This window comes from Pseudomonas sp. NPDC087615 (assembly GCF_044743445.1).
Taxonomy (GTDB): domain Bacteria; phylum Pseudomonadota; class Gammaproteobacteria; order Pseudomonadales; family Pseudomonadaceae; genus Aquipseudomonas; species Aquipseudomonas baetica_A.
This window is the reverse complement of sequence record NZ_JBIUWM010000043.1, coordinates 1-50,313: the sequence shown is the minus strand read 5'-3', so window position 1 is coordinate 50,313 and position 50,313 is coordinate 1. Positions and strand designations below refer to the sequence as shown.

At 59.1% G+C, this 50,313-nt stretch carries 50 protein-coding genes, 1 pseudogene and 1 riboswitch; of the genes and pseudogenes, 16 read left to right on the top strand and 35 right to left on the bottom strand.

Annotated features, from left to right (window positions below):
- Nucleotides 1-2 precede the first annotated feature (2 nt).
- The 3 genes from rdgC to sugE all read left to right on the top strand — a co-directional run bounded on the left by rdgC (nt 3) and on the right by sugE (nt 2,427).
- Nucleotides 3-881, top strand: coding sequence for a recombination-associated protein RdgC (gene rdgC / locus ACIOU6_RS20195; RefSeq protein WP_401138716.1), 879 nt, complete (start codon nt 3-5; stop codon nt 879-881).
- Nucleotides 882-1,027: 146 nt separating this feature from the next.
- Nucleotides 1,028-1,993: a bile acid:sodium symporter family protein gene (locus ACIOU6_RS20190; RefSeq protein WP_401138715.1), complete on the top strand. Its 966-nt coding sequence runs from the start codon at nt 1,028-1,030 to the stop codon at nt 1,991-1,993.
- Nucleotides 1,994-2,112: 119 nt separating this feature from the next.
- Nucleotides 2,113-2,427, top strand: coding sequence for a quaternary ammonium compound efflux SMR transporter SugE (gene sugE / locus ACIOU6_RS20185; protein WP_221732219.1), 315 nt, complete (start codon nt 2,113-2,115; stop codon nt 2,425-2,427).
- Nucleotides 2,428-2,541: 114 nt separating this feature from the next.
- Here the strand turns inward: sugE and ACIOU6_RS20180 are convergent, their stop codons facing one another.
- From ACIOU6_RS20180 to ACIOU6_RS20165, 4 genes are all read right to left on the bottom strand, one after another.
- Nucleotides 2,542-4,416, bottom strand: a complete 1,875-nt coding sequence (locus tag ACIOU6_RS20180) for an MFS transporter (protein ID WP_401138714.1) — start codon at nt 4,414-4,416, stop codon at nt 2,542-2,544.
- Nucleotides 4,417-4,513: 97 nt separating this feature from the next.
- The gene (locus ACIOU6_RS20175) at nt 4,514-5,665 is read right to left on the bottom strand and encodes a TDT family transporter (RefSeq protein ID WP_401138713.1); all 1,152 of its coding nucleotides are present in this window, start codon (nt 5,663-5,665) and stop codon (nt 4,514-4,516) included.
- 105 nt (nt 5,666-5,770) lie between these two features.
- Nucleotides 5,771-6,082 (bottom strand): cupin domain-containing protein, encoded by a 312-nt coding sequence (locus ACIOU6_RS20170; RefSeq protein ID WP_221732216.1) that lies wholly within the window; start codon nt 6,080-6,082, stop codon nt 5,771-5,773.
- A 52-nt stretch (nt 6,083-6,134) separates the two neighbouring features.
- Entirely contained in the window at nt 6,135-7,322 is a 1,188-nt protein-coding gene (locus ACIOU6_RS20165; RefSeq protein ID WP_401138712.1) for an MFS transporter, read from the bottom strand.
- Between the two features lie 91 nt (nt 7,323-7,413).
- Between ACIOU6_RS20165 and ACIOU6_RS20160 the strand changes: the two genes are divergently transcribed.
- Entirely contained in the window at nt 7,414-7,953 is a 540-nt protein-coding gene (locus tag ACIOU6_RS20160; RefSeq protein WP_401138711.1) for a TetR/AcrR family transcriptional regulator, read from the top strand.
- A 222-nt stretch (nt 7,954-8,175) separates the two neighbouring features.
- Complete coding sequence (locus ACIOU6_RS20155; protein ID WP_401138710.1) at nt 8,176-11,646, top strand: NahK/ErcS family hybrid sensor histidine kinase/response regulator; 3,471 nt, start codon at nt 8,176-8,178, stop codon at nt 11,644-11,646.
- A 92-nt stretch (nt 11,647-11,738) separates the two neighbouring features.
- On the opposite strand, the gene rmuC is transcribed toward ACIOU6_RS20155, so the two are convergent.
- Nucleotides 11,739-13,103: a DNA recombination protein RmuC gene (gene rmuC / locus ACIOU6_RS20150; RefSeq protein ID WP_401138717.1), complete on the bottom strand. Its 1,365-nt coding sequence runs from the start codon at nt 13,101-13,103 to the stop codon at nt 11,739-11,741.
- A gap of 175 nt (nt 13,104-13,278) precedes the next feature.
- Nucleotides 13,279-13,602, bottom strand: a complete 324-nt coding sequence (locus ACIOU6_RS20145; RefSeq protein WP_221732212.1) for a sel1 repeat family protein — start codon at nt 13,600-13,602, stop codon at nt 13,279-13,281.
- A 964-nt stretch (nt 13,603-14,566) separates the two neighbouring features.
- On the opposite strand from ACIOU6_RS20145, the gene ACIOU6_RS20140 reads away from it, so the two are divergent.
- The 3 genes from ACIOU6_RS20140 to ACIOU6_RS20130 all read left to right on the top strand — a co-directional run bounded on the left by ACIOU6_RS20140 (nt 14,567) and on the right by ACIOU6_RS20130 (nt 16,968).
- Complete coding sequence (locus tag ACIOU6_RS20140; protein WP_221732211.1) at nt 14,567-14,791, top strand: hypothetical protein; 225 nt, start codon at nt 14,567-14,569, stop codon at nt 14,789-14,791.
- Between the two features lie 276 nt (nt 14,792-15,067).
- A complete protein-coding gene (locus ACIOU6_RS20135; RefSeq protein ID WP_221732210.1) occupies nt 15,068-15,550 on the top strand; it encodes a hypothetical protein in 483 nt (160 codons plus the stop codon).
- A 146-nt stretch (nt 15,551-15,696) separates the two neighbouring features.
- Nucleotides 15,697-16,968, top strand: a complete 1,272-nt coding sequence (locus tag ACIOU6_RS20130; protein ID WP_401138709.1) for an OmpP1/FadL family transporter — start codon at nt 15,697-15,699, stop codon at nt 16,966-16,968.
- 78 nt (nt 16,969-17,046) lie between these two features.
- Here ACIOU6_RS20130 and ACIOU6_RS20125 read toward each other — a convergent pair whose 3' ends face one another.
- The 14 genes from ACIOU6_RS20125 to cobO form a co-directional block, all read right to left on the bottom strand.
- The gene (locus ACIOU6_RS20125; RefSeq protein ID WP_401138708.1) at nt 17,047-17,607 is read right to left on the bottom strand and encodes a glutathione peroxidase; all 561 of its coding nucleotides are present in this window, start codon (nt 17,605-17,607) and stop codon (nt 17,047-17,049) included.
- A gap of 54 nt (nt 17,608-17,661) precedes the next feature.
- Nucleotides 17,662-17,784, bottom strand: coding sequence for a hypothetical protein (locus tag ACIOU6_RS20120; protein WP_260455855.1), 123 nt, complete (start codon nt 17,782-17,784; stop codon nt 17,662-17,664).
- Nucleotides 17,781-18,989, bottom strand: coding sequence for an MFS transporter (locus tag ACIOU6_RS20115; protein WP_401138707.1), 1,209 nt, complete (start codon nt 18,987-18,989; stop codon nt 17,781-17,783). The genes ACIOU6_RS20120 and ACIOU6_RS20115 overlap by 4 nt, the downstream gene beginning before the upstream one ends.
- Nucleotides 18,990-19,041: 52 nt before the next feature.
- Nucleotides 19,042-19,446, bottom strand: coding sequence for a MarR family winged helix-turn-helix transcriptional regulator (locus tag ACIOU6_RS20110; RefSeq protein ID WP_221732206.1), 405 nt, complete (start codon nt 19,444-19,446; stop codon nt 19,042-19,044).
- 89 nt (nt 19,447-19,535) lie between these two features.
- On the bottom strand, nt 19,536-20,267 hold the full coding sequence (locus tag ACIOU6_RS20105; RefSeq protein ID WP_221732205.1) for an adenosylcobinamide-GDP ribazoletransferase: 732 nt from the start codon (nt 20,265-20,267) through the stop codon (nt 19,536-19,538).
- A gap of 1 nt (nt 20,268) precedes the next feature.
- On the bottom strand, nt 20,269-20,844 hold the full coding sequence (cobC, locus tag ACIOU6_RS20100) for an alpha-ribazole phosphatase family protein (protein WP_221732204.1): 576 nt from the start codon (nt 20,842-20,844) through the stop codon (nt 20,269-20,271).
- A complete protein-coding gene (gene cobT, locus ACIOU6_RS20095; protein WP_221732203.1) occupies nt 20,841-21,896 on the bottom strand; it encodes a nicotinate-nucleotide--dimethylbenzimidazole phosphoribosyltransferase in 1,056 nt (351 codons plus the stop codon). Before cobT ends, cobC begins: the two co-directional genes overlap by 4 nt.
- A complete protein-coding gene (gene cobU, locus ACIOU6_RS20090; protein ID WP_401138706.1) occupies nt 21,893-22,414 on the bottom strand; it encodes a bifunctional adenosylcobinamide kinase/adenosylcobinamide-phosphate guanylyltransferase in 522 nt (173 codons plus the stop codon). The genes cobT and cobU overlap by 4 nt, the downstream gene beginning before the upstream one ends.
- An 87-nt stretch (nt 22,415-22,501) precedes the next feature.
- Nucleotides 22,502-23,953, bottom strand: a complete 1,452-nt coding sequence (locus ACIOU6_RS20085) for a cobyric acid synthase (RefSeq protein ID WP_401138705.1) — start codon at nt 23,951-23,953, stop codon at nt 22,502-22,504.
- Nucleotides 23,950-24,942, bottom strand: coding sequence for a threonine-phosphate decarboxylase CobD (cobD, locus tag ACIOU6_RS20080; RefSeq protein WP_401138704.1), 993 nt, complete (start codon nt 24,940-24,942; stop codon nt 23,950-23,952). The genes ACIOU6_RS20085 and cobD overlap by 4 nt, the downstream gene beginning before the upstream one ends.
- Entirely contained in the window at nt 24,935-25,843 is a 909-nt protein-coding gene (gene cbiB / locus ACIOU6_RS20075) for an adenosylcobinamide-phosphate synthase CbiB (RefSeq protein WP_401138703.1), read from the bottom strand. The genes cobD and cbiB overlap by 8 nt, the downstream gene beginning before the upstream one ends.
- Nucleotides 25,840-26,490, bottom strand: a complete 651-nt coding sequence (gene bluB, locus ACIOU6_RS20070) for a 5,6-dimethylbenzimidazole synthase (protein ID WP_401138702.1) — start codon at nt 26,488-26,490, stop codon at nt 25,840-25,842. The genes cbiB and bluB overlap by 4 nt, the downstream gene beginning before the upstream one ends.
- Complete coding sequence (locus tag ACIOU6_RS20065; protein ID WP_401138701.1) at nt 26,487-27,887, bottom strand: cobyrinate a,c-diamide synthase; 1,401 nt, start codon at nt 27,885-27,887, stop codon at nt 26,487-26,489. The genes bluB and ACIOU6_RS20065 overlap by 4 nt, the downstream gene beginning before the upstream one ends.
- Nucleotides 27,884-28,495 (bottom strand): cob(I)yrinic acid a,c-diamide adenosyltransferase, encoded by a 612-nt coding sequence (cobO, locus tag ACIOU6_RS20060; protein ID WP_401138700.1) that lies wholly within the window; start codon nt 28,493-28,495, stop codon nt 27,884-27,886. Before cobO ends, ACIOU6_RS20065 begins: the two co-directional genes overlap by 4 nt.
- Nucleotides 28,496-28,576: 81 nt before the next feature.
- Nucleotides 28,577-28,803: riboswitch (cobalamin riboswitch) on the bottom strand.
- A gap of 153 nt (nt 28,804-28,956) precedes the next feature.
- Here cobO and ACIOU6_RS20055 point away from each other — a divergent pair.
- Together ACIOU6_RS20055 and ACIOU6_RS20050 are read left to right on the top strand one after the other, a co-directional pair.
- Nucleotides 28,957-29,541 carry a hypothetical protein gene (locus tag ACIOU6_RS20055; RefSeq protein ID WP_221732195.1) on the top strand — a complete coding sequence of 195 codons (585 nt, stop codon included), beginning with the start codon at nt 28,957-28,959 and terminating at the stop codon, nt 29,539-29,541.
- A 66-nt stretch (nt 29,542-29,607) separates the two neighbouring features.
- Entirely contained in the window at nt 29,608-30,921 is a 1,314-nt protein-coding gene (locus tag ACIOU6_RS20050; RefSeq protein ID WP_401138699.1) for a PQQ-dependent sugar dehydrogenase, read from the top strand.
- Between the two features lie 66 nt (nt 30,922-30,987).
- Here the strand turns inward: ACIOU6_RS20050 and ACIOU6_RS20045 are convergent, their stop codons facing one another.
- From ACIOU6_RS20045 to ACIOU6_RS20025, 5 genes are all read right to left on the bottom strand, one after another.
- Entirely contained in the window at nt 30,988-31,524 is a 537-nt protein-coding gene (locus ACIOU6_RS20045) for a C40 family peptidase (protein WP_401138698.1), read from the bottom strand.
- A gap of 220 nt (nt 31,525-31,744) precedes the next feature.
- Nucleotides 31,745-32,359, bottom strand: coding sequence for a C40 family peptidase (locus ACIOU6_RS20040; RefSeq protein WP_221732192.1), 615 nt, complete (start codon nt 32,357-32,359; stop codon nt 31,745-31,747).
- A gap of 214 nt (nt 32,360-32,573) precedes the next feature.
- Nucleotides 32,574-33,278, bottom strand: a complete 705-nt coding sequence (gene hda, locus ACIOU6_RS20035; protein WP_221732191.1) for a DnaA regulatory inactivator Hda — start codon at nt 33,276-33,278, stop codon at nt 32,574-32,576.
- Between the two features lie 217 nt (nt 33,279-33,495).
- On the bottom strand, nt 33,496-34,569 hold the full coding sequence (locus ACIOU6_RS20030; RefSeq protein ID WP_221732190.1) for an AI-2E family transporter: 1,074 nt from the start codon (nt 34,567-34,569) through the stop codon (nt 33,496-33,498).
- Between the two features lie 34 nt (nt 34,570-34,603).
- A complete protein-coding gene (locus ACIOU6_RS20025) occupies nt 34,604-35,662 on the bottom strand; it encodes a DUF2066 domain-containing protein (protein WP_221732189.1) in 1,059 nt (352 codons plus the stop codon).
- A gap of 370 nt (nt 35,663-36,032) precedes the next feature.
- Between ACIOU6_RS20025 and purM the strand changes: the two genes are divergently transcribed.
- The 3 genes from purM to ACIOU6_RS20010 are packed head-to-tail and all read left to right on the top strand — an operon-like array spanning nt 36,033 to nt 38,463.
- Entirely contained in the window at nt 36,033-37,091 is a 1,059-nt protein-coding gene (gene purM, locus ACIOU6_RS20020) for a phosphoribosylformylglycinamidine cyclo-ligase (RefSeq protein ID WP_221732188.1), read from the top strand.
- Nucleotides 37,091-37,741: a phosphoribosylglycinamide formyltransferase gene (purN, locus tag ACIOU6_RS20015; RefSeq protein ID WP_221732187.1), complete on the top strand. Its 651-nt coding sequence runs from the start codon at nt 37,091-37,093 to the stop codon at nt 37,739-37,741. Before purM ends, purN begins: the two co-directional genes overlap by 1 nt.
- An 8-nt stretch (nt 37,742-37,749) precedes the next feature.
- Nucleotides 37,750-38,463, top strand: a complete 714-nt coding sequence (locus tag ACIOU6_RS20010; RefSeq protein WP_401138697.1) for a DUF3108 domain-containing protein — start codon at nt 37,750-37,752, stop codon at nt 38,461-38,463.
- 111 nt (nt 38,464-38,574) lie between these two features.
- Here ACIOU6_RS20010 and ACIOU6_RS20005 read toward each other — a convergent pair whose 3' ends face one another.
- Together ACIOU6_RS20005 and ACIOU6_RS20000 are read right to left on the bottom strand one after the other, a co-directional pair.
- Nucleotides 38,575-40,200 (bottom strand): methyl-accepting chemotaxis protein, encoded by a 1,626-nt coding sequence (locus ACIOU6_RS20005; RefSeq protein ID WP_221732185.1) that lies wholly within the window; start codon nt 40,198-40,200, stop codon nt 38,575-38,577.
- Nucleotides 40,201-40,330: 130 nt separating this feature from the next.
- A complete protein-coding gene (locus ACIOU6_RS20000; RefSeq protein WP_401138696.1) occupies nt 40,331-41,386 on the bottom strand; it encodes an amidohydrolase family protein in 1,056 nt (351 codons plus the stop codon).
- 128 nt (nt 41,387-41,514) lie between these two features.
- On the opposite strand from ACIOU6_RS20000, the gene ACIOU6_RS19995 reads away from it, so the two are divergent.
- Nucleotides 41,515-41,931 (top strand): OsmC family protein, encoded by a 417-nt coding sequence (locus tag ACIOU6_RS19995; RefSeq protein ID WP_401138695.1) that lies wholly within the window; start codon nt 41,515-41,517, stop codon nt 41,929-41,931.
- Nucleotides 41,932-41,992: 61 nt separating this feature from the next.
- On the top strand, nt 41,993-42,856 hold the full coding sequence (locus tag ACIOU6_RS19990; protein ID WP_221732182.1) for a pirin family protein: 864 nt from the start codon (nt 41,993-41,995) through the stop codon (nt 42,854-42,856).
- A gap of 100 nt (nt 42,857-42,956) precedes the next feature.
- On the opposite strand, the gene ACIOU6_RS19985 is transcribed toward ACIOU6_RS19990, so the two are convergent.
- The 4 genes from ACIOU6_RS19985 to ACIOU6_RS19970 all read right to left on the bottom strand — a co-directional run bounded on the left by ACIOU6_RS19985 (nt 42,957) and on the right by ACIOU6_RS19970 (nt 46,666).
- Entirely contained in the window at nt 42,957-43,685 is a 729-nt protein-coding gene (locus ACIOU6_RS19985) for a dienelactone hydrolase family protein (RefSeq protein WP_221732181.1), read from the bottom strand.
- Nucleotides 43,686-43,754: 69 nt separating this feature from the next.
- Nucleotides 43,755-45,659: a molecular chaperone HtpG gene (gene htpG, locus ACIOU6_RS19980; protein ID WP_401138694.1), complete on the bottom strand. Its 1,905-nt coding sequence runs from the start codon at nt 45,657-45,659 to the stop codon at nt 43,755-43,757.
- Nucleotides 45,660-45,740: 81 nt separating this feature from the next.
- A complete protein-coding gene (locus ACIOU6_RS19975; protein WP_221732179.1) occupies nt 45,741-46,193 on the bottom strand; it encodes a PaaI family thioesterase in 453 nt (150 codons plus the stop codon).
- On the bottom strand, nt 46,190-46,666 hold the full coding sequence (locus tag ACIOU6_RS19970; RefSeq protein WP_221732178.1) for a PaaI family thioesterase: 477 nt from the start codon (nt 46,664-46,666) through the stop codon (nt 46,190-46,192). The genes ACIOU6_RS19975 and ACIOU6_RS19970 overlap by 4 nt, the downstream gene beginning before the upstream one ends.
- 158 nt (nt 46,667-46,824) lie before the next feature.
- Between ACIOU6_RS19970 and ACIOU6_RS19965 the strand changes: the two genes are divergently transcribed.
- Complete coding sequence (locus tag ACIOU6_RS19965) at nt 46,825-47,061, top strand: hypothetical protein (protein WP_221732177.1); 237 nt, start codon at nt 46,825-46,827, stop codon at nt 47,059-47,061.
- Between the two features lie 77 nt (nt 47,062-47,138).
- On the opposite strand, the gene ACIOU6_RS19960 is transcribed toward ACIOU6_RS19965, so the two are convergent.
- The 4 genes and pseudogenes from ACIOU6_RS19960 to ACIOU6_RS19945 all read right to left on the bottom strand — a co-directional run.
- Nucleotides 47,139-47,540, bottom strand: coding sequence for an MAPEG family protein (locus ACIOU6_RS19960; protein ID WP_221732176.1), 402 nt, complete (start codon nt 47,538-47,540; stop codon nt 47,139-47,141).
- A complete protein-coding gene (locus tag ACIOU6_RS19955) occupies nt 47,540-48,277 on the bottom strand; it encodes a DUF599 domain-containing protein (RefSeq protein WP_221732175.1) in 738 nt (245 codons plus the stop codon). Before ACIOU6_RS19955 ends, ACIOU6_RS19960 begins: the two co-directional genes overlap by 1 nt.
- Before the next feature lie 195 nt (nt 48,278-48,472).
- Nucleotides 48,473-49,786, bottom strand: a complete 1,314-nt coding sequence (gene brnQ / locus ACIOU6_RS19950) for a branched-chain amino acid transport system II carrier protein (protein WP_221732174.1) — start codon at nt 49,784-49,786, stop codon at nt 48,473-48,475.
- Between the two features lie 330 nt (nt 49,787-50,116).
- Nucleotides 50,117-50,313: pseudogene (locus tag ACIOU6_RS19945) on the bottom strand (succinate--CoA ligase subunit alpha); the annotation flags it as partial.

Below are 50,313 nucleotides of genomic sequence, written 5' to 3'. Positions count from 1 at the left end.
CCCTGCCTGTCGATGCCGAGGCGCTGGAAACTGCACTGGCCACCAAACTGGCGCGTCCATGTGCAAGCCAGGAGTTGACCACCTACGGTTTCGTCGCGCCATTCGGTAAAGGCGAAGATGCTCCACTGGTGCATGTCAGCGGTGACTTCCTGCTGATTTCTGCACGTAAAGAAGAACGCATTCTGCCTGGCAGCGTCGTGCGTGACGCGGTCAAGGAAAAGGTCGAAGAGATCGAAGCCGAGCAGATGCGCAAGGTCTATAAGAAGGAACGCGATCAGATCAAGGATGAAATCATCCAGGCTTTCCTGCCGCGTGCCTTCATCCGTCGCTCGTCGACCTTTGCGGCCATTGCGCCGAAAACGGGTCTGATCCTGGTCAACTCGGCCAGCCCGAAACGTGCCGAAGACCTGCTCTCCACGCTGCGTGAAGTGATCGGCACCCTGCCCGTCCGTCCGCTGACCGTGAAGATGGCACCGACCGCTGTGATGACTGATTGGGTCACCACGCAAAAAGCCGCCGACGATTTCTATGTACTGGACGAGTGCGAACTGCGCGACACCCACGAAGACGGCGGTATCGTGCGCTGCAAGCGCCAGGACCTGACCAGCGAAGAAATCCAGTTGCACCTGAGCACCGGCAAAGTCGTCACTCAGTTGTCGCTGGCCTGGCAGGACAAGTTGTCGTTCATGCTCGACGACAAAATGACCGTCAAGCGCCTGAAGTTCGAAGACCTGTTGCAGGATCAGGCGGAACAGGACGGCGGCGACGAAGCTCTAGGCCAACTGGACGCCAGCTTCACCCTGATGATGCTGACGTTCGGCGACTTCCTGCCGGCGCTGGTTGAAGCGCTGGGCGGGGAAGAGACTCCGCAGGGGATCTAAAGACCAACGGAGTTCAAACTGTGGGAGCGGGCTTGCTCGCGAAAGCGGTGTGTCATTCAAATAAATATTGGCTGACCCGACGCCTTCGCGAGCAAGCCCGCTCCCACAATTGGTTTTGTGGTGTGACTAATAATAAGGATCGGGCCATGCGCGCACTGGCTGCACTCAGCCGCTTTGTCGGCAACACCTTCGCTTACTGGGTTCTGATTTTCGCCGTCGTGGCGTTCCTGCAACCGGCATGGTTCCTTGGCCTCAAAGGCGCCATCGTGCCGTTGCTCGGACTGGTGATGTTCGGCATGGGCCTGACCCTCAAACTCGACGACTTCGCTGCCGTTGCCCGCCACCCATGGCGTGTAGCGCTGGGCGTGGTCGCGCATTTCGTGATCATGCCCGGCGTGGCGTGGTTGTTGTGCCAAGCGTTTCACCTACCGCCAGAAATTGCTGTCGGTGTGATTCTGGTTGGCTGCTGCCCCAGCGGCACCTCCTCCAACGTGATGACCTGGCTGGCCCGCGGCGACTTGGCGCTGTCGGTGGCCATCGCCGCCGTCACCACCCTCCTCGCCCCGCTGCTGACCCCGGCACTGATCTGGCTGCTGGCCTCGGCGTGGTTGCCGGTGTCATTCATGGAGCTGTTCTGGTCGATCCTGCAAGTGGTGCTGCTGCCGATCATCCTCGGCGTCGTTGCTCAACGTTTGCTCGGCGATAGGGTTCGCCACGCGGTCGATGTGTTGCCTCTGGTGTCGGTGGTCAGCATCGTGATCATCGTCACCGCCGTGGTAGCGGCCAGTCAGGCGAAAATTGCCGAATCCGGCCTGCTGATCATGGCCGTGGTGATGCTGCACAACAGCTTCGGCTACGTGCTGGGTTACTTCACCGGGCGCCTGTTCAAGTTGCCGTTGGCCCAGCGCAAATCGCTGGCACTGGAAGTCGGGATGCAGAACTCCGGTTTGGGCGCCGCGCTGGCCAGCGCGCATTTCTCGCCATTGGCGGCAGTGCCGAGCGCGCTGTTCAGCGTTTGGCACAACATTTCCGGGGCACTGCTTTCGACATACTTCCGGCGAAGGAGTGAGAAAGAAGATCGTCAAATGCTGTCACGACAAACAGTGGACTGATTTCAAAACTTGATCCTTGGGTTAATGCTCGTCAGACTATTTCGCAACGCGGGGACGACCCTGCGGCTCGATCGAGTCATTAACCCGGGGACGACCCCATCAATCGATGGAGGTCTCCCATGTCCTGGATCATTCTGTTTTGCGCCGGCCTGTTTGAAGTCGGCTGGGCCGTCGGCCTGAAATACACTGACGGCTTCACCCGCCCGCTCCCCACCGCACTGACCGTTGCGGCCATGGCCATCAGCCTTGGCCTGCTGGGCCTTGCGATGAAGGAGTTGCCGCTGGGCACGGCTTATGCGATCTGGACCGGCGTCGGTGCCGTGGGCACGGTGATTGCCGGAATCATTTTGTTTGGCGAGTCGATGGCGCTGATTCGGCTGGCCAGTGTGGCGTTGATCATTACCGGGTTGATTGGCCTCAAGGTCAGCGCTTAGGCCACAACTGCTTTCGCGAGCAAGCCCGCGCCCTCAGTTGACCGTATTCCTCTGACAGAACGCGGCTGAATGTGGGAGCGAGCTTGCTCGCGAAGGGGCCCTTGAAGTCAGCGACTATCTGACTGTCCCGCGCAACGCCCCCACCAACTCCTGCAATTTCGCCGGCTGCGCGGCTTCCACAGCCACCGCCGGTCCGGCCACCAACGTCACCCGCGACCACAACCGGCGGAACACGCCCTTGTTCGGATCGCGACTGAAGAAACTCCCCCACAACCCCTGCAATGCCAGCGGAATCACCGGCACCGGTGTCTCCTCCAGAATCCGCGTCAGTCCGCCCTTGAACTCGTTGATCTCGCCATCGGCCGTCAACTTGCCTTCCGGAAAGATACACACCAGCTCACCGTCCTTCAGATACTGGGCTATCCGGCTGAAGGCCTTTTCGTAGATCTGAATGTCTTCGTTGCGTCCGGCAATCGGAATTGTCCCCGCCGTGCGGAAGATAAAGTTCAGCACCGGCAGGTTGTAGATCTTGTAGTACATGACAAAGCGAATCGGCCGACGCACCGCGCCGCCAATCAGCAAAGCGTCGACAAACGAAACGTGGTTGCACACCAGCAGCGCTGCACCTTCATCCGGAATCGCTTCCAGATTGCGATGCTCCACGCGGTACATGGAATGGCTGAGCAGCCAGATCATGAAACGCATACTGAACTCGGGAACGATCTTGAAAATGTAGGCGTTGACGCCGATGTTCAGCAGCGAAACCACCAGAAACAGCTGCGGAATCGACAACTTGGCCACACTCAGCAACACGATCGAGACAATCGCCGAGACCACCATAAACAGTGCGTTGAGAATGTTGTTGGCCGCGATCACCCGCGCCCGCTCGTTCTCGGCGGTGCGCGACTGAATCAGTGCGTACAGCGGCACGATGTAGAAACCACCGAAAACGCCAAGACCGAGAATGTCGATCAACACTGCCCAGGTGTGTGCGAAGCCGAGCACTTCGGTCCAGCTATGGCCGGTGACGCTGTCGGGAATTCCACCGGAATGCCACCACAGCAGCAGGCCAAACACAGTCAGGCCGAACGAGCCGAAAGGCACCAGGCCGATCTCGACTTTGCGCCCGGAAAGCTTTTCGCAGAGCATCGACCCCAGCGCGATACCGACCGAGAACACCGTAAGAATCAGCGTGACCACGGTCTCATCACCGTGCATCCACTCCTTGGCGTAGGCCGGGATTTGCGTCAGATAAATCGCCCCGACAAACCAGAACCACGAGTTGCCGACAATCGAGCGCGACACCGCTGGCGTCTGGCCCAGACCCAGTTTCAAGGTCGCCCAGGACTGGCTGAAGATGTTCCAGTTCAAGCGCATTTGCGGCGACGCAGCCGCCGCACGGGGAATGCTGCGGCTGGCCAGATAGCCCAGCACCGCGATGCCGACGATGGCGGTCGACACCAGTGGCGCGTAATGAGTAGAAGACATGATGACCCCGGCACCGATGGTCCCGGCCAGAATCGCCAGAAACGTGCCCATCTCCACCAACCCGTTGCCACCCACCAGCTCATCCTCGCGCAATGCCTGCGGCAGGATTGAATACTTCACCGGCCCGAACAAGGCCGAATGCGTGCCCATGGCGAAGAGCGCGACCAGCATCAGTGACAGATGATCGAAGAGGAAACCGACCGATCCCACCGCCATGATGGCGATTTCCGCCAGTTTGATCAGACGGATCAGCGCATCCTTGGCGAACTTCTCACCAAACTGTCCGGCCAGCGCCGAGAACAGGAAGAACGGCAGGATAAACAGCAGCGCGCACAGGTTGACCCAGATGGAGCGGTCACCTTCGATGGTCAGCCGATAAAGAATGGCGAGGATCAACGACTGCTTGAACACGTTGTCGTTGAACGCACCGAGCGACTGCGTGATGAAAAACGGCAAGAAGCGCCGGGTGCGCAGCAGGTTGAACTGTGAGGGGTGGCTCATCTTCCGTGTGTACCTGTTTTTGTAGAGGGAGGCCTGGATACTTCTTATTGGAATCTCGAACCGCGATCCAGGCCACACCTTACCTAAACTTTTCAGGTTATTTCTTCAAACCTGCAATGCACGGCGAGACAAACAGCTCGCCGCGCCAGGCGCCTTGCAGGGTTCGTTTGCCGACAATCAGCCACATCACCGCCAGCAAAGCGACCAACACCGTGCCGAAAATACTGAAAAATGTCAGGTTGAGAGTGCTCGCCAGCTTCAAGGTTGCCAGCGAATACACGCCCAACGGGAAGGTGAATCCCCACCAGCCGAGGTTGAACGGGATGCCGTCACGCAGATAGCGAACGGTGATCAGCAACGCCATCAACATCCACCACAAGCCAAAGCCCCACAAAGTGATCCCAGCGACAAGTCCCAGACCCGCAGCGATTTCACCGATGCCCGGTAGACCGTTGGCCGCGAAGATGGCCGGCGCATCAGCGCCCAGCAGCAACATGCCCAGCGCCCCGGTGCCGATAGGTCCGAGTGCCAGCCAACTCGACGCTGCCATGTTTTCGTGAGGCAGTTTGTGCAGGGCCATACGCAGCAGCAGGATGGTCAGAATGCTGAACGCTACCGGTAGGGAAAATGCCCAAAGCACGTAGCTTGTGGTCAACACCACCAGTTGCGAGTGGGCATCGGTCAGGTGCGGGGCGAGCAAACCACCGCTGGCCGCCGCGACTTCCGCAGCCACGACTGGCAACAGCCAAACGGCGGTCATCTGATCAATGCTGTGTTCCTGGCGCGTGAACATCATGTACGGGATCAACACGCCGCAGGCCAGCGACATCGCCACATCAACCCACCACAGCACTTCAGCAAGCTGAATCACCCCATCGCCCCAGCGCGGCAGACCGAACACCAGAAAGCCGTTGATGATCGTCGCCAGCCCCATGGGAATGGTGCCGAAGAACATCGACACGGTGGAATGGCCGAAAATCCGCCGCGCCTCGTCGAAAAACAGCATCCAGCGGGCGGCGTAAGCAGCACTAAACAATGAGAACAACAGGATGTTGAACAACCACAACCCTTCGGCCACAGCGTGCATCCCGGGAAGGGTCAACGGCAATTGCGCCAGTGCCAACGCCAGCACGCCGGTGCCCATGGACGCGGCGAACCAGTTAGGGGTGAATTGACGGATCACTTCACGCGGATGCTGAAGTTGATTGAACGGCTTGACGCCGGGTTTGGCGCTGTTGGGGCAAGTCATCGTGAACTCCTGTCCTCTGGTGAGGTTGAGTCCATGGTAGAACCGAATCGAATATCTATATAACGGGTAATATCTCTAACTGTTATCTGTTTTGCCAATAAGCAGTCAAACGCTACCTTCGCTCTCGATCACCAGAATCCGCGCCGCGCCTTGCGGATGGGCGACATGCTCGGTGCCAACCGAGGCGTAGAAGATGTCGCCAACGTCAAGCTGCACCTGTTTTTCTTCGCCCTCCTCGCGGTAATGCATCGACACTTGCCCATCGAGCACCACGAACACTTCCTCGCCATCATTGACGTGCCATTTATAGGGCTGATCGGTCCAATGCAGGCGTGTGGTGATGCCGTTCATGTTGGCGATGTCCAGCGCACCCCAGGCTCGGTCAGCAGTGAAAGTTTTGCTGCGAATAATCTTCATGAGTCGATCCGTGAGAAGAATGGCCGGGCAAGGCTAACCGAAACCGCGCCGGTTATGGAGCGTTGCACACCTTGGCCGGTTGAGCACGCAGACTGAGCAACAAAGCGCCTAGCGCCAACACGATCAGCACCGCACCATAGCCATCGGTGGTCGCGAGCAAACCAAAGCGGCGTGCCAAGTATCCGGCGAGCAACGCTGGCAGGCAGAACGCCAGATAACTCAGCGCGTAGTACGCCGACATCAACCCGGCGCGCTCATGAGCCAAGGCCAGTGGCACCAGACTGCGCACGGCGCCGAGGAACCCGGCGCCAAAGCCGCAGCCTGCCACCAGCGTGCCGAGGAAAAACAGCGACAGACTGGCGCTGTGCACGCCAAGCAGAATCAGCACCAGCCCCATCGGTAGCAGACTCGCACCCAACTGCAAGGCCCGTTTGGCGCTGCGACTGCGCAGGGTGAAGATCATCAGTGCGCCGGTCACGGTCAATGCCGCCACGGTTGCGCCGCCGACCAGGTTGGAAGTGGAACCGGTGGCGGCGCGCACCAGCGATGGCGCGAGGGAGGCATAGAAACCGCCGAGCGCCCAGGTTGCGGTGTTCAGCGGCAACACTCGCCACAACGTTGCACGGGCCTGAATCGGTACATGCAACGTCGGCCGCAATGACGCCCACGCCCCGGCTTGCGGCGTTACACTTTCCGGCAAACGCCAGACGTACAGCGCCTGCACCACAAACAGCGCCAGCAGCAGCCAGTAAGTCAGTTGCAACGGCGCCGGGGCGAACTCGGCCAGCAACCCGCAGCCCATGCCGCCCAGCGCCATGCCCAGCAGCGGTGCAACGCTGTTGATCAACGGCCCTTGCTGGCGGTCGGTGTCCAGCAACGTGGCGCTTAAAACCGCGGTGGCCATGCCGGTGGCGAAGCCTTGCAGAACCCGCGCTGCAATCAACCCACTGACGCTGTCGGCATAAATGAACAGCAACATCGCCAGCGCATTGAGCAGCACAGCCGTGAAGATCACCGGTTTGCGCCCCAGGTGATCGGAGAGCGAACCGACGGTTAATAACGCCGCCAGCAGACTCAGTGCATAGACACCGAAAATCAGGGTCAGCACTGCTGCCGAAAAATGCAGCTGATCCTGATACAGGTGATACAACGGCGTCGGCGCAGTGGAAGCGGCGAGAAAACTGAGTAAGGTGATCGCCAGAAACCACAAGTTCGAACGATGGGAAACGGGACTATTCATGGGCACACTCCGCTAAAGCTAATTTTTTGCTTTTGCGGAGTGTGCTACCGCCCACCGCTTAAAGCAAATTCTTTGTGTTAAGGTCTGCCGCATGGCTATTAAAGAAGGTTTACGCCCCGGCGGTCGCAGCGCCCGGGTGCAAGAGTCGATTCACTCGGCTGTTCACGCACTCCTGCAAGAACAGGAGCGCTCGAGCGTGACCGTCCCGCAAATCGCGGCGCGCGCAGGCGTTACGCCGTCGACGATCTATCGGCGCTGGGGTGATTTGGCTGCGTTGCTGGCCGACGTCGCCCTCGCCCGCATGCGCCCCGACAGCGCGCCGGCTGAAACCGGCAGCCTGCGCGGCGATATTCGCGCGTGGGCTGAGCAGTATCTCGATGAAATGAGTTCCGAGCCTGGGCGCAACATGATGCGCGACGTGCAGGCGAGCGCGACGCCAGGCCATTGCGTGACGATTATCGGGGCGCAGTTGCAGACCATCATTGAGCGCCACCCCGATGAGCCGGCACCAAGCGTTGATCGGCTGATCAATCTGGTGGTGTCGCCGGTGGTGTTTCGCATTCTGTTTTCGGCGTCGGCGCTTGAGGTGCAAGAGCTGCATCGGTTGATTGATATCGCGTTGCAGGGCTGACGTCTTCGCGAGCACGCTCGCTTCCACAGGGGAATACGTTCCAAATGTGGGAGCGAGCCTGCTCGCGAAAAAGCCCGACAAGTCACCATGAAAACCACCCGGTTCCACATCTGCGACACCCCGCCACGCCAAGACCTTGGTCGACACTGACTAACCGCCACACTCATGCGAGACTGTCCGCCCGGGCAGGAGTGCCAGGGAGTCTTCTGTCGGGAGTGTTGCATGTCGTTGTCCACCGGGCTGATCGCCGCCGTCGCCCTGGCCTATATGGCCATCATGTTCGCCATCGCCTTCTACGGCGACCGTCGCAGCACACCGCTGCCACCGCGAATGCGTGCCTGGGTGTACAGCCTGTCGCTGGCCGTTTACTGCACCAGTTGGACATTCTTCGGCGCAGTCGGCCAGGCCGCCGAGCAATTGTGGGCATTTCTGCCGATTTACCTCGGGCCAATCCTGCTTTTAGTGGGCGCGCCGTGGGTTCTGCAAAAAATGGTGATGATCAGCAAACAGGAGAACATCACCTCCATCGCCGACTTCATCGCGGCGCGCTACGGCAAATCACAATCGCTGGCGGTGGTCGTGGCGCTGATCTGCCTGGTTGGCGTCCTGCCCTATATCGCCCTGCAACTCAAAGGTATCGTCCTGGGCGTTAACCTGTTGATCGGCGCCGGCGTCGACGCCATGGGCACTCGCGGCCAGGACACGGCGCTGATCGTGTCACTGGTGCTGGCGCTGTTCACCATTGTCTTCGGCACCCGCAACCTCGATGCCACGGAACACCACCGGGGCATGGTGTTGGCGATTGCGTTCGAATCACTGGTCAAACTCTTCGCGTTTCTGGCCGTCGGCGCCTTCGTGACCTATGGCCTCTACGACGGTTTCGACGATCTGTTCAACCAAGCGATGCTCGCCCCGCGCCTTGAGCAATACTGGAAAGAGACCATTAACTGGCCTTCGATGGTGGTGCAGACCGGCGTGGCGATGATGGCGATCATCTGTCTGCCCCGGCAGTTCCACGTCACGGTGGTCGAGAACATTGATCCGCAGGATCTGCGCCTGGCCAAATGGGTGTTCCCGGCATACCTCGCCTTGGCCGCGCTGTTTGTGGTACCGATCGCCCTCGCCGGTCAGATGCTGCTACCGAGCGACGTGCTGCCCGATTCGTTCGTGATCAGCCTGCCACTGGCGCAGGCCCATCCGGCGCTGGCGTTACTGGCGTTTATCGGCGGCGCTTCGGCGGCCACCGGCATGGTGATTGTCGCCAGTGTGGCGCTGTCGACGATGGTCTCCAACGACATGCTGTTGCCGTGGTTGCTGCGACGCAATAACGCCGAGCGCCCGTTCGAAGTGTTCCGTCAGTGGATGCTCTCGGTACGGCGCGTAAGCATCGTGGTGATCTTGCTGCTGGCTTACGTCAGCTATCGCTTGCTGGGCTCGACGGCGAGCCTGGCGACCATTGGCCAGATCGCCTTCGCCGCGGTCACCCAACTCGCCCCGGCCATGCTCGGCGCCTTGTACTGGAAACAGGCGAACCGCCGTGGCGTCTTTGCCGGCCTCGCCGCTGGCACGTTCCTGTGGTTTTACACGCTGGTTCTGCCTATTGCTGCCCACAGTCTGGGTTGGTCGCTGAGCAGCTTCCCGGGGTTGGCTTGGCTGCACGGCAACCCGCTGAACCTGCCGATCTCGCCGTTGACTCAAGGCGTGGTGCTGTCACTGGCGGGTAACTTCACCCTGTTTGCGTGGGTCTCGGTGTTATCCCGCACACGGGTGTCGGAGCACTGGCAGGCCGGGCGTTTTATCGGCCAGGAAATCAGCGCCCGCCCGAGCGCGCGCTCGATGCTGGCGGTGCAGATCGACGACTTGCTGCAACTGGCGGCGCGGTTTGTCGGTGAAGAACGCGCGCGGCAGAGCTTCATTCGTTTCGCTTATCGTCAGGGCAAAGGCTACAACCCGAACCAGAACGCTGACGGCGAATGGATCGCCCACACCGAGCGCTTGCTGGCCGGTGTACTCGGCGCTTCTTCGACGCGCGCTGTAGTAAAAGCCGCTATTGAAGGTCGGGAGATGCAACTGGAGGACGTAGTGCGTATCGCTGACGAAGCTTCCGAGGTCCTGCAATTCAATCGGGCGCTGCTGCAAGGTGCGATTGAAAACATCACCCAAGGCATCAGCGTGGTCGACCAGTCGCTGAAACTGGTGGCCTGGAACCGTCGTTATCTGGAACTGTTCAACTACCCGGAAGGTTTGATCAGCGTAGGCCGGCCGATTGCCGACATCATTCGCTACAACGCCGAGCGCGGTTTGTGTGGCCCCGGCGAAGCGGAAGTACATGTTGCCCGACGCCTGCACTGGATGCGCCAGGGTCGCGCGCACACTTCCGAACGACTGTTCCCCAACGGCCGGGTGATCGAGCTGATCGGCAACCCGATGCCCGGCGGCGGTTTCGTCATGAGTTTCACCGACATCACCGCGTTCCGCGAAGCCGAGCAAGCACTGACCGAAGCCAATGAAGGATTGGAGCAACGGGTCAGCGAACGGACGCAGGAATTGTCGCAACTCAACGTCGCGTTGACCGACGCCAAGGGCACCGCCGAGGCGGCGAACCAATCGAAAACCCGTTTCCTCGCCGCCGTCAGTCATGACCTGATGCAGCCATTGAACGCCGCACGACTGTTCTCTGCCGCCCTCTCCCATCAGGACGACGGCTTGAGCAGCGAGGCGCAGAAACTGGTCCAGCACCTCGACAGTTCGTTGCGCTCGGCTGAAGACTTGATCAGCGATCTGCTGGACATTTCGCGCCTGGAAAACGGCAAGATCAATCCGGATCGCAAGCCGTTTGCAGTCAATGAACTGTTCGACACGCTGGGGGCGGAGTTCAAGGCGCTGGCCCAGGAACAAAGTTTGACGTTCCGCGTGCGTGGGAGTCATTTGCGCATCGACAGCGACATCAAGTTGCTGCGCCGGATTTTGCAGAACTTCCTCACCAACGCTTACCGTTACGCCAAAGGCCCGGTTTTACTGGGTGTGCGGCGACGTAACGGGGAATTGTGTCTGGAGGTCTGGGATCGTGGGCCTGGTATTCCGGAAGACAAGCAGCACGTTATTTTCGAGGAGTTCAAACGCCTCGACAGCCACCAGACGCGCGCCGAAAAAGGCCTCGGCCTTGGGTTGGCGATCGCCGATGGCTTGTGTCGCGTGCTCGGTCATACGCTGCGGGTGCGCTCTTGGCCGGGGCACGGCAGTGTGTTCAGTGTCAGTGTGCCGTTGGCTCGCACGCAAACCACACCGGTGGGCGTCGTTGCCGAGATCAATGGCAAGTTGCCGAGCGGCGCTCAGGTGCTGTGCATCGACAATGAAGACAGCATTCTGATCGGCATGAACAGCTTGTTGAGCCGCTGGGGCTGCCAAGTGTGGACGGCGCGCAATCGTGAAGAATGCGCCGCACTGCTCAGCGAGGGGGTGCGGCCGCAACTGGCGTTGGTCGACTATCACCTTGATCACGGCGACACCGGGACCGAGTTAATGGCGTGGTTGCGCACAACTCTGGGCGAGCCGGTGCCGGGCGTGGTGATCAGCGCCGATGGGCGCCCCGAGATGGTCGCGCAGGTACACGCGGCGGGCCTGGATTATCTGGCAAAACCGGTGAAACCGGCGGCGTTGCGAGCGTTGTTGAGTCGGTATTTACCGCTGTAAATCTCGGTTTGCAGCGAAACGGCTGATGCCTTCGTGAGCAAGCTCGCGCGCCCAGAGTTCAGGTGACCCTCGTGGGCGCGCACTGGTGGTGATTATTCGGGTAGCTCGACCAGCCCATCGACATCCGTCATCGCCCGCTCGAGCAAATCTGCCGGCAAGCTCTTACTGGCGCGCGCGCCCAGCAGCTTGAGCTGTTCACTGCGACTGACCAGATTGCCACGCCCTTCTGTCAGTTTGTTACGCGCTGAGCTGTAGGCTTTGTCCAATTGCTGCAGGCGATTGCCAACCTCGTCCAGATCCTGAATGAACAGCACGAACTTGTCGTACAGCCATCCGGCGCGCTCGGCGATTTCCCGGGCGTTCTGGCTCTGGCGTTCCTGCTTCCACAGGCTGTCGATCACTCGCAGAGTCGCCAGCAACGTGGTCGGGCTGACGATGACGATATTGCGGTCGAACGCTTCTTGAAACAGGCTGGGCTCAGCCTGCAATGCTGCGGAAAACGCCGCTTCGATCGGTACGAACAGCAAGACGAAATCCAGGCTGTGCAAGCCCTCCAGGCGCTTGTAATCCTTGCCGGCCAAGCCTTTGACGTGATTGCGCAGGGACAGCACATGTTGCTTGATTGCCACCTGCCCCAGCGTGTCGTCATCCGCCGCCACATATTGTTGATAGGCCGTGAGGCTGACCTTGGAGTCGACCACCACTTGCTTGTCGCCCGGCAGGTAAATGATCACGTCGGGCTGGAAGCGCTCACCGTCCGGGCCTTTGAGATTGACCTGGGTCTGATATTCGCGGCCCTTCTCCAGACCTGCGTGTTCCAGCACCCGCTCAAGAATCAGCTCACCCCAGTTACCTTGGGTTTTCTGGCCTTTCAGGGCGCGGGTCAGGTTGGTCGCCTCGTCGCTCAAACGCAGGTTGAGCGCTTGCAAACGCTCCAGTTCCTTGGCCAGCGAGAAACGCTCACGGGCCTCGGCCTGATAGCTTTCTTCCACGCGTTTTTCAAAGGACTGAATGCGTTCTTTCAGCGGATCGAGCAACTGGCCGAGACGCTGCTGACTGGTTTCGGCGAAACGTTGTTCACGCTCATCGAAGATCTTGCCCGCCAGTTCGGCAAACTGCGCACGCAGCTCATCGCGCGAGCCTTGCAGGTCGTTGAGGCGTTGTTGATGGCTTTCCTGCTGCTCACGCAGTTCGGCGTTCAGCGAAGCCGCCTGAGCATCGAGGCGCCGCAGCTCAGCCTCTTTGTTGGCACGCTCGATATTCCAGGCATGGGAGGCGTCACGGGCATCGTCGCGCTCGATTTGCAGCAGTTCGACTTCGCGGCGCAGTGCCGCCAGATCGGCCTGTTTGCTCGCGTTGGCCTGCCCTAGGTCAGCGACTTCGTCGCGGCTGGCATCAAGCTGAGCGTTGAGCCCGTCCTGCGCCAGTTGCGCCATGGCCAGCCGCTCTTCGAGCAAGGCCACCTCGGCTTGTCCGGTGCTCGCCCGCCGTTGCAGTTGCCAGGCCAGCGCCAACAATGGCAGCCCAGCGCCTGCGAGACCGAGCAATACGCTGGTCAAGTCCATAGCCATAGCGACTCCTGCCGATCCGATAAAGCCTGAAGGGTAACGAAGGTGTCAGAACTTGGACAGCTCAGTCTTCGATGAGACCAAGTTCCTGTTGAGCACGACGGTCGCCGGCACGGGCCGCCTGACGCAGCAGTTCCTGACCGATGCGACGGTCCCGGGCATTACCGCACTCGCGGCACATCAACTGACCGAGGCGGCTTTGCGCGGCAACCACGCCTTCACGCGCCGGTTGCTTCAGCAAGCGCCCCGCCAAGTGTTTGGCGTTATGGCTGTCACTCAGGCGCGGACTGTCGAGCAACCATTCGGCCACACGCACGGAAAATCGCTTGGGAGAGGTAACACGGAGATGTTCTGAGGTAACAGAGTCTGGTACTGAGCGAAACTTCATAAAGCACTGTGGGACAGATCGGAAGGCGCGCCACTCTACTCTCTTTTTCTTACAGGTAAAGTCGAAAAATAACCCGGCACGCCCGTGCTAGAGCAAGCGCTCGGGACAATCCACAGAAGCTGTGGATAACTCAGTGGACAACCGCTCTCCAACCCTCGCAAAGCCTTGTGGAATGGGGCCCGCAGTCAAACTGACGATTTTTTCACCAACAAAAAAAAGCGATGTTTTTCATTGACTTAAACTTTCGATACAGGCAGCCACTGGAGTCAGGATTGATGTGACAGCGTCGTTACAGCCTGCGCAACTAATGTGCACAAGTGCCTGTTACCCGGTTATATCAATGCGCTTTTTCGGTTCGTTTTGGCACCCTGACTGGGGATAAAGGGCTCTGAGGCGCCGTTTCACGGATATATCTTCGCCGACCGACGGTCGAGATGTGTGCCAATACGGGGCGCCCTGCGGGGTCGTATCGCGAACTCCGCTCGCTACTGCAATCTTTTTCAACGCAGGGTTTGCTTTGTCCAATTCGATCCGTTAGTATCCGCAGCGTTAGTACCAAGCTGAAAGTCAATTCCGGTCGAACACATCCCCACGGTCAACCTTCTTCCAAGAAGCCACTACCGAAAAAAGCGGGACCGACCCCTCGATGGTTTCCAGGTAAATCTTGCGACAACACAGCCTTTGAATGAATGCAAAGGGTGTTGCGAAGGCCACTTACTCTGACCGAACCAACCTGCAAATTGATCAGGATCTTCACCCCGGGCCCAGAACCTTTGCCCTTGATGTGTTGCCTGCCCTCCTAAGTACCTACCTGCCAGCCCAAGCGCGCCAACTTAATAGCGCTTCAAACTGGCTGCTTTGTTCCAGTCGGGTTCTTCGTTCGACCAATGGTGGTCGACGTTACTGGAACGTTTTAACGTTGCACGGTTCTTATCCGTGTCATTTGTAGGAACACCTAATAACTATGTCTGCTCAAATCCATACTCAGGATGCCATTCGCACCCTAACCAACGCTTTTGCACCAATGAACTGCCTGATCATGGCCGCTCGCAAAGGCTGCTTCAGCTTCACCGTGGTCAATGAACACGGGATCGCCCGCCACAGCGAGCGTCTGTACCCCGATCAATACTCCAGCGCCGAACCGCTGCAGGCCGTGATCGATCGTACACGTCAGGCCTTGATTGCCTGAGAGCCGAAAAGGCTGCAAAAAGCAAAAGCCCTGCTTAAAACGCAGGGCTTTTTATTGCCTGATGTTTCACTTTTCACCCTCGACGCCTAAGCACTATCGGATATAACGGTTATAACTCACTGCCGGAAATATTTTAAAAACAGGCCTTTACGTCGCAAATATGACACTACACTTCAACTCAAGCGGCGTGATCCGCTTCCGGCGAGCCTGAGTCGATCCACCGCTGCCAAGGCCACCTTCAGGTATCGCCGCCCAATAACAAGATCCGAGGGTTTTATGGGTATCGCTGCCAGCGAACTGTGTCGCTACGTGATCCGTCCTACGCTGATTTATCTGGGACGCCACTGCGCAACTGCCGAATCCCTTTTGCTGGGCATTGCCGCCAGCCAGTCCGACCTCGGGTCCGCCCTGCATGACCGCCGAGGCCACGGCCTCTACCGCATCGCCGAGCATCGCCATCAGGCACTCTGGGATGACTATCTGGCGCTCGATCCGGAACGCGCCAGCCTGGTTCGCGGACTGGCCAGCCAGCATGCCTTTCTCAGCAGCCCGCACCTGGAATTGACCGTCAACCTGCGTTACGCCACGGCCATCGCCTGGCTGCTGGTGGAAGAACAAAACCCCACCCTTCCCGCCCCCAATGATCTGCTCGGCATGGCGCGTATCTGGCGTCAGACTTTTCAACCCCAGGGTCGCTTGCGGGACTTCACTTATGCATGGCAAACCTGTGTTTCACCACTGAATCAGGTCGCTTGCTGACTGACCAGTTTTTCAAGATCGCCCATCATGTCGCCATTCTGGTCGGATTGTCCTACAAAACCGCTCTAACTCAACGCATACGGACTATAGCGCCGGAACGAAAATGTTGGTAATTTTCGCCCCGGTGATCACCAGGAGTTCTAATAATGAAAAAAGTAATGCTCAAAACCACCCTTAGCCTCGCCGTTGCCATGGCATCCACGCAGATTTTCGCCGCCGGCTTTGCCATCAACGAACACAGCATTAGCGGGATGGGGACGGGTTACGCCGGGCGATCTTCTTCTGCCGACGACGCAAGCACTGTTTATGGCAACCCTGCCGGCATGTCGCGCCTCAAGCGCGAACAAGTCACTGGCGGTGTTGCATTCCTCGACGCCAAGACCGATATCAGCGACGGTAGCTCCAGCCCTAACGGCGGCAGCAACAAAGGCGACATGGTGCCCTTCACCTCCGTACCTATGGGCTTCTACGTCAAACCGATCGATGAACATTGGGCATTTGGTCTGGGGGTTTATGTTCCGTTTGGCCTGATTACCGACTACGAAAAAGGGTTTGCCGGTCGTTACTTCGGCAGCAAGTCCGAAGTACAGGTCATCACCTTTCAGCCAACTGTCAGCTACGCCTTCAACGACAAGGTGTCGATCGGTTTCGGCCCGACCATCAACCGCATCGACGGCACGCTGGAATCCAACCTGTCGGCCACTCAGGCCCTGCCGGATGGCAAGGTCAAGATCAAGGGTGACGACACCGCACTGGGCTACAACATCGGCGTGCTGGTACAAGCCACCGACACCACGCGACTGGGTCTGACGTATCACTCCAAAGTCGACTACAAGCTTGAAGGCAACACCAAGGTCAACTACGGCGCATTGGCCCTGGCAGGCCTTAGCGCCAGCCAGAAGTACGATGCTTCGCTGAAGATCACCACGCCTGAGTCCATCGACTTCTCGGTCACCCAAGCGATCAACGACCGCTGGAACGTCTATGCCGGTTCCACCTGGACCCGTTGGAGCCAACTGGAAAAAATCACCGTCAAGAACTCCGGCGTACAGCCTGCATTGGCCGGTCAGTTCGGTGAAATCACCGAAGACCAGAACTGGCACGATTCCTGGGCTTATGCCGTCGGCACGTCGTACCAGTTGAACAAGGAGTGGGTACTGCGTACCGGCCTGACGTTCGACCAGTCGCCGACCAACAACGTCGACCGTTCGCCACGCATTCCTACCGGCGACCGGACGATCTTCAGCATCGGCGCTGGCTGGAGCCCGACCGAAGACCTGACGATCGACGTCGCTTATTCGTACCTGAAGGAAGAGTCGGTCAAGATCCGAAACGAAAACGATCGCGGCCAGACCTACAACTCCAAGTATGAAAACTCGGCAAACGGTTTCGGTCTCGGCGCAACCTACCGCTTCTGATGCTGTCAGGCGAGGCTAACCCCTCGCCCACTAAAAAGCCCCGCCTCGGTTAAAGAGCGCGGGGCTTTTTCATTTAGATCAGGGTTTCAGCGGCTTTGAGGCAATGGCTTTCTCGATCGCGGCGAGAAACTCCGGATCATCCGGCTTGGTCAGGCTGGAGAAATTGGCGATCACTTTGCCCTGGCGATCCACCACGTATTTGTAGAAATTCCACTTCGGCGCACTGCTCTGCGCAGCCAACACCTGAAACATATGCGTGGCGTCATCACCCCGAACCTTCTGCGGCTCGGTCATGGCGAATGTCACGCCGTAGTTGGCATAGCAAACCTTGGCAGTCTCAGCGCTGTCCTTGGACTCCTGTTTGAAGTCGTTGGAGGGCACACCGAGCATTTCCAGACCTTGCGCCTTGTAGCGCTGATTGAGTGCCTCGAGGCCTTCGAACTGTGGCGCGAAACCACAGAAACTGGCGGTGTTGATCACCACCAGCGGTTTGTCGGCGTACTGCTTGCACAGATCAATGGAATCCTTGGCACGCAATTTCGGCAATGAGCCTTGCAACAATTCCGGACAGTCAGCGGCCTGGGCCAGGCCAGTCAACGCCATCAGCAACGCGGGAACAGCACACCAGCGCATCAGCATTTCGAGCATCCTTGAGCAGTCGTCAGAGTTCGACGTTACTCGCCAGGCCTGTTTCTAGCAAATACTCATGCCCAACTGCATCAAGGCCAGGCCTCCCTGATGCCAGCCCCACCACACCAGCGCCAGCAAGGCGACGCCGAGCGCGGTGAGGGCAATTCGTGACCACAAACGGCTCATGCAGCGCCAGCACTGGTTTGCAGGCGTGCGACAGGACGCTCGCGCACCGGCCAGTTCAACGCCGCCGCCAACAGGCTCAGAAGTATCGCCACTTGCCAGATCAAGTCATAACTCCCGGTACGGTCATACACCACCCCGCCCAGCCACCCTCCGAGGAAGGCACCGAGCTGATGGAACAGAAACACGATGCCACCAAGCATGGATAGATTTCGCACGCCGAACAAGGTCGCTACCGTACCGTTGGTCAACGGCACCGTCGACAGCCACAGAAAACCCATGGCCATGCCAAACACATACGCCGATGTCGTTGTCACCGGCAGCCAGAGGAACAACACGATCACCACCGCCCGCAGCAAATACAACGCTGTCAGTAAACGTGGTTTGGACATGCGGCCACCGAGCCAACCGGCGGTGTAGGTGCCGAAGATATTGAACAGTCCGATCAGCGCCAGCACCGTGGTGCCAACCGTGGCCGGCAAGTGTTGATCAACCAGATAGGCCGGCAAATGCACGCCGATGAACACCACCTGAAAACCACAGACGAAAAAGCCGAAGGCCAACAGCCAGAATCCAGAGTGCGAACAGGCTTCACGCAGGGCTTCAGAGAGTGTCTGTTCATGACCGAGTACTGGCAATGGGTTGTCTTTGAGCATGCTCACCAGCGGCACAATAAGCGCCACCAATAGACCCAACACCAGCAGTGCAGCCGACCAACCGAGCCAGCCGATCAGACCGAGCGTGCCCGGCAACATGGCGAACTGGCCGAAGGAGCCCGCAGCGCTGGCAATGCCCATGCCCATGCTGCGTTTTTCCGCGGGCACCGCGCGACCGACTACGCCCAGGATCACCGAGAACGAGGTGCCAGACAGACCAATGCCAATCAACAGGCCAGCGCTCAGGGACAGCGTCAACGCCGAATCCGACAGGCCCATGCACACCAGCCCCGCGGCGTAGAGCACGCCACCGACCAGCACCACTTTCGCCGCGCCGAAGCGGTCAGCCAGTGCGCCGGTGAACGGCTGGGCGAGGCCCCAGATCAGGTTCTGCAAGGCGATGGCAAAGGCGAACACCTCGCGCCCCCAGCCAAACTGCGCACTCATCGGCGACAGGAACAGACCAAAACCGTGCCTTATGCCCAATGACAACGCCAGGATCAGCGCACTCCCCAGCAACACCCAACCGCGCGTACGCCACATCGATGTCATTGTTGTTCTCCATTCGCGGGTATATACCCGCTTGAGCCCGAAAAAACCGGCGCTACGCCAGTTCGTCGAGCAATCTGAGCAAGGTTTCACGCTTCTCGGCGCCCAAGCGATCAATCAACCGCTGCTGCGCCGCTTCCCAGGCCGGCAATGCCGCTGCCAGTCGCTGTACACCGGCCTCGGTGAGCCGGACGATGCGGTTACGCATGTCCTCGCCTTCGGCCAGCGCGACCAATCCCTCGCCCTCCAGCACGCGCACATTGCGTCCCAGGGTGCTGCGGTCCAGGCCCATGGCTTCGGCCAGTTCCGAGATGCTCGGTTGCTCCAGACGCTGCAGATTGCACAGCAAAGAATACTGGGCAACGTTGATCCCGAAGCCGTCGAGAGCGCCGTCGTAATGCCTGCTGACGCCACGCGCGGCGCGACGCAGGTTGGTGCACAAACACTGAGAAGGAAGCATGGTGCGTGTATATACCCGTGACTGTGTTAAATCAAGTTACACATCAGTTTATCAATACGGTTTGTGCCGCGTGATAAGCCAGCCATCTGTCAGACCAAGACCAACCCCACCAACACCGCCATCTCCAGCAATTCAAGCAACGCCCCCGCCGTATCCCCGGTCGTCCCGCCCAGCCGTCGCATCATCACTTGCCGCAGCCAGAAAAACACAACGAGCGCTACAACCAAAGCAACCATCGCTTTGAATCCGGCGATCAGCAAACAAGCCGCCGTACTCAACCCAAGCACCTGCCAACCCGCCTTGCGCGGCAGATGATCGGCCAGCGCTTGCCCCAAACCACCGGCGCGCACATAGGGCGTGGTCAGAAACAGCCCGAGCAACGCCGCCCGCCCAAGCAGCGGCACGATGATCAGCGCCATCGCTTGATGCTGTTCAATCAACGCCAGCAAGGCCGAGAATTTCAGCAGCAACACCAGCACCAGCGTCACCACAGCGATCGGCCCGCTGCGCGGGTCTTTCATGATCGTCAACGTACGTTCGCGATCACCAAAGCCGCCCAGCCAGGCATCGGCACTGTCGGCCAGCCCATCAAGGTGCAAGGCGCCGCTGAGCAACACCCAAACCGCCAACAACAGCGCCGCGTGGAGCAGCAAGGGTGCACCGGCCAACGCCAGGTTCAGCGCCCAAAGGATCACGCCGAACAGCAATCCCACCAGCGGATAGAACAACAGGGAGCGCCCAAGCTGTTCCGGCTCTGGCATGCCCGGCAAACGAATCGGCAGGCTGCTCAGAAATTGCAGGGCGATCCAAAGCGGCAGCATGTCAGTGACCTTCCTTGAGCAAACCGTCAACCTCGACCGTCAGCGAGAACAACGCGCCGTGACCGACTTCAACATTGAGCAACTGTTCACGCGGCAATCCTCGCGCTTGCGCCAGCAACAGGCGCATCACGCCGCCATGACTGATCAGCAGCACCCGCTCACCCGCATACGCCGCTTGCAGCCGCGCCACCGCCGTCAACACCCGCGCAGAAAAATCACTGACCGGCTCGCCCTGCGGTGGCGTAAACCCATACGGGTCAGCCCAGAACAGCCCTAGCGCCTCGGCATCCGTCTCCATCAGCGCCGCCGCGCTCTGCCCTTCCCAAGCGCCGAAATGCAGTTCTTGCAGATCCTTGTCCAGTTGCACCGGCAGATTCAGTTCTTCACCGAGTTCAGCGGCAAACCGCGCGCAACGCTGCAATGGCGAACTGACCAAACGATCCCACGGTCCGCCCGCGACAACAGCTTCACGCATCTGCGCCCAACCCTTTTCGGTGAGCGCGTCATCGAGACTGCCGCGCAAACCACCGCCGAGTTCGGTCTCACCGTGTCGCAGTAAATCCAGACGCAACGTCATGCCGGACGATCCGCCACCGCAGCCTCAGCGAACGTCGCCATCTGTCCGTGCAGGTCGCAGGCCAGACGCAGCAGTGGCACCGCCAGCGCGGCGCCACTGCCCTCGCCAAGACGCAGGCCGAGTTCCAGCAACGGTTCGGCGCTCAGGGTTTCCAGCACATGGCGATGCCCCGGCTCGGCACCGCGATGCCCGAACAGCAGCCACTCGCGGCAGGCCGGATTCAAGCGCACCGCGACGAGCGCGGCGACGGTGCAGATAAAGCCGTCGACCAGCACTGCTACGCCTTCCTGCGCGCAGGCCAGATACGCGCCGACCAGCGCGGCAATCTCGAAACCACCAAGGTTGAACAGTGTCTGCAACGCATCACCACGCTGTGCGGCGTGCAACGCCAATGCGCGCTCGATCACTTGCGCTTTATGGCTGACACCTTCGGCATTCAAACCGGTGCCGGGGCCGGTCAGGTGCGCCACCGGGCAATCGAGCAACGCACAGGCGAGCGCACTGGCCGCGGTGGTATTACCGATGCCCATTTCGCCACCGATGAACAACTGCGTACCCGCCGCTTTGGCACGCAACACGCTGTCGCGACCGGCCAGCAACGCGAGTTCGCCTTGCGATTGAGTCATCGCCGAACCCTGAACGAAATTCGCCGTGCCTGCGCCGATATTCAAGTGACGCACTCCCGGCAGATTCAGCGTGGGCGTTACCGTGCCCAGGTCCACCACTTCCAGTTGTGCGCCGAGCGTGCGCGCCAGCACGCTGATCGCCGCGCCGCCGCTGACGAAGTTGAGCAGCATCTGCCCGGTCACTTCCTGCGCAAATGCCGACACACCTTCAGCCACAACACCGTGATCACCGGCAAAAATCGCAATCCAGACCTGTTCAAGCGTCGGTTTCACCTGCCCTTGCAGACCGGCTAACTGCACCGCCACCGACTCAAGCCGCCCCAGAGAGCCGGCTGGTTTGGTCAATTGCTGTTGCCGCGCCGCCGCTTGTTCAACGATATCGGCGCTCACCGGTTTGCACGGGTTCAGCCACCAGGTTTGGGTCATAAGGCAGGTCCTTTCAGGGTCAGGGGCAGGCCGGCGACGGTCAGGACGACACGCTGACAGCGCTCAGCCAGAGCTTGATGCAGCCAACCGGCTTCATCGACGTAGCGGCGAGTCAATTCGCCCAGCGGCACGACACCCATTCCGGTCTCGTTGCTGACAAAAATGATTTCACCCGGCAGTGACGCCAGGCAGTCCAACAGAGCATCGCGTTCGGCGGTCAGCCGCTCGGCGTCGTCGAGCATCAGCAGATTGGTCAGCCACAGGGTCAGGCAATCGACCAGCAGGCAACGCTCGGCATTGGCGTTTTCGCGCAGGACGCGGGCCAGTTCCAGCGGTTCTTCGATGAGTGACCATTCGGCTGGACGACGGGCGCGGTGGTGGGCGACGCGCTCGTTCATTTCACCGTCCAGCGGTTGGCTGGTGGCGATGTAGGTGACTGACAGGTTGCTGTCGGTGGCGAGTTTTTCCGCCAGGCGACTTTTGCCGGAGCGGGCGCCGCCGAGGATCAGTTGGAGCATGGGAACATCCTGAAAGTTATGTATTGAGGCCACCGGCCTCTTCGCGAGCAAGCCCGCTCCCACAGAGAACGCGGCAGCCGAAACACCCTAGATCCCACAGAGCTGACGCAACAGATCAGTATCGAGGTGCTTCTCCACCAGATCCGCCAACCGCTCGATATCGCGCTCGCGCAACCCGTGATAATCCACTTCCTGCACATCGCTCAGCCCCGCCCAGCGCAGCAACGCCGCACTGGCCGCCGGCGATTCGAACAAGCCATGCAGATAGGTGCCGAACACCTGCCCATCAAGGCTCTGCGCACCATCACAACGACCGTCATCCAGCCGCACTGCGGCGTTCTCGAGCGCCGGCCCGGTCGTCACCCCGGCATGAATCTCATAGCCACTGACTTCAGCATCTTCCAGCGCCAGACGCCCGCGCACATTGCGTAATTGCTTCTCGGCCTCAAGCTGCGTTTCAAACGCCAGCAAACCGAGACCGGCACTGGACCCCGGCGAGCCTTCCAGCCCCAGCGGGTCATGCACCTGCTGACCGAGCATTTGCAGGCCGCCGCAAATCCCCAGCAGCTTGCCGCCATAGCGCAAGTGACGGTTGATCGCCGTGTCCCAGCCGTTGGCGCGTAGATAGGCCAGATCACTGCGCACGCTTTTCGAGCCGGGCAGGATGATCAGGTCAGCCGGCGGAATCGCCTGCCCCGGGCCGACAAATTGCAGATCAACCTGTGGATGCAAACGCAGCGGATCGAAATCGGTGTGGTTGCTGATGCGCGGCAGCACCGGCACCACCACTTTGAGCACTTGATCGGCCTTGTCGGTCTGGCGCTGGTCGATGCCGTCTTCAGCCTCCAGATGCAGATCCATCACATACGGCAACACGCCGACCACCGGTTTGCCGGTGCGCTGCTCAAGCCAGTCGAGGCCTGGTTGCAGCAAGGCGATGTCACCGCGAAAACGGTTGATGATGAAGCCTTTTACCCGCGCCTGCTCGCTCGGCGACAGCAACTCCAGCGTGCCAACCAAATGAGCAAAAACACCACCTCGATTGATGTCGGCAATCAGTAGCACCGGGCAATCGACCGCCTCGGCGAACCCCATGTTGGCGATATCGCCAGCGCGCAGATTGATCTCCGCCGGCGAGCCTGCGCCCTCGACCATGACCAACGGGTACGCCGCGCTCAATCGCTCGTGAGAGACCAGCACAGCCTTCATGGCGATGGCTTTGTAGTCGTGATAGGCCACGGCGTTCATGCTGGTGACGGCGCGGCCATGGATGATCACTTGCGCGCCGGTGTCGCTATTGGGTTTGAGCAGTACCGGGTTCATGTCGGTGTGCGGCTCAAGAAACGCTGCTTGTGCCTGCACCGCTTGCGCCCTGCCGATTTCGCCGCCATCGGCGGTCACCGCGCTGTTGAGTGCCATGTTTTGCGGCTTGAACGGCACGACGGCGACACCCTGGCGCGTCGCCCAACGGCACAGTGCGGTCACCAACGTACTTTTGCCCGCGTCGGAGGTGGTGCCCTGCACCATCAGGGTTGTCATTTCAATTCCTTGGAAAAGGCCTGCAGCGCTTGTTCGAGACGTGCCTCTTCAGCCGCGTCGGCAGGCAAGCCGAAACGCAGGCTGCTGTTGTGGGTGAAGAGGCGCAGAAGGATGCCGCGACGGGCCATGAATTCATGCAGCGCGGCGGCGTGCTCGGTGATCAGCCACTGGAACAAGGCGCAGCCACCCTGCGGTTGGAAACCGTGACGCGCAAGCAAGGACGCCAGTCGTTCGCTGGTTTCATCGCTACGAATGCGTTGCCGGGTGTGACCTTGCGTGTCTTGCAAACAAGCCTGACCCAGCACCCGCGTCGGACCACTGACCGCCCAAGGTCCGACTTGCTCGGCGAGCAATTTAAGCAACTTGCGCTCGGCCAGGACAAAACCCAGTCGCACCCCGGCCAGACCAAAAAACTTGCCGAATGAACGCAACACAATCAAACCGACCTGATGGGTATGTGCAGCCAGGCTCAACTGCGGGGTGTTGTCCATGAACGCTTCGTCGACCACCAGCCAACCACCGCGCTGGGCCAGCCGTGCATGCCAGTCGAGCAGCCGCGCCGGGGTCAGACTCAGGCCGGTGGGGTTGTTCGGATTGACCACCACCAGCACGTCAAGGCTGTCGATAAAGAAGTCGACTTCCTGTTCCAGCACTTCGCGCACGATGTAGCCACTACGGCGCCAAGCCTCGGCGTGCTCGGCATAGCACGGCGACAACACGCCAACTTTTCCAGCCCGACGCAAGCGCGGCAGCAACTGGATGGCCATCTGCGAACCGGCCACCGGCAACACCTGCGAAGCGCCGTAATAATCGCACGCGGCTTGTTCCAGACCGTCATCGGCCTCCGGCAATCGCGCCCAGGCTCGCAACGCAATGTCGGGGATCGGAAATGGCCACGGCGCCAGACCGCTGGACAGGTCCAGCCAGTCAGCCTCGGCGATTCCGAATTCGAGTGCAGCCTTGCGCAGCCGGCCACCGTGCTCAAGCATAGAATTCAGCCCCCACGCAGAGAATCAGCAGCCATAACCATACGCCGCGCTGAACCAATTGCCAGCCGCGGTCGATCGAATCGGCATCGGCCTGAGCGCCCTCGCCCAGTTGCGCACGCTCATGCAGTTCGCCGTGATAGATCGCCGGGCCGCCAAGCTCGACACCGAGCGCGCCGGCCCCTGCCGCCATCACCGGGCCGGCGTTGGGGCTGTCCCATTTCGGCGCCTGGGTGCGCCAGCATTTCAATGCCAGTCGGGTTTTACCGAGCAGTGCGTAGGTCAACGCCACAAGGCGTGCAGGAATGTAGTTGAGCACGTCGTCGATTTTTGCCGCGCACCAGCCAAAACGCTCGAAGCGTTCGTTGCGATAGCCCCACATCGCGTCGAGCGTGTTACTCAAACGGTAGAGGACAACGCCCGGCGCACCCGCCACAGCAAACCAGAACAGCGCGGCGAACACCGCATCGCTGCCGTTCTCCAGTACTGACTCGGTGGCCGCGCGGGCGACGGCGGTGCTGTCCAGTTCACTGGTCTGGCGGCTGACCAGATAACCGACACGCTTACGCGCCTCTTCCAGATTATCGGCGCGCAGCGCCTGGGCCACCGGTTCGACGTGCTCGCCGAGGCTGCGCATGCCAAGGGCGCAATACAGCGCGAGGATCTCGACGACCCAACCCACATACGGCGCCCAGGACAATGCGGTGGCCAGCAAGGTCAGCGGCAGCACCGCGATCACCCACGCGGTCACGCCGTGGCTGCGCCAGCCCCGGCCACCAGCGTTGAACCGTTGCTCGATGCGCCCGGCAAAATTGCCGAACGCTACCAGCGGATGCCAGCGTTTCGGTTCACCCAGCAGCGCATCCAGCGCGACCGCGGCGACACTCAACAACGCCACACTCATTGACTCACTCCCCAATAATTTTCATACAGCAACTCATTGAGCGGACGCGCCTGCGCCCACCCTTCGAGTACCAGCATCGGCGCCGGATAGAATTCCTTGACCGGGCCCAGGCACAAAACCGCCAAAGGCTTGGCCCCGGCCGGCAGTTTCAGCAGATCGGCCAGTGCTTGCGGCTCGAACAACGAGACCCAGCCCATGCCCAATCCTTCGGCACGGGACGCCAGCCACAGATTCTGAATCGCACAGGACAACGAAGCCATGTCCATTTCCGGCAGCGTGCGGCGCCCGAAAATGTGTTTCTCGCGATCATCCATCAGCGCCGCGACCAGCACTTCGGCGCAGTCATTGATGCCTTCGACCTTGAGCTTCATGAACTCGTCACTGCGCTCGCCGAGGGCTTCAGCGGTGCGGATGCGTTCTTCTTCTACGAGATTGCGGATCTGCCCGCGCAGTGCGCGATCACTGACCCGGATGAAACGCCAGGGCTGCATCAAGCCGACACTTGGCGCTTGATGTGCGGCGTCCAATAAACGGCGCAGCAACTCGGGCTCGACGGTGCCGCCAGTGAAGTGGCGCATGTCGCGGCGTTCGGCGATGGCTCGATAGACCGCTAGGCGCTCGGCCTCAGTAAATGCGTTGTCGGTCATGGCCCCATCGCTGGCAAGCCAGCTCCCACAGTGGGCGGTGTAGTACCTGACGAAACACAATCCCCTGTGGGAGCTGGCTTGCCAGCGATGGCGGCCTCAAGGTCCGGCGCAAACAGCGCGGCAATCGCAGTCGGATTCGACGGGAAATAAAAGTGCACGTAAGAAGCCGTCATCCGCCCTTCCCGATAAACCGCCTCCGCACCACGCCCGCCATTCGGGCTCAGGCCTCGGGCAATCGGCGTCAATTCAGTCGTCGTCAGGGAATGGTGATAGGTGTGGCCGCGCAACGTGCCTTCCGGCAGATCAACCGCTTGCAGCGCCAATGCCGCCAGGCGCTTCTGCATCACCGCATCGCCCGCGAGCAAGCCGACCAGTTCGGCGCGACTGCCCTCAACATCCGTCAAAGAGTCGAGCAGATACAGCATGCCGCCACATTCAGCGAGCAACGGTTTTCCCGCCGCATGATGGTCGCGGATGGCGTCGAGCATTGCGGTGTTCTGCGATAACGCAACGTGGTGCAATTCCGGGTAACCGCCGGGCAGATAGAGGCTTTCAGCCTCTGGCAACTGCGTGTCGCGGATCGGCGAGAAGAAACTCAACACAGCGCCCATCGCCCGCAACAGGTCGAGGCTTGCGCCATAAGTGAAGGCAAACGCTTCATCGTGGGCGACGGCGATTCGCACACCTTTTAATAAGGGCTCTACGGTGATGACTTCAGGCGCGGCAAATTCCACGGCGGGTGGCAGCGCTACCTCGCAACTGCTGGCAAGCGCTTGGGCAGCGGCGTCCAGGCGCATATCGAGATCATTGAGTTCGCTGGCCTGAACCAGACCAAGATGACGGCTTGGCAGTTCGATGCCAGTCTCGCGAGACAATGCGCCATACCAGCGCAAGCCTTCGGTCAGACTGCCTTCAAGCAATTGTGCGTGACGCAACGTACCGACCCGGTTGGCCAGCACGCCAGCGAACGGCAGATCCGGCTGATATTTCGCCAAGCCCAGCGCCAACGCACCAAAGGTCTGCGCCATCGCCGTTCCATCAATCACACCCAGCACCGGCACGCCGAAATGCCGGGCCAGATCAGCGCTCGACGGCGTGCCGTCAAACAACCCCATCACGCCTTCGATCAGAATCAGATCGGCCTCGGCTGCGGCCTCCCACAGCAGACGACGGCTTTCCTGCTCCCCGACCATCCACATGTCCAATTGATAGACCGGCGCACCGCTGGCGCGCTCGAGAATCATCGGATCGAGAAAGTCCGGGCCGCACTTGAACACGCGCACCTTGCGCCCTTGATTGCGGTGCAAACGGGCCAGCGCGGCCGTGACGGTGGTCTTGCCCTGACCGGAGGCCGGCGCGGCAATCAGTACCGCCGGGCAATGACGTGACTGATTCAAAGTTCGACGCCTTTCTGCGCTTTGATGCCGGCCTGGAAGGCGTGTTTGATCATGCCCATTTCGGTGACGGTGTCGCCCATCTCGACCATTTCAGGCTTGGCGCCGCGACCCGTGACGATCACATGTTGCATCGGCGGACGCGCCTGCAAGTCGCTGAGCACCTGATCGAGATCGAGGTAGCCGTGCTTGAGGGCGATATTCAGCTCATCCAGCACCACCAGGCCAATCGACGGATCGCGCAAAAGCTCTCGGGACACGGCCCAAGCGGCTTCGGCGGCGGCGATGTCGCGTTGACGGTCCTGGGTTTCCCAGGTGAAGCCCTCGCCCATCACATGAAAGCGCACCTGCTCGGGGAAGCGACGAAAAAACAGCTCTTCGCCGGTGCTGAAGCGGCCCTTGATGAACTGCACCACGCCGCACTGCATGCCGTGCCCCATGGCGCGGGCGAGCATGCCAAACGCCGAACTGCTTTTGCCTTTGCCATTGCCGGTGAGCACCAGCACCAGGCCGCACTCATCAGGCGAATTGGCGATACGTTCATCGATCACGGCTTTTTTGCGCTGCATACGCGCCAAATGGCGTTCGTCACGCTCGGGGGAATCAGTCATGGGGGAGCTCTCCGTTGAGGCTGGATAACGGCGGGCAGGCACAAGAATAGAAGGCAAAAAAGCCTGGCATCGCCCACCGTGATGCCGTTGGATGAATCAGGCCGGTCTCCGGGCTCATGAGCGGCGAATCGCCTGGCTGCGCGCCTTCCCGCTTTGAGCAGTGGCATTCGACGCAGTTTTCACTCATTTACCGTTGCGGGGGCAGCGCCGGGATCGTGGTTGTGCTTGCTCTGAAGACAACCCTCACCGGCTTCCCTGTTTCACTCTGTCGACGCACGTCACAGAGCACCTGAAACAAGCCGCGAAGGTTAGAGGGTTGGGGATGGAGCGTCAATTAAAGAGGGGGCTGTCGGGCGAATAACTGCCGTCGATCAATTATCTGACGCCAATCTTGTGCCACACTCTCAAGAGTGATATCAAAGAGCCACAATCTCACATCACACAAGAATAAGGTGAGCCACATGCAAGGCATGATCATCAGCAATCCGCGCCTGGAATTTCTGCGCCCGATGCTGGAACGCTGGTTTGACTGTATCGACCGTTACAACGCCGTGCGCGGCGACAGCGACACGCCCTACTGGCATGACGAGAAAGCCAATCTCGGATTGCTTTCCGCTGCGGCCTGGATGGCCGAGCTGGTGACGCTTGAGCAGACCGCTACCCGCAAGCAAAACGAGGATGGCGAGCGCAATGCCCGCGCCGACCTGTTCCTGGCCGGCGCCGAAAATCGTGCGTTCATTCAAGCCACCCAGCGCTGGCCACGCGTGAACAACCTCAACCTGACACAAGCCCTGCTGGAGATCACCAGCGACGCCAAACGCATCAGTTTCGCCAGCGACCTCAAGCTCGGCTGCCTGTTTGTCGCCCCGCAAAAAGCCCAGCACAGCGCCACCCCCGAAGAGCTGCAGGACATGGTCGACGACCTGCAAAAAGAACACACCTGCGCCGTGGCCTGGTATTTCCCTTATGCCTATCGCAAATTGCGCAGCGATGCCGGCAACTATCACCCGGGCATTGCCGTGCTCTTCAAGGAGGCCCACGGCTAAGCGGTTGAACCATCGGGCTTGCGCGTGCCTCTATGATTAAGAATGCATTCATAGGGAAGATCAGCAATGCGCAAGACCCAGCTCGCTCTCGTTATCGCGCTCGCCGGAGGGCTCGCCGCCTGTGGTGAATCCTCAAGCCTTCAAGTCTCCGACGGCACCGGCCCGTCACCGAAACTGCCCGAACCCAACAACACCCTGATCCCAACCGTGAATATCGCCCCGGCGATCGGCTGGCCCGAAGGCGCTAAACCGACTGCAGTGGCAGGCACGCAAGTGGCGGCATTCGCCGAAGACCTTGACCATCCGCGCTGGCTTTACGTGCTGCCCAACGGCGACGTGCTGGTGGCGGAAACCAATGCCCCGCCGAAACCTGACGACAGCACGGGCATTCGTGGCTGGGTCATGAAGAAAGTCATGGGCAAGGCTGGCGCCGGCGTACCGAGCGCAAATCGCATCACCCTGCTACGCGATGCCGATCACGATGGCGTGGCTGAGACGCGTACGGTGTTTCTGCAAAATCTCAACTCACCGTTCGGCATGACCCTGGTCGGCAATGACCTGTACATCGCGGACACCGACCGCCTGCTGCGCTTCCACTACGAAACTGGCGCGACAGAAATCAAAACGCAGCCGATCAAGGTCACCGACCTGCCGGGCGGCACGCTGAATCATCACTGGACCAAAAACGTTATTGCCAGCAAGGACGGCAGCAAGCTGTATGTCACTGTCGGCTCGAACAGCAATGTCGGCGAAAACGGACTGGATAAAGAAGAAGGTCGCGCAGCGATCTGGGAAGTGGATCGGGCCACCGGCGATCACCGAATCTTCGCTTCAGGCATCCGCAATCCCAACGGCCTGGCTTGGGAGCCAAACAGCGGCGCATTGTGGACAGCAGTCAATGAGCGCGACGAGATTGGAAGCGACCTGGTGCCGGACTACATCACCTCGGTCAAGGATGGTGGTTTTTATGGCTGGCCGTTCAGCTATTACGGGCAGCATGTCGATGTGCGCGTCAGTCCGCAGAATCTCGATCTGGTGGCCAAGGCCATCGTCCCGGATTACGCCGTCGGCCCGCACACCGCCTCACTGGGCCTGACTTTCGCCGAAGGCAACACACTGCCCGCGCAATTCAAGGAAGGTGCGTTCATCGGCCAGCACGGCTCTTGGAACCGCAAGCCGCACAGTGGTTATAAAGTGATTTTCGTGCCGTTTACCGGCGGCAAGCCGAATGGCAAACCGGTGGATGTGCTGACCGGCTTCCTCGACAAGGACGAGAACGCTCTGGGTCGCCCGGTAGGCGTGGTGATCGATCAGCAAGGTGACTTGCTGGTGGCCGATGATGTGGGGAACAAGGTTTGGCGGGTGTCTTCCGCTCAATAAATCAGGGGCCGACACATAACAAATGTGGGAGCGGGCTTGCTCGCTTCCACATCTCTTTTCCCAGCGCTACGGGTTATGCGCCAGATGCTCAGGCTGCAACACCCGCTTGGCACTCAGGTACGCCTTCTGCCAATACGCTTTCGACAGGCTATCGAGTTTCACCGTGCCGCCGGTAGCCGGCGCATGCACGAAACGCCCCTCCCCGACATAAATCCCGGCATGACTGACCTGCGAGCCGCCATTGGTGGCGAAGAAAATCAGGTCGCCCGTCTGCAAGCCTTCTTTGCTGACATTCGGCGCCTGCATGACGATCAGCTCGCGGGTAGAGCGCGGCAGAGAAATACCCACCGCATCCCGGTAAACAAAACCGATCAAGCCACTGCAATCAAACCCCGAATCCGGCGTATTGCCGCCCCAGCGATAAGGCGTGCCGACCAGGCCAAGCGCGCGGAACAACACGTCGTCAGCGGCAGGTGAAAAAGACTGAGAGGGACCGAACGCTACCGGAGCGCGAACAATCGGCGCAGGCGGTGGCGTGCGACTGGCGCAGGCGCTGAGCAGCGCTGCGAAAAACATCAATGCAAGGCGGGCCGACATGGTCATAAGCAGAACATCCTGATCTGGCTGCGGCTTTCTCTGCCGGATGGACAGAAAACAAAACCGCCTGCGTGAACACGCAGGCGGTTTGCCATCAATATAGGATCAGATTCTAGCGGCTACACGACAAACTTCAAGTAAGACTTTAACTTCACCTTGTAAAGTTTAGGTCTACTGCGTTGCCGATGGCAGATTGTCGCCGCGAATGCAGCGACAAAGGGCGGTATTACTTGCGAGCGGTGACCACGGTCGGTGCCATCGCGAGCGCGCGCTTGGCCTCGATGAAGGTCTTGCTCCAGTAGCTGTCACCCAGGTTATCGATACGAACACCACCGCTACGACGACTGCTGGAGTGAATGAACTGGTTGTCACCCAGGTAGATCCCGGCGTGACTGACACGACCGCGACGACCACTGGTGGCGAAGAACAGCAAATCACCCGGTTCGAGGTTGCTGCGCGATACCAGCGGTGCGTCAACGTTGATCATTTCGCGGGTAGAGCGCGGCAGATTCATGCCAGCTTCTTCGCGGAACAGATAACCGATGAAACCACTGCAGTCGAAACCAGCTTCCGAGGTACCGCCGAAACGGTAACGGGTACCGATCAGGGACATGCCGCGCTCAAGGATGCTGTCGGCGAGAACTGGCAACTCATAGGGCTTCTTGTTGAAGTCAGAGAGTTCTTTTTCGGTATCCAGCTCTTCCTGATAAATAACGGAAGACTGGGCAGTAGCAGAATTTTTAACCTGTTGTGACTGCTCTTGAATTGGAGAATGAGCAGCGCAACCGTACAACAGGGTGACGAGTGCGAGAGGCACGAGGGGTGCGAAGCGCTTTAGCATGGGCACGACCGTGGCTGGTAGTTGTAAAGAAGCCGAGACTATGCCCGCTATCGACTTCATTTGCAAATTCAATCGATCTTTTTGTGACTTCCCGGTTTCTCGTTTACATCTAAGCGCTTAAGCCCATTTGAAACGAAACGCGGCCTGCACAGCCTGCAGGAAAGCGGATTTTCTGGCGCCTGAAATATGCCGAGACCCAATGAAACCCAAGGTTTCACCAGCCCAAGGTTTCCTTGAGGAAAGGAATGGTCAGCTTGCGTTGAGCCTGCAATGAGGCCTGATCGAGTTGCTCAAGCAGATCAAACAACGCGCTCATGCTGCGAGTGCCGCGAGTCAAAATAAAATGTCCGACCTCATCCGTCAGGTGCAGACCGCGACGCGACGCACGCAATTGCAGCGCACGCAATTTGTCTTCATCGGAGAGAGGACGCATCTGGAAAATCAGCGCCAGGGTCAGGCGTGATTTCAAGTCAGCCAGTTTCACTGGCAGCTCACGCGGAGAGGTTGAAGCGGCAATCAGCAAGCGGCGACCGCTGTCACGCAGACGGTTGAACAGATGAAACATCGCCTCTTCCCAGTCAGGCTTGCCGGCAATCACCTGCAAGTCATCCAGGCAGACCAGTTCGTACTGCTCAAGGTTGTCGAGGATTTCGACGCCACGATCCATCAACTCGGCCAACGGCAGGTACACCGCAGGTTCACCCATCTGCTCGAATCGCAAGCAAGCGGCCTGCAACAGATGCGTACGCCCTACGCCGTGTTTACCCCACAGGTAGATCAGGCTTTCTGTCCAGCCGGCGTCGGCTTCGCATAGGCGCTCGACATAGCCGAGTGCAGCGGCATTGGCGCCTGGGTAGTAGTTGATGAAGGTGGCGTCGTCACGCAGACGCACACCTAGGGGCAGCTGAATCGGTTTCATGCTGACTGAACAGTTCTCAAGGAACCGTTAGTGGCCTCTGTGTAAAGTTTGCGAAGTTTATACCCGTGAAGCTGAGCGCACAATGCGACAGAGTCCAAGCAAAATCAAAGGTTTGCGTTAACGCATTGGTTTTATGACAGATTCTCTGACGCTGCCAGACCCGCATCACCCGCAAGACACGGGCCAACCCGGCTATCCGCCGGGCCGCCAGCCTCGATCACAACTCGAGTTCGTCCACGCCACTATAAATGTCGGAATCCTTATACAAGTCGTGCACATGTCGCACCAGCACCATGATCACAGCGGCTACCGGCAGCGCCAGCAGTACCCCGGTGAAACCAAACAACTCGCCGCCAGCCAGAATCGCAAAGATCACTGCCACCGGGTGCAACCCGATCCGGTCGCCCACCAGCAGCGGTGTCAGCACCATGCCTTCCAGCGCCTGACCAACCATGAATACCGCGACGATCCCGACCATTGGGTACAGATCCCCTCCGAACTGGAACAACCCGGCAATCAGCGCCGCACCAATGCCGATCACGAATCCCATGTACGGCACAATCGCCGCCAGACCCGCAATCAGACCGATCAAAAGACCCAACTCCAGACCGACGATCATCAGCCCTGCCGCGTAAATCACACCCAACGCCAGCATCACCAGCAACTGACCGCGAACAAACGCTCCCAGCACCTCATGGCATTCGCCAGCCAGCGTTACCACGCGCTCCTCACGATCACGCGGCAGCAGGCTACGGATCTTGGCCATCATCAAGTCCCAGTCTCGCAGCAGATAAAAACCCACCACCGGGATCAGCACCAGATTGGCCAACCACCCAATCAGCGCGAGCCCCGAAGCCGTCGCCTGACTCAGCACCACGCCGACAATGTCGCTGGTCTGGCCCATGTGCTCGCTGATGGCCGCCTTGACCTTGTCGAATTTCCAGAAGCCATCCGCCAACCCCAGCTTCGACTGCGCCCATGGCACCGCCGTGTGCTGCAACCAGTCCAGCATTTGGGGGGTGAGTTCATACAGTCGCAGCATCTGTTTGGCCAGCATCGGCACTAAAACCAACAAAAGCGCCGTCACGATGAGCGAGAACAAGGCAAACACGGTGATTACGCCCCAGGTTCGGGACAGCCCGAGCTTTTCCAGTCGATCAACCAGCGGATCGAACAGATAAGCGAGCAGCAGCGCCACCAAAAACGGCGTGAGGATCGGGTGCAGCAACCACACAAACGCGCAAAGCAGGACCACCCCACCGAGCCAGAACCAACGCCGCGTATCGGCCATTTACCACTCCTGCTTCTTCTATATAAGGAAAGACTTACCAGCGAAACCGCAGAGATGGCGCCGCAGGTGTCGGGGCCGGAGCAGCAACCGGCGCTGCACCCTGGACCGACGCTTGCGGCGCAGCCACAGGCACCGGCGCTTCGGCCGGCAACTCCTGCAACTTCGCCAGCGACAACTGAGCACGCAACTGATCGGCACTGCCATTGACCCGATAGACGATACGATCGCCATCAACACTCTGCAGACGCACCCCATACGGCTCGAGCAACCGCAGCAGCGTCGCATAATGCTCCAGATTCATGCCCTGCACCTCCAGCGTCTGCTGACCTGAAGTGCCGGGCTTGACCACATAACGCGGCGCCAGTCGCTCGGCAACCGCCAGCATTACGGCATCAGCCACGGCGGCCTGATCGGCACCCTGCACGCTCCCCGCGTCTTTTTGATCACCCATCCACAAGTGCCATTTGGCCTGCCACTGCCCGCCCTCTTCGCGGGCATGCACTGCCAGCAAGGCGTCAGCATTGTAACGTTCCGAAGCGCCCTGCAATGGCGCAGGATCGGAACCCTCCAGTACTGGCGCGGTAGCAACCAATTGTTCGCCGAGGTCCGCCAGCGGCAAACGCAATGGCAAACCGCGATGCTGTGCAGCTGCACGCAGCGGTGCAGCAGCGGCCTGACCATCACCGACCAGACTCGAACCCTCGGTCGAGTCACTCAGCCACCAACCCAGAATCGACGGCCGACTGGCACCCCACAGGGATAACCCGGCGCGGCGCAATGCCTGCTCGGTGGTATTGGGGTCGAAATCGACTTTCAGCACCTCAGGTGGACCGGCATCAAAGCCGAACCGGCTGATGATCTGCTGCGGATCCTTCCTGATCGGCGCCAACCCGGGATTTTGCGGGGCTTTAGGATCACCGGTCAGGCGTAACACCAATGTATCCAGCGCAGCCTGGGTCGCGCGATCGCGCTCTTGCGGCGCTTGGCCGCTGACCGGCTCACGCACTTGATAAAGGCCTTTGAGGTTTTCGGCATGACTCGCCAGGCTGACCACAGACAAACAGCCCACAAACAACAATTTACAAAAACGCATGGAAAATTCCCGTCGACAGGAGCGGCTGGAACAGGCCGCGTGAACCGATTGAGCAAGGCTGTGACCACCGGCCGCTGCAAAACATTCACACAGCGCCGGTAAGTTTTTGCACAGTGATAACGATAGACGGTTAATTGCAACACCTTATACAGGCACCCAGACGGCTCAATTGCAAAAAATTTCGGCCGATATGCCCCTGCCCGTCGGTGCGAGGATGGCCGCTGCCCCTCAAGCCTGATAAAATCGCGCGCCTTCGCAGACCGGCAACAGCCGGGCACCTCGAAACTCGCGTGAGGCAATCGCCCCATCGACTTCGGCGTTCCCGCTGGACTCGGTCGTTACCCCTGAATCCCCCCTAAAGGCCTGGATCATGAGCAAGCAACCCTCCCTGAGCTACAAGGACGCCGGTGTAGACATCGACGCCGGTGAAGCATTGGTCGAACGCATCAAGAGCGTCGCCAAGCGCACTGCGCGCCCGGAAGTCATGGGCGGCCTGGGCGGTTTCGGCGCCCTCTGCGAAATCCCGGCCGGCTACAAGCAGCCTGTGCTGGTCTCCGGCACTGACGGCGTTGGCACCAAATTGCGTCTGGCACTGAACCTGAACAAGCACGACAGCATCGGCATCGACCTCGTTGCCATGTGCGTGAACGATCTGGTGGTGTGCGGCGCCGAGCCTCTGTTTTTCCTCGACTACTACGCCACCGGCAAACTCAACGTCGAAACCGCGACACAGGTCGTTACCGGCATCGGCGCTGGCTGCGAACTGTCCGGTTGCTCGCTGGTGGGTGGCGAAACCGCAGAAATGCCTGGCATGTATGAAGGCGAAGACTACGACCTGGCCGGCTTCTGCGTCGGCGTGGTGGAAAAAGCCGAAATCATCGACGGCTCGAAAGTCGCGACCGGCGACGCCCTGATCGCCCTGCCATCGTCCGGACCGCACTCCAACGGCTACTCGCTGATCCGCAAGATCATCGAAGTGTCCGGCGCCGACATCGAGAACATCCAGCTCGACGGCAAACCGCTGACCGACCTGCTGATGGCGCCAACCCGCATCTACGTCAAGCCGCTGCTCAAGTTGATCAAAGACACCGGCGCCGTCAAAGCCATGGCCCACATCACTGGCGGCGGCCTGCTCGACAACATCCCGCGCGTTCTGCCAAAAGGCGCCCAGGCCGTTGTTGACGTGGCCAGTTGGACTCGCCCGGCCGTCTTCGACTGGTTGCAAGAGAAAGGCAACGTTGACGAAACCGAGATGCACCGCGTACTGAACTGCGGCGTCGGCATGGTCATCTGCGTGGCTCAGGAGCACGTTGAAGTGGCTCTGAACACCCTGCGTGAAGCGGGCGAGCAGCCTTGGGTCATCGGTCAGATCGCTGCCGCCGCCGAAGGCGCAGCTCAGGTTGATCTGAAGAACCTTAAGGCTCATTAATGTCCGCAACCTGTGATGTCGTGGTGCTGTTGTCCGGCACCGGCAGTAACTTGCAGGCCTTGATCGACAGCTCGCGGACCGGCGACAGCCCGGTTCGCATCGCTGCGGTGATTTCAAACCGCGCCGACGCTTACGGCCTGCAACGCGCCAGTGACGCGGGTATCGCCACCCGCTCGCTGGATCACAAGGCATTCGAAGGTCGCGAGGCCTTCGATGCTGCCCTGATCAAACTGATTGACGAATTCAATCCCAAACTCGTGGTGCTGGCCGGTTTCATGCGCATTCTCAGCGCTGATTTCGTTCGCCACTATCAGGGTCGCCTGCTCAATATCCATCCGTCGCTGCTGCCCAAATACAAAGGGTTACACACTCATCAGCGCGCGCTGGAAGCCGGCGACACCGAGCACGGCTGCTCCGTACACTTCGTCACCGAGGAACTCGATGGCGGACCACTGGTCGTACAGGCAGTATTACCGGTAGAGTTGCACGACACGCCGCAGAGTCTGGCGCAGCGAGTTCACGCCCAGGAGCACCTGATCTATCCGATGGCGGTACGCTGGTTTGCCGAAGGCAGGCTGACGCTCGGAGAACAAGGTGCTTTACTGGATAGCCAGCTACTCGCGGCCAGCGGCCACTTGATTCGAAACTAGGAGATATTATGCGTCGCGCCCTGCTCTTCGCTTGCGCTCTGCTCGCCCTGCCTTTTGCGCAGGCAGCAGACCTTCAACCGTTCTCCGCCAGCTATACCGCAGACTGGAAACAACTGCCCATGAGCGGCACTGCCGAACGCAGCCTGACCAAGGGTGCCAATGGCGTCTGGACGCTCAGCTTCAAGGCTTCGATGATGATTGCCAGCCTGAGCGAGAAAAGCACCCTGACCCTGGACAAGGACACCTTGCTGCCGCAGTCCTACCACTTCGAACGGGGTGGCCTGGGTAAAGCCAAGAAGGCTGATCTGGATTTCGACTGGAACAGCAAAATGGTTACCGGCACTGATCGTGGCGACGCGGTGAAGATCCCGCTCAACCGTGGCATGGTCGACAAATCCACTTATCAGTTGGCGCTGCAACATGACGTAGCGGCCGGCAAAAAGACCATGAGCTACCAAGTGGTCGATGATGGCGAAGTCGACACCTATGACTTCCGCGTACTGGGTTCGGAAAAAGTCGACACCAAGGCTGGCAAGATCGATTCGATCAAAGTCGAGCGCGTGCGCGACCCGACACAAAGCAAGCGCATCACCGTCCTGTGGTTCGCCAAGGACTGGGACTACCTGCTGGTTCGCCTGCAACAGGTTGAAACCGACGGCAAGGAGTACAACATCATGCTCCAGGACGGCACGGTCAACGGCAAGACTGTCAAAGGCAGCTGATCCAGCGCGATATTGAAGAGCCCCGCACATGCGGGGCTTTTTCATGCCTGCAATTTGCGCAACAACACACAACCACTGTGAGTGGGTTCACCGTTGCGATCGGCTATCGAGTCATACCGAGAATTTGGCCACCATGCTGTTGAGATCCACCGCCAACCGCGATAACTCCTGACTCGCCGCACTGGTTTGATTAGCCCCCGCCGACGACTGCATCGCCAGATCGCGGATGTTCATCAGATTGCGATCCACCTCCCGCGCTACCGCCGCCTGCTCTTCCGAAGCGCTGGCGATCACCAGATTGCGTTCATTGATCAACGTAAACGCCGAAGCAATCTCCTCCAACGCCACTCCCGCAGCTTTGGCCAACTCCAGTGTTGAACGCGCCCGCCCATTGCTCTGCTGCATCGAATTGACCGCCGAATCGGTACCCTGCTGAATACCGCCAATCATCTGCTCGATTTCCTGCGTCGACTGCTGGGTACGATGGGCCAGCGCCCGCACTTCGTCGGCCACCACTGCAAACCCACGCCCGGCATCGCCGGCCCGCGCCGCCTCTATCGCAGCGTTAAGGGCCAGTAGATTGGTCTGCTCGGCAATCGAACGAATGACATCCAGCACCTTGCTGATGCCATGAACCTTCTGCGCCAAATCCTCCACCTGAATCGCATTATTGGTAACGTCCTCGGCGAGACACTCAATCGACGTCACGGTCTGGCGTACCTGTTCACGACCATGCTGGGCAATACGATCGGATTCGCGCGAGGCTTCGGACGTCGCCACCGCATTGCTGGCCACCTCCTCCACTGCAGCCGTCATCTGATTGACCGCCGTGGCCGCCTGCTCAATTTCGAGACTCTGCTGATGCAACCCGCGCGTAGCGTCTTCCGTGACGCAACTGAGCTCTTCCGATGCCGAAGCCAACTGGCTGGATGACTCGGAGATATGCCGAATCGTGTCGCGCAGATTGTGCTGCATGCTTTGCAGCGCTTGCAGGAGTCGCGCCGGCTCGTCCTTGCCTGCAATGTCGATCTCTCCAGTCAGATCACCTGCGGCCACCACTTGCGCCACGCCCAACGACTGCGCCAACGGCATCACGATGCTGCGGGTCAGTAACAACGCCAGGCCTATGGTGATCAACGCCGTGACGGCGATCATCACACCGACCCACACCCGCGAATTGATGAACACTAACCGTGCAGCTTCGGTAGCAAGGTTGGCGTTGTGCTTGTTCAGTTCGACCAGTTCCCGCAGGGTGACCGTGATGTCATCGGCCAACGGGCTCATCTGAATATTGAGAATCGCCGCAGCCTCCTCCACCCGATTCTGTGCGGACAACTGCATCACCTGCGCCTGAAACTCCAGGTACTTGTGCTCGGCAACTTTGAAACGATCAAACAACTGACGCTCCTCGGGCAGCACGATCAGCACGTCATATCGTTGCTGGGCTTCACTGAGCACGCCACGCAATTCATTGAGCTTGGCAACATTCTGCTCAAGCGCCTGACGATCACGGTCGATCAACAGGCGCATGGTCAACGCCCGCAGGCGCAGCATGTCCTGACTCATCTCGCCGACGGCCATCACGCTCGGCAGCCAGTTTTTATCGACCTCATCAGACTGGGCACGCATGTTGGACATTTGCAGCAAGGCGAACGCCCCCAGGGCAAACACCATGAGGGCCAACAGGCCAAAACCCAATCCGGCGCGCGGGGCAATATTGAGACTACGGATACTCATTGCTCTGGTTCCTTCCAAAAGCGCTGCATCAACCCTGCAGCTGGTTGCTCTAGAAGGTATCGGCCCGGCGGAAATTTGCGTAAGACCAAAACGTGATATCAAAAAGCCTTAATACTCCGAACACGCGGCATTATCGATTCAGCGAGGTTTTAGCGGATTTGAGCTCCGTTCGCGGCAAGATCGCCAGGAAGTTGTCCTTTGCGACTTTATGGGCGACGTCTTCCGGTAGCGCATCGAGAAACGGTTTAAAGCTGTGCATTTCCTGACCGAGCCTGTTGAATCGCCCGACCACGTCCGAACCGAGCATGAAGCGCTCCGGATAACGCTCTACCAGTGCCAGCCATGCCGGGCGCGGCTTCCCCTGCGCATCCAGCAGATACGGAGTGAGCATGGTCCAGGACAGGTCGATGTAGAGATTCGGATAGGCCTCAAGCATCCGCGTCAAGGTCGCAAGCAGGAATTTCAACTGCATCTGATGCCGATGAATCTCGGCGCTTGTCCCCGCGTGCGCCCAGATAAACCGGGTGTGCGGATGATTACGCAGCGGCTCTTCGATTTCCCTCAGATAAAGCGGATTTTTCTCACGTTTGGAGGTGATGTTGGAGTGCAGCATCACCGGCAGATCGTTTTCCGCCGCCAGATGATAGATCCTGGTCATCGCTTCGTTATTGGCGCGTGGCGTGTCACCAGACGTCAGCGCCGTCAGATCGTCATGGCGGGTGAACACCTCGCCGATGCCCTGCCATAGCCCCGGGTACAGATCGAGCATGCGCTGGATGTGCGCAGCAGAGTTTTTGTCGTTGGGGTTGAAACCTGAAAGGAAGGGATGGAAAAAGGGGCGTTGCTCAGGCGTTAGTTTTTGCACCGCATCCGCAACGATCACGTCGGTGGCGCTGTACCAATACGCATCGGCATCATCGCCGGCGTAATAACGCGGGCGTTTGGGTTCGTCTTCGTGCCACTTTTTGGCCACGGGAATACCGGAAATCATCACATGCTCGACGGAGTTGTCCTTCATGGCTGTCAGCAGTTTCGACATGCCGGCCGTTTCCTGGAAAAAATCCACGTAGTGCAGGTGCGCGTCGCTGTAGGTGTATTCGCGGGCACTGGCCGAACTGGCAAAGGCCAGAAGGCAGGCAAAACTCAAACGATACAGGGACACAATTAATCTCCGACAAGTAGGCATAACCTAGACCCCGCCCTGACGACAAGGGTTCATCCCGCAGGAAAGTGGAACGCGTGCCGGTGGGAATGCTCTATAACTGCAAGGTCTTTTTTGATCGAACGACTTTTCCTACTGCCAGTGAGGTTCCCATGACCGTTACCGTCAATACCGTCTCCGCTGAAGGCTTTCGTCACACCGTAAAGATCGATGACTACGAACTGTTTGCCGACGTACCGAAATCTGCCGGCGGCGAAGGCTCGGCACCCGAGCCGCACGATTACTTCGACGCTGCCCTCGGCGCCTGCAAGGCAATAACCCTGAAGATGTACGCAAAGAAGAAAGACATCCCGCTGACTGGCGTAGGTGTCGAAGTCAAACGCGACAACAGCGAAGAACAAAAAGGCAAATACGTCTTGCACGTCACACTCACCCTCAAAGGCGTATTGACTGACGCCCAGCGTGAAGAACTGCTGCGCGTTGCCGACCGCTGCCCGGTCCACAAGCTGATGACCACCACCGACGTGACGATCGAAACCCACGCACCACAAGGCTTCGACAGCCAATAATCAACACGCGGGCTGCGGCGGGTTATGCTCTGCGCATCACCCGCTCAGCCTGGAATGCACCATGGACACGCAACCTCTGATCATCCGCGCGCGCGCCGAAGACGTCGAAGGCCAGCCGATTCTGCGCCCACTGCCGTCAGCTAAATGCCGCAGCGTCGGGCCTTTCGTATTTTTTGATCACATGCTCGAGACGATTTATCCGACGGGCAAAGGCATGAACATCCGACAGCATCCGCACATCGGCCTGTCGACCCTCACCTATTTGTTTGAAGGGCAAATCCAGCACAAGGACAGCCTCGGCTCCGATCAGGTGGTCAGCGCCGGCGATGTCAGTTGGATGACCGCTGGCAGCGCCATCGCTCACGTCGAGCGCACGCCCGAGAAGTTGTGGGAGCAAAGCTTCACCATGCACGGTTTGCAGATCTGGCTGGCCTCGCCCAAGGATCATGAGCAAGGGCCAGGACACTACAGCCATCACCCGGCGGCGACGTTACCCGTCAGCGATAACCTCGGCGTGCAGATTCGGATGATTGCCGGGTCAGGCTTTTGTCTTGAATCGCCGGTACCGGTGCTTTCTCCTACGCTGTACGCCGAAGTAAAAATGCAAACGGCGACCACGCTGCTCATACCGACCGAGCATGAAGAGCGGGCGGTGTATGTGCTCAGTGGTGATGCGCAATTGAATGGCGAACCCATCGAGCCGCATGTGTTGGTGGTGTTGCCGGCAGGGCAAGAGATGAGTTTGTTTGCCGAGAGTGACTGTCATGCTGTGGTGTTCGGCGGTGCGCCGCTGGACGGACCTCGGCGGATCAACTGGAATTTTGTCGCGAGCGATCCGGCGGCCATTGATGAGGCTCGGCGCAAGTGGGCGGCCGGGGATTGGCCGACAGTGCCGGGGGAAAGTGAGCGGATTGAATTGCCCTGAGTCTTGTGCCGCTGACTAACATCTCTTCGCGAGCAAGCCTGTTCCCGCATTGGAACGCGTTCCAATGCGGAAGAAGAAGCCAGAGCAGGCGCTGCCTGAATCAGCCCCTGAACACTTCATCCAACAAGTCATGCATCGACTTGAAGGCGCGCGCAGCGGTCTTCGCGTCGTACATCATTTTGCCCGGCATATTGGCGTGCGGATCGGTAAACGAGTGCACCGCACCGCCGTAGCTCAGCAACTGCCAATCCACGTTCGCCGCGTTCATCTCATCTTCGAAAGCAGGCAATTGCTCTTTCGGCACCAAGGGGTCGGAAGCACCATGCAACACCAGCACCGAGCCCTTGATGTTCTTCGCATCCGCCGGGTTTGGCGAATCCAGCGTACCGTGGAAGGATACCGTCGCCTTCACCGGCGCACCGGTACGCGCCAGATCCAGCGCACAACAGCCGCCAAAACAGAAGCCGAACACCGCCAGTTTCGAAATATCGACCGCTGCTTCACCTTGCGCGTGCAACTGCTCGAACGCCGCTTGCATGCGCTTGCGCAGCAAGGCCCGATCATCTTTCAGCGGCATCATCGCCGCGCCAGCCTGATCGGCGTTCTGGGGACGCACCGCCTGACCGTAAACGTCAGCGATCAACACCACGTAGCCTTTGGCTGCGACCGATTTGGCGATCTCTTCGGCGCCGGCACTGACGCCCATCCAGTTCGGCGCCATCAACAGACCCGGACGCGCGTTCTTATGATCGGCATCGAAGGCCAACCGGCCTTCATAAGGCTGACCATCAATCTGATAGACCACGGAACGTACAGTGACTTGGCTCATTTCTGACTCCTGATTTGTTAAACACCAGAATGAAAAAACCCGCCGAAGCGGGTTTTTTTTGCAACGTGATTAAACCGACAGTTCAACCAGCAGCTTGTTCAGTCGGCGCACGTAAGCGGCCGGGTCCTTCAAGCTGTCGCCGGCAGCCAGGGCTGCCTGATCGAAGAGGATGTGCGACAGGTCGCCAAAACGCTCTTCGCTCTGCTCACCGTCGAGTTTTTCGATCAGCGGGTGCGCCGGGTTGAATTCGAAAATCGGCTTCGAATCCGGCACTTTCTGACCGCTGGCTTCGAGGATCTGACGCATTTGCAGACCCAGATCCTGCTCGCCGATGGCCAGAATGGCCGGGGAATCGGTCAGACGATGAGAAACACGCACTTCAGCCACGGAATCGCCCAGCGCAGTTTTCAGACGCTCAACCAGACCTTCTTTGGACTTGGCAACTTCTTCCGCAGCCTTCTTGTCCTCTTCCGAGTCCAGATTGCCAAGATCGAGATCACCGCGTGCCACGTCGACAAACGTCTTGCCGTCGAAATCGCTGAGGTAGCTCATCAGCCACTCGTCGATACGGTCGGTCAGCAGAAGCACTTCGATGCCTTTCTTGCGGAAGACTTCCAGGTGCGGGCTGTTCTTGACCTGCGCGTAGGTTTCGCCGGTGAGGTAATAGATCTTGTCCTGACCTTCCTTGGCGCGCGCCAGGTAGTCAGCCAGACCGACAACTTGCTCGCCGTCTTCGTCATGGGTCGATGCGAAACGCAGCAGCCCGGCGATTTTCTCCTTGTTGGCGAAGTCTTCTGCCGGGCCTTCTTTCATGACCTGACCGAAGTTTTTCCAGAAGCCTTTGTATTGCTCAGGCTCGTTCTTCGCCAGTTTTTCCAGCATGTCGAGTACGCGCTTGGTCAGCGCCGACTTCATCGAGTCGATGATCGGGTCTTTCTGCAGGATTTCCCGCGACACGTTCAGCGACAGGTCGTTGGAATCGACCACACCCTTGATGAAGCGCAGGTACAACGGCAGGAAGGACTCGGCTTGATCCATCACGAACACACGCTGTACGTACAGCTTCAGGCCTTTCGGCGCTTCACGCTGGTACAGGTCGAACGGTGCACGGGCCGGCACGTACAGCAACGAGCTGTATTCGAGCTTGCCTTCAACTTTGTTGTGGCTCCAGGCCAGCGGGTTTTCAAAGTCATGGGCGATGTGCTTGTAGAACTCCTGGTATTCCTCATCCTTCACTTCGGTGCGAGGACGGGTCCACAGGGCGCTGGCGCGGTTGACGGTTTCCCACTCAACGGCTGGCGACTCTTCGCCTTCGGCTGCGGTGACTTCTTTCGGCAGTTCGATCGGCAGGGCAATGTGGTCGGAGTACTTCTTGATGATGTTGCGCAGACGCCAGCCATCGGCGAACTCGTCTTCCGCCGCTTTCAGGTGCAGGACAATGCGAGTGCCGCGCTCAGGTTTTTCGATCGTGGCAACTTCGAACTCACCCTCGCCTTTCGACGACCAGTGCACGCCTTCGCTGGCAGGTGTGCCGGCGCGACGGCTGTACACGTCAACCTGGTCTGCAACGATGAAGGCCGAGTAGAAACCGACGCCGAACTGACCGATCAGGTGCGAATCCTTCTTCTGATCGCCCGAGAGGTTTTTCATGAAATCGGCAGTGCCCGACTTGGCGATGGTGCCCAAGTGGGTGATCACATCGTCACGGTTCATGCCGATACCGTTGTCTTCGAGGGTGACGGTTTTGGCGTCTTTGTCGAAGCTCACACGGATTTTCAGGTCTGCGCCACCTTCGAGCAACTCAGGCTTGGCCAAGGCTTCGAAGCGTAGCTTGTCTACAGCGTCAGAGGCGTTCGAGATCAATTCGCGAAGGAAGATTTCCTTGTTGGAATACAGCGAATGGATCATGAGGTGCAGCAGTTGCTTCACCTCGGTCTGGAAGCCCAGGGTTTCCTTTTGAGTTTCCACACTCATGGTCATCAAACTCCAATCAGATGGCATTGGCCGCGACCCGAATGGTCTGCGGCGGGTTGTCATCAGAGTTTGGGGCAGTGTTCAGGATTTCAAGGGGTCATCGATTTTGAAGTGCGCGCGGGCAGTGGCAATCGGTTCGTTTTCGGTGCTTTGCCATGCTGTGACCGCGACATTCGCGACTCGCCGCCCCTGCCGGCAGACCTCGCACTTGGCCCAGGTGTCGCGAAATTGCCCGGCTCGCAGGTAATCGAGGGAAAAGTCGATGATCTTCGGCACGCCCGGCGCACCGGTAAAAATCAATAAATGCAGGGCAGCGGCCAGCTCCATGAACCCGGCAATAACGCCGCCGTGGATCGCCGGCAATAAAGGGTTACCAATGTTGTCCTTGTTCGCCGGGAGCTTGAAAAGCAACTCATCACCGACCCGCGAGCATTCGATGCCGATCAGCCCGGCGTAGGGGATCAACTTCAGCAGCGGCGCGTAGTCACCCTGTTCGTGGGCCTGCTGCAGTTGATCCTTCAATTCATCACTCATTGACCTTCCCCCTTGATCGCACCGCCGAAACCTTTGGTGCCCCTGAGACCCTTACCCATACGCATGAACGTGCCAACGACATGGGCGATCGGCTGTTCGGGATCATCCTGATAAGCAAAGCCACGAGCGAAGATCACATCGGTCGTTACCCGGTAGCACTGAGCGAAGCCATAAACATCTTTGCCGGGTTCAGCGGCGTGCATGTAGTCGATGCGCAGATCAAGAGTCGGGCAAACCTCGAACTCTGGTAGTACACACAAAGTGGACATCCCGCAGGCCGTGTCCATCAACGAGGTAATTGCCCCGCCGTGAATCACTCCGGTTTGCGGATTGCCCACGATTTTCGGGCTGTACGGCAGGATAACCGTGAGCCCTTCGGTGGAGGCGCTGTGCACCTGCAAACCAAGAACCTGACAGTGACGCAACGCCGACAGGAATCGTGTCGCACGCTCAAAAACGGGGTTTTCGGCCATTTGATAATTACTCTCGTTAATCCCATTTACCCGTAGTAAGAAACACAGCAAAAGTTCCGTGGCAAAACAAACTTATATATCTGAAACAAATGAGGAACTTAACCCTCAGGCGTGAGTTCTTAAGGCCAGTAGTTATTTTCCATAAGGAGAAACACCCCATGCGTAAGACTTTAGCTATTGCCTTGATGTTGACCGCGTCCCTCGGTCTCGCTGCCTGCGATAAAAAATCCGAGGACAAAGCTCAAGATGCCACCGAACATGCTGAACAAGCTCAACAAGACATGAGCAAAGCTCAGGATAAAGTGAACGACGCAGCAAAAGAAAATGCCGAAGCCGCCAAAGCTCAGGCAGAATCGAACGAAGCTGCAAAAGACGAAGCTGCCAAGACGCAATAAATCGCCTCTTGATGCAGAAAAAGAAAACCCGCCAAGTGCGGGTTTTCTTTTGTCTGTCACTTTTCGGTAATGCGCTGTTAAAGCAACACAGTTCTAAAAGTCGGACTAATCATCAATAACAACGAACACAATAAACCAATCCCCCAGACCAGACTGCGCAGTCGCGGCAGATCGGCCAGGTAAAACCACAGGTAGATGATCCGGGCTATTACAAAAATGATTGCCAATGTATCGATCAACCAACCCGCCGTTTGCGTGGTATGCGCCATCAGCACGCCTACCGCAAACAACATGAACGCTTCGATGCTGTTCTGGTGAGCCGCCAGCGCCCTGGCGCCGTAACCGGTGAGCTGCGCTTGTTGTTGGCGCGGCAGGTGATTGTTGTAACCACCCTGCTCTTTCATGGCCTTGGCCACCGGCATACGCGCGATATAAATCAACAGCGCACTGATAAACACACACCAGAACGGAATACTCATCAAGCAGCTTCCTTGTTCGCCTCGGGGATGGGCGCCTCTGTAGGGGTATACACCATTACATCGAGGACGTCGGAATGAAATTCGCGGCGGTATAACACCACCACGACCCCGGCGCTCATCATCATGAACAGCCAGGGGCTGACGAACCACGCCAGCATGCTCATGCCGAAGTAATAGGAGCGCAGGCCAAAGTTGAACTGGTTGGCCGCCATCGAAATCACCCGCGCCGCCCGCAAAGCAAAGGCCTTGCGCTCCTGCTCCGATACTTGTCGCTCACCGATCATGGGCGCTGAGCCCACCAAAATCGCCGCAAAGTTGTACTGGCGCATGCACCAACTGAACGTGAAGAACGCATAGACGAACACCAGGGCCAGACACAGCAACTTGATCTCTGACATGCCTTGCGACGCCTGCTGCACCATCGGAATATCCGCCAGCAACGACACCGCCCGCTCGGACGCTCCAAGCACAGTGAGAATACCGGCAAGAATAATCAGGGTACTGGAGGCGAAGAACGAGGCATTGCGCTCCAGATTACCGATCACGCTAGCGTCTGCGATGCGGTTGTCGCGCAGCAACATGCGGCGCATCCAGTCTTCACGATACAGGTGCAGCACACTGGCCAGGCAGGCGGTGTCGCGAGCCTTCCAACTGGCGTATCGGGTATAACCGCCCCAGCAGATGACAAACCAGAGTGCGGCGAGCAAATGGATCAGGTTAGCTTGGATGAACGACATGCAATTCCTTGTCAAATATGAGCACTTTATCTGGGGAAGCGGGCTTGCTCGCCCCCACCAAAATCGATGTAATCGTTCGACGTTAGCTCAGGAAAAAAGACACTGCCTGATGTCCATAAAAAATGCCCCGTATCGATTGATACGGGGCATTTCTGTTTAATCGCCCAAGACCCGCTTGTGGCGGGTCAGGAAACGTCAGGCAATGGCTTCACTACGCTTGCCCAGCACGCGATCGCAGATCACTGCAACCACCAGGGTCATTACACACGGCACCAACCACGCCAAGCCCTGCTCACTCAGTGGCAGATGCGACAGTTGCGATGGCAGCCAGTCGGCCAGGCCGGCGCCTTTCAGAGCGTCGATGGTGCCAAACACGAAGGACACCAACATGACTGGGCCGATGATGCGGCCATGCTCATGCCAGAAGTCTTTGCAGAAGCTCAGCGCTACCAAAACGATGCACGGCGGGTAGATCGCGGTCAGCACCGGAATGGAGAAGGCAATCAGCTTGGTCAGGCCCAGGTTGGACACCAGCAGCGAGAACGCCGCCAGAATGATCACCAGCGTCTTGTAGGACAGTGGCAGCACTCGGCTGAAGTATTCGGCACACGCGCAGGTCAGGCCCACGGCCGTCACCAGACACGCCAACGAGATCAGTACGGCAAGGAAACCGCTGCCCAGCGAGCCGAAGGTGTGTTGCACGTAAGCGTGCAGTACCGCGGCGCCATTGGTGGCACCAACGGCCACTTCGTGGCTGCCGGAACCAAGACGGAACAGGCTGATATACACCAGCGCCAGACCGACGCCGGCAATGAGCCCGGCGATGATCGCATAACGGGTGATCAGCGCAGGCGACTCGACACCACGGGAGCGGATCGCGTTAACGATGACGATGCCGAACACCAGCGCACCGAGGGTATCCATGGTCAGGTAACCATTGATGAAGCCCTGGGAGAACGGTGCAGCCACATATTCCGGAGTACCGCTACCGATATCTCCGGCGGGCAAGGCGAATGCAGCGATGCCGAGTACCGCCAGCGCAATGATCTTCAACGGCGCGAGGAAGCGACCTACGGTATCGAGCAGACGGCCCGGATAGAGCGAGATGAAGAACACCAACAGGAAGTAAACCGAGCTATAGAGGAACAGCGCCAACGGGCTCTCGCCAGTCAGTGGCGCCAGACCGACTTCGAACGACACGGTCGCGGTACGCGGAGTGGCGAACAACGGGCCGACCGCCAGGTAGCAAGCGGCCGCCAGCACACCGCCGGCAATCTTGCCGATCGGGCTGCTCAACGTGTCCATTGCGCCGCCGACCTTGGCCAGCGCAATGACGGTGACCACTGGCAAACCGACCGCCGTGATCAGGAAGCCCAGCGCCGCCATCCAGACATGAGGTCCGGCCTGCAAGCCGACGATCGGCGGGAAGATAATGTTGCCAGCCCCAACGAACAGGGCAAATGTCATAAAACCAAGTGCCAGGATGTCCTGACCTTTCAAAACTTTCATTAAGGTAATACCACACTACTGAATCGGAATTTAGAGGGGGATTGCCCTGTGGGATTAGGGAAATGCTGTCGATCCGTATGGGACTGACCCGTATAGCGCGTTGCATGCCTTGTGGGCGGCAGACGCAAAAATGGCGGCTAGCCTAACGAATTTGGCTTACAAACGCACTGTTAGAGGGCGAACTATCCGATACGCGACGTTTCCGTGTCGCGTTTTTGCATGTAATTGGGCGGATGCCTATAAATAGCCACCATCGACTCAAATGCCAGAAACGACAAAGGCCACCCGAAGGTGGCCTTTGTTTGGTGAAGCGTCAGTTAAGCACGAGGCTTACTTGACAGCCCAACCAGTCAGCTCGGCCAAGGCCTTGCCGATGTCTGCCAGCGAACGCACGGTTTTTACGCCTGCGTCTTGCAGAGCAGCGAATTTCTCGTCTGCAGTGCCTTTGCCGCCAGAGATGATTGCGCCATCATGGCCCATGCGCTTGCCCGCTGGAGCAGTCACACCAGCGATGTAGGAATCAACCG

Excerpts from the sequence above, each read along its gene's own strand:
- ACIOU6_RS20190 (WP_401138715.1), top strand. The coding sequence starts at position 1,028 with ATGCGCGCACTGGCTGCACTCAGCCGCTTTGTCGGCAACACCTTCGCT.
- sugE (WP_221732219.1), top strand. The coding sequence starts at position 2,113 with ATGTCCTGGATCATTCTGTTTTGCGCCGGCCTGTTTGAAGTCGGCTGG.
- ACIOU6_RS20180 (WP_401138714.1), bottom strand. The coding sequence starts at position 4,416 with ATGAGCCACCCCTCACAGTTCAACCTGCTGCGCACCCGGCGCTTCTTG.
- ACIOU6_RS20175 (WP_401138713.1), bottom strand. The coding sequence starts at position 5,665 with ATGACTTGCCCCAACAGCGCCAAACCCGGCGTCAAGCCGTTCAATCAA.
- ACIOU6_RS20170 (WP_221732216.1), bottom strand. The coding sequence starts at position 6,082 with ATGAAGATTATTCGCAGCAAAACTTTCACTGCTGACCGAGCCTGGGGT.
- ACIOU6_RS20165 (WP_401138712.1), bottom strand. The coding sequence starts at position 7,322 with ATGAATAGTCCCGTTTCCCATCGTTCGAACTTGTGGTTTCTGGCGATC.
- ACIOU6_RS20160 (WP_401138711.1), top strand. The coding sequence starts at position 7,414 with ATGGCTATTAAAGAAGGTTTACGCCCCGGCGGTCGCAGCGCCCGGGTG.
- ACIOU6_RS20155 (WP_401138710.1), top strand. The coding sequence starts at position 8,176 with ATGTCGTTGTCCACCGGGCTGATCGCCGCCGTCGCCCTGGCCTATATG.
- ACIOU6_RS20145 (WP_221732212.1), bottom strand. The coding sequence starts at position 13,602 with ATGAAGTTTCGCTCAGTACCAGACTCTGTTACCTCAGAACATCTCCGT.
- ACIOU6_RS20140 (WP_221732211.1), top strand. The coding sequence starts at position 14,567 with ATGTCTGCTCAAATCCATACTCAGGATGCCATTCGCACCCTAACCAAC.
- ACIOU6_RS20135 (WP_221732210.1), top strand. The coding sequence starts at position 15,068 with ATGGGTATCGCTGCCAGCGAACTGTGTCGCTACGTGATCCGTCCTACG.
- ACIOU6_RS20130 (WP_401138709.1), top strand. The coding sequence starts at position 15,697 with ATGAAAAAAGTAATGCTCAAAACCACCCTTAGCCTCGCCGTTGCCATG.
- ACIOU6_RS20125 (WP_401138708.1), bottom strand. The coding sequence starts at position 17,607 with ATGCTGATGCGCTGGTGTGCTGTTCCCGCGTTGCTGATGGCGTTGACT.
- ACIOU6_RS20120 (WP_260455855.1), bottom strand. The coding sequence starts at position 17,784 with ATGAGCCGTTTGTGGTCACGAATTGCCCTCACCGCGCTCGGCGTCGCC.
- ACIOU6_RS20115 (WP_401138707.1), bottom strand. The coding sequence starts at position 18,989 with ATGACATCGATGTGGCGTACGCGCGGTTGGGTGTTGCTGGGGAGTGCG.
- ACIOU6_RS20110 (WP_221732206.1), bottom strand. The coding sequence starts at position 19,446 with ATGCTTCCTTCTCAGTGTTTGTGCACCAACCTGCGTCGCGCCGCGCGT.
- ACIOU6_RS20105 (WP_221732205.1), bottom strand. The coding sequence starts at position 20,267 with ATGCTGCCGCTTTGGATCGCCCTGCAATTTCTGAGCAGCCTGCCGATT.
- cobC (WP_221732204.1), bottom strand. The coding sequence starts at position 20,844 with ATGACGTTGCGTCTGGATTTACTGCGACACGGTGAGACCGAACTCGGC.
- cobT (WP_221732203.1), bottom strand. The coding sequence starts at position 21,896 with ATGACCCAAACCTGGTGGCTGAACCCGTGCAAACCGGTGAGCGCCGAT.
- cobU (WP_401138706.1), bottom strand. The coding sequence starts at position 22,414 with ATGCTCCAACTGATCCTCGGCGGCGCCCGCTCCGGCAAAAGTCGCCTG.
- ACIOU6_RS20085 (WP_401138705.1), bottom strand. The coding sequence starts at position 23,953 with ATGACAACCCTGATGGTGCAGGGCACCACCTCCGACGCGGGCAAAAGT.
- cobD (WP_401138704.1), bottom strand. The coding sequence starts at position 24,942 with ATGCTTGAGCACGGTGGCCGGCTGCGCAAGGCTGCACTCGAATTCGGA.
- cbiB (WP_401138703.1), bottom strand. The coding sequence starts at position 25,843 with ATGAGTGTGGCGTTGTTGAGTGTCGCCGCGGTCGCGCTGGATGCGCTG.
- bluB (WP_401138702.1), bottom strand. The coding sequence starts at position 26,490 with ATGACCGACAACGCATTTACTGAGGCCGAGCGCCTAGCGGTCTATCGA.
- cobO (WP_401138700.1), bottom strand. The coding sequence starts at position 28,495 with ATGACTGATTCCCCCGAGCGTGACGAACGCCATTTGGCGCGTATGCAG.
- ACIOU6_RS20055 (WP_221732195.1), top strand. The coding sequence starts at position 28,957 with ATGCAAGGCATGATCATCAGCAATCCGCGCCTGGAATTTCTGCGCCCG.
- ACIOU6_RS20050 (WP_401138699.1), top strand. The coding sequence starts at position 29,608 with ATGCGCAAGACCCAGCTCGCTCTCGTTATCGCGCTCGCCGGAGGGCTC.
- ACIOU6_RS20045 (WP_401138698.1), bottom strand. The coding sequence starts at position 31,524 with ATGACCATGTCGGCCCGCCTTGCATTGATGTTTTTCGCAGCGCTGCTC.
- ACIOU6_RS20040 (WP_221732192.1), bottom strand. The coding sequence starts at position 32,359 with ATGCTAAAGCGCTTCGCACCCCTCGTGCCTCTCGCACTCGTCACCCTG.
- hda (WP_221732191.1), bottom strand. The coding sequence starts at position 33,278 with ATGAAACCGATTCAGCTGCCCCTAGGTGTGCGTCTGCGTGACGACGCC.
- ACIOU6_RS20030 (WP_221732190.1), bottom strand. The coding sequence starts at position 34,569 with ATGGCCGATACGCGGCGTTGGTTCTGGCTCGGTGGGGTGGTCCTGCTT.
- ACIOU6_RS20025 (WP_221732189.1), bottom strand. The coding sequence starts at position 35,662 with ATGCGTTTTTGTAAATTGTTGTTTGTGGGCTGTTTGTCTGTGGTCAGC.
- purM (WP_221732188.1), top strand. The coding sequence starts at position 36,033 with ATGAGCAAGCAACCCTCCCTGAGCTACAAGGACGCCGGTGTAGACATC.
- purN (WP_221732187.1), top strand. The coding sequence starts at position 37,091 with ATGTCCGCAACCTGTGATGTCGTGGTGCTGTTGTCCGGCACCGGCAGT.
- ACIOU6_RS20010 (WP_401138697.1), top strand. The coding sequence starts at position 37,750 with ATGCGTCGCGCCCTGCTCTTCGCTTGCGCTCTGCTCGCCCTGCCTTTT.
- ACIOU6_RS20005 (WP_221732185.1), bottom strand. The coding sequence starts at position 40,200 with ATGAGTATCCGTAGTCTCAATATTGCCCCGCGCGCCGGATTGGGTTTT.
- ACIOU6_RS20000 (WP_401138696.1), bottom strand. The coding sequence starts at position 41,386 with ATGCCTACTTGTCGGAGATTAATTGTGTCCCTGTATCGTTTGAGTTTT.
- ACIOU6_RS19995 (WP_401138695.1), top strand. The coding sequence starts at position 41,515 with ATGACCGTTACCGTCAATACCGTCTCCGCTGAAGGCTTTCGTCACACC.
- ACIOU6_RS19990 (WP_221732182.1), top strand. The coding sequence starts at position 41,993 with ATGGACACGCAACCTCTGATCATCCGCGCGCGCGCCGAAGACGTCGAA.
- ACIOU6_RS19985 (WP_221732181.1), bottom strand. The coding sequence starts at position 43,685 with ATGAGCCAAGTCACTGTACGTTCCGTGGTCTATCAGATTGATGGTCAG.
- htpG (WP_401138694.1), bottom strand. The coding sequence starts at position 45,659 with ATGAGTGTGGAAACTCAAAAGGAAACCCTGGGCTTCCAGACCGAGGTG.
- ACIOU6_RS19975 (WP_221732179.1), bottom strand. The coding sequence starts at position 46,193 with ATGAGTGATGAATTGAAGGATCAACTGCAGCAGGCCCACGAACAGGGT.
- ACIOU6_RS19970 (WP_221732178.1), bottom strand. The coding sequence starts at position 46,666 with ATGGCCGAAAACCCCGTTTTTGAGCGTGCGACACGATTCCTGTCGGCG.
- ACIOU6_RS19965 (WP_221732177.1), top strand. The coding sequence starts at position 46,825 with ATGCGTAAGACTTTAGCTATTGCCTTGATGTTGACCGCGTCCCTCGGT.
- ACIOU6_RS19960 (WP_221732176.1), bottom strand. The coding sequence starts at position 47,540 with ATGAGTATTCCGTTCTGGTGTGTGTTTATCAGTGCGCTGTTGATTTAT.
- ACIOU6_RS19955 (WP_221732175.1), bottom strand. The coding sequence starts at position 48,277 with ATGTCGTTCATCCAAGCTAACCTGATCCATTTGCTCGCCGCACTCTGG.
- brnQ (WP_221732174.1), bottom strand. The coding sequence starts at position 49,786 with ATGAAAGTTTTGAAAGGTCAGGACATCCTGGCACTTGGTTTTATGACA.